Here is a 42,671-nt window from a genome sequence, read left to right as displayed (position 1 = left end):
CTGGAGAGGTGGCTGAGTGGTTGAAAGCGGCTCCCTGCTAAGGAGTTACAGGAGGCAACTCTTGTCGAGGGTTCGAATCCCTCCCTCTCCGTTTTAAGCAGGATTCACGGCGAGTCACCACGGCCGCGAGTCCCGCTTGCGACTGACATTGGTGAGTCAGTGATTTTCCACTAGTGCGACCCAGTACCCGCCCATGGGTGTTGGAAGTGGTGTTAGGTGCCCAGTCTTGTGGTGTTGGATGCCCGAATTGCGGAAAGGCAGCCCAGCACTGGATAGCAGCGGGTATGAGCGATGGTTCCACGCCACCTCACCCAGGGAGACCCATACCTGACGCTGTTTAAGAGAAAAGTGGGGCGTGAGCGACGGGGACGCAATCTCCGCCCACTTCCTCGACCTATGGACGGGTCGAACGCCGCCATAGGCAATTATTTGAGTTAGGCACTGGTATTGGGCGCGAGCAGCAGCAAGGTTTGTTCACAAAAAAATCCCTGGCGTGTTCGACTCCGCCAGGGATACGCTTCCCGTCGCTCATCACGACTAACTAACGCTACTAGGTACTTACGCTCAGGCCATGGAGTGATTACCTCAGGTGTTCATGCAGACACGCTCAAGGAACTCCCATTGCTCAGAGGGGGCACCAGGTGGCCCAGGGAGAGCAGCAGCAATAGCAGAAAAGCGGATACACCTGCACCATTCGCGCTGGGGGCATGAGTCCAAGGAGTCCCATAGCACCAAGGCAGTCGCCAACAGCCGAAAGCACCCGTACCCTGCTCACAAGCCCCAACAAGACCAGATGAAGCGCCTGCTGCTACTCGCCCTGACCGCTGCGACGCTGCTGATGGGCACAACTGCCAGCGCCCACTGCGACCAGAAGCACGGGCACCAGGAAACCTCGACCCAAAGCGACAAGCAGTGATATTTCAGCCCCTATCGATGCTGGTGCTCTAGTTGGTCTTTGCCGTCGCAGCAGGAATCAAGTTCTGGCGCCTGGCGGCTCAGCTTAGAAAATGCCCTGAGGGCACGAGCAAGAGCACAGAGGAGTTCCGAAAGACCCTTGAACGCATCTGGGCGAAGAATCAGCAACGGGCGCAATGGAGCACCTGAACTGGGGATACATCCAACTGGGCCTAGTCGCCCTGATCTTTGGCGGTCTTCAGGTGTGGTGGATTAGCAGCGTCTTTTGGAGGCGCGACCTGGCACGTCCACAAAGCGGTGGAGAGTTCCGCAAATCACTGGAACGGATCTGGAAGAAGGAACAGCGGCAGGGGTAGCGGCGCAATGGTTGCGTATCTATGAAGTTGCCAAAACAACCGTCTGCAACAACTGCGACACTTCAATCAAACTCGTCCCAAAGCACTTCTTCCACTACGACGCGAAGCTGGCGACTGGGGGCGCTGGCGACTAGGCGGAGGGTCTCAGGAAAGCAGACAACGACGACAGCACAAACTTTTGCCATAGAACCCTATAAATGTTATAATTTGCAACTATTAAATCTTCTTAAGTGCTAAATTAAAAATTCAGAATTTAGCGACTTTTATGGGTTTTGAATTTGGCGATCCAGATATTTTTGATAAGATTTATGAGAATTCATACTGGGGCAAGGGGTCAGGGGGCGGAAGCTCCCCTGAAGCAACTCAACCCTACAAGATATTCCTAGAAGACTTTATTCGTCAACACGATATTAAATCAGTCGTTGACCTTGGTTGCGGCGACTGGCAGTTTTCTCAATTTCTAGACTTTAGCAGCGCAACATATATTGGCATCGATGCATCTAAAAATGTAATCACAAATAATCAGAGGTCGTTTTCGCGACCAGGGGTTTCCTTTGCCAATCTTCCAGAGGATTACAATGAACTTCCCTCCGCCGAACTGTTAGTTTGCAAAGACGTTCTAATGCATTTAAGCACGAAGGAAGTTCAAGATATTTTGTCAATTCTTCCAAACTTTAAATATGCATTAATCACTAATGACATTCCATGCGTATCCGCATTCGGGAAAATTCTTCTAAAGCTGCGAAGTCCTTTTTCACCAGTAAACAACAGAGAAATAAAGACGGGAGACTATAGGACTCTTGACCCGACTGAACACCCATTCAACCTAAGGCTGAAAAAAGTATTTGAGTGGAAAGGCAGCAATCTAATCCTTGGCAAAGATTGTGGCTGGACAAAGCGAACTTATTTGCATCAGTAATGCCAAGACGTGGAATTGCAGAGTCCAGGAGCTCATTGAGTCCCTTGCCGCCAAGACAGCCGCCAATAGCAGAAAGCATCCATACCCTGCTAACAAGACCGAACAAGACCTAATGAAGCACCTGTTGCTCCTTGGCGCACTGATGCTGCCTCATGGTTCTACCCACGCGCAAGCACAGAAGATCAAATGCCCTGGCGATAATACGGTAGAGATGCGCCACTGCGCTGGTCAGTCCTGGGAGCAATCCACAGACCAGTTGAAGCAAAAGCTGCCCAGGCAGATGCTCCAACAGTGGCAGGACACCACCCGAGCGATCTGCGCCCACGCCTATGCCCCCTACAAGGACGGCACCATCTACCCGCAGTTGGTGGTGGGATGCGATGACCACCTAAATCGGGCACTGCTGAAAGAGTTACACCCGCTGAACAACCAGGGAGATGCTGATAGGGCGCCGTGACGACTGCAAGGGCTCAGCGCTGGTATTGACCTGCTGCCAGCGCCCTGAATTTGCAAGTTCTATGTAGTGTTGGAAATAGTGTTGGGATTGGTGTTGGAAATAGCATTGGAATCCGCCGCCTCCAATGGGAAGCGTTGTCTCTTCCCGTGTCACCACTTCGCTCTGAGAGTCACAACGAGGGCCTCCCTCTCCGTTGTCAAGCCCGAATGCTTATTTACGGCTGGCTGCGGCCAGCCGGGTAGCTATCTCGGGTAGGAGCTTGTGATCCTGTGCGCAGGCCTGGCCCTCAGAAAAAATAACCAGCAAGAAAGGCGCAGCTTTTGGCATAGAACCCTCAGCTGACGGCTCCACGTAGGCAGCATCGTGCCGGGCCTGGCTCATCCAGCCCGCCTTGCTCCAGAGGCGAGAGCCAAGAGGCAAACCCTCACCTATGAAGCCATCCACCTGGTTTTCTGGATCCGCAAGCCTCAAGGCCGGATCCAGGCTGCGCGCCAGCAGAGCTGCCATCCGGGCACAAGCCGGCGGCGAGACCAGGGCCGACGCCAGCACGGCCTGCAACAGACGGGCTACAGCGTCGGTACTGAGGCGATTGCGGTTTTCCAGCTCGGTGCCGTAATAGACCCGCTCGCGCCCGTAGGGACCATCACCCCAGGTTTTTTGGCAAGCATTACAGCCTTGCAGCTCCGGCCAGCCAAGCTCGCTCAGCCAGCCATTGACAAGCTGACGCTGCTCCACCCAGTGGGCCATGCGCTCGGGGGGCAAAGAAGGGCCGCTGGTGGTGCCACTAAGCAAATCCACCACTAGGGAGGTGGCGTCGTTGCTGGAGTCGCGAATCATGTCTGAAAGGGCACGCCGCAGCTCGGGCGTATCCGCAAGCAAGTCAGCCTGGCGCCAGGCCTCGGCCGCCACCAGGTACACCAGCTTCACCACGCTGGCTGGGTAGCGAGGACGATCCCCAGCCCAGCTCGCCCCCTGCACCGGCTGGGCCCAGAACAGATCGGGATCCAGATCGGCAGCTCGGCCAAGCAAGGGCTGGTCGTAGCGAAGCCAGGTAATGGAAAGGTGCTGGGCTAAGCCAGGCCGCCCCTCCAGCTCAAGAGCCCGCACCAGATCGGCCAGGATCTGAGCCATGGCTGGATCGGGGCTGTAAAAAGCCATCACCGCCGGCCAACGTTGTGGCGAGATTAGCTGTGCTGACAGTAGACACCTTCAACCCTGCCCAGCTGGCTGCCGGCACCCCAGCCGCGCCGGAATGGCTCATTCCAGGCACGAACTGGCAGCTCACTGGCAGCGTCGACCTCTACAACCAGGCCCGCGGTGAGGGGCTAGCCAGCCAGGCCTGGACTGGCCGCCACCTGCAAATCCTGACCAGTCCGGCAGCTAAAGGGCCAGGAATGCGCCTACGGGTACGACTCCTCGACGATGGCTACCCAGGCTGGCTTGAACCCGATGCCCTGCTAGGGCGAGCAGTGGCGTGCTCCCCGCCCCAGCCGCAACTCCTGCAGCGCTGCAGCATTGTCCAGCGGATGGAGCAGGTGCTGAGCTTCGCGCAGGCCGCCCAGCGCGTAGCCAACACCTACCTGTGGGGCGGCAGCCTGGGCCCCAACTACGACTGCTCCGGTCTGATGCAGCGGGCCTATGCCAGAGCTGGCATCTGGATTCCGCGCGATGCCTACCTGCAGGAGCGGTTCTGTCAGCCTGTGGCGGTGCACCCGGGTCAGGTGCAGTTGCTGGAGCCTGGCGACCTGATCTTTTTTGGCACACCCCAGCGCTGCAGCCACGTGGGGCTGCACCTAGGTGGCGGCCGCTATTTACACAGCTCCGGCGTCGCCCACGGCCGCAACGGCATCGGCATCGACGACCTGGCGCCCCAAAACCCCGACCCGGTGGCGCGCCACTACCGACTGGAACTGCGGGGAGCGGGGCGGGTAATGCACAGCCATAACGGCAGTCCCCTACCCACCTAGGGTCGACGCCAAAGGCTGACAAAGACATGCAGCAAACGAGGGAAGGCCAGGCCGAGCTTTCCGTAGTGGTGCCCCTCTACAACGAGGAGGAGAGCCTGCCCCAGTTGGTGGAGCAGTTGCTGGCGGCACTGCGACCGCTGCAGCTGGGCTTTGAGTTGGTCATGGTAGACGACGGATCCAGGGACGACACAGCGAAGGTGCTCAGCCAGCTGGCCGCCACGGTTCCGGAGCTGGTGGCCGTGCTGCTGCGCCGCAACTACGGCCAGACGGCGGCAATGGCGGCCGGCTTTGACGCCAGCGGCGGGGCGGTGATCGTGACCCTCGATGGCGATCTGCAGAACGACCCCGCCGATATCCCCCTACTGCTAGCTGAGCTCGACCAAGGCTTCGACCTGGTAAGCGGCTGGCGCCACCAGCGCCAGGATGCGGCCATGCAACGGCTACTGCCCAGCCGCATCGCCAACAGCCTGATTGCCCGGGTAACTGGGGTGCGACTCCACGACTACGGCTGCTCCCTCAAGGCTTATCGGCGCGAGGTGGTGAGTGACCTCAACCTCTACGGCGAACTACACCGCTTCCTGCCTGCCCTGGCCTTCATCGAAGGTGCCCGGATCAGCGAGGTGAAAGTAAACCACCATCCCCGGCGTTATGGGGAAAGCAAATACGGACTCGACCGCACCTTCCGGGTACTGATGGACCTGCTGACGGTCTGGTTCATGAAGCGCTTTCTGACCAGACCGATGCACGTCTTCGGCTTGGGCGGCCTGGCCGCCATGGGCGCAGGGCTGCTAATCGGCATCTGGCTTGTAGGCGAGAAACTACTGCTTGGCTCAGACATCGGCGATCGCCCCCTACTGCTGATGGCCCTACTGAGTTTTCTGACGGGGGTGCAGCTTTTCTGCTTTGGCCTGCTGGCCGAACTGCAGATGCGCACATACCACGAAAGTCAGGGACGACCGATCTACCGGGTGCGCGGCATCGTGCGCGGATCCGACAGCTGAGAGGCGGGGCAAAGGGATTGAATTTTTATGTCGCCCTAGCCGGCCCCACAAGCTGCCACGGGTGGGCTTCGTACAGTATTAACGGTTGCTATTGGCCCGCGCCATGACTGGAGAATTTGCTGCCGCTTGGTTGCCCTCGGTGTTAGTCCCACTTGTTGGAATCCTCGGCCCAGCCGTGGCCATGGCCTTGCTTTTCAACGTAATCGAAGCCCGCGACTGAGCCCGACCCAAGCCGTCGCTCAGCCTCACCGCCTACCCCCGCCACCATGACCGTGACCCCCGTGGCCGACCCCTGCGTCGGCAATCTGGCAACCCCCGTCAACAGCAGCTATTTCAGCCGGGCCTTCATCAATGCCCTGCCCGCCTACCGCCCCTCCCTATCTCCGAACCGTCGTGGTTTGGAAGTGGGCATGGCCCATGGCTTCTTTCTCTACGGACCCTTCGCCGTCTGTGGTCCCCTGCGGCTCACCGAGTACGCCAGCACCGCTGGTTTACTCGCCGCCATTGGACTGGTGTCGATCTTGACCGTATGTCTCTCGATCTACGGCACCGCTGGCAACGGACCCAACATCCAGCCGGCTGACGCCACCATCGACAACCCGCCCGCAGACCTGTTCACCAAGGCTGGCTGGGCAGAATTCGCCAGTGGTTTCTGGCTGGGTGGCTGCGGTGGCGCCGCCTTTGCCTGGTTCCTAGCCGGCACTGCGATCGTTGCCCCACTGGTCAATATCGCTGGCGGCGTCTGGAGCGTCAACTGAATCCCAAGCGGTTTTCCAATCCCCTGAAAGCTCCGCTAAGGCGGGGCTTTTTTATTGGGCGTTTTTATTGAACCTTTACTGGGCCTTTGATTGGGCTGATCTTGTCTGGGGGCAGCCCGATAGACAGTGGCTGCTGGGCCACAAGCCAAGCCTTCGGGGCAAGAACTATTCCCTTAGGGGGAAAGAGCCGGGGGGTGCGGTGAGGGGCAAGTTAACCAACAAACAATGGTCAATAAAACAATGGACAATAAAAAACCCCAGCTTGCGCCGGGGTTAATTCGTCCCTCGAGGGAGCAAGTAGGCCGCAGTTAGCCGAACTTGCCAGAGGTAGAAGCAATCAGGAAGGCGGCATACGTGAGTATGTAGCCGATCGTGAAGTGAGCAAGACCCACAACACGAGCCTGGACGATCGAAAGAGCGACAGGCTTATCGCGCCAGCCAACGAGGTTGGCGAGCGGGGTGCGCTGATGAGCCCAGACGATGGTCTCGATCAGTTCCTGCCAATAGCCGCGCCAGGAGATCAGGAACATGAAACCGGTGGCCCACACCAGGTGACCGAACAGGAACATCCAAGACCAGACGGCCAGGTTGTTGCTGCCAAACGGGTTGTAACCGTTGATCAGCTGGGAGGAGTTAAGCCACAGGTAGTCGCGGAACCAACCCATTAGATAGGTGCTGGATTCGTTGAACTGAGCCACGTTGCCCTGCCAGATGGCGAGGTGCTTCCAGTGCCAGTAGAAGGTGACCCAACCGACGGTATTCAGGGCCCAGAAGACACTCAGATAGAAAGAGTCCCAGGCACTGATGTCGCAGGTACCACCACGGCCGGGGCCGTCGCAGGGGAAGGAGTAGCCGAAGTCCTTTTTGTCAGGCATCAGCTTGGAACCCCGGGCATCCAGGGCACCCTTCACCAGGATCAGAGTCGTGGTGTGCAGACCAAGCGCAATTGCGTGGTGAACAAGGAAGTCACCAGGACCGATCTGCAGGAAGAGGTCGTTGCCACCATTGATGGCGTCGATCCAACCGGGCAGATAAACCGCACTGGCAGTGCTAGCTGCGGATGCGGAATTTGATAGAAGCACATCCATGCCGTACATCGCCTTGCCGGAAGCGGCCTGGACGAATTGGGCAAAGACGGGCTCCACCAAGATCTGCTTCTCGGGAGTACCAAAGGCCACGACCACGTCGTTGTGGACGTAGAGACCCAGGGTGTGGAAGCCAAGGAACAGGGAGACCCAGCTCAGGTGGCTGATTATGGCTTCCTTGTGCTCGAGCATCCGGGCCAACACGTTGTCTTTGTTGGCTTCCGGGTCGTAGTCGCGGATGAAGAAGATCGCACCGTGGGCGAACGCACCGCACATCAGGAAGATGGCGATGTATTGGTGGTGGGTATAAAGCGCAGCCTGCGTTGTGTAGTCCTTAGCGATAAACGCGTAGGACGGCATCGCATACATGTGCTGGGCCACCAGGCTGGTGACCACACCCAGAGATGCCAAAGCCAGACCAAGCTGGAAGTGGAGCGAGTTGTTGATCGTGTCGTAGAGGCCCTTGTGGCCAGCACCGAGGTCACCAGGGGTGCCCTTGGGTGGGTTGTGGGCTTCAAGAATCTCGCGAATCGAGTGGCCGATACCGAAGTTTGTCCGGTACATGTGGCCAGCGATCACAAAGATGCAACCGATCGCCAGGTGGTGGTGGGCAATGTCCGTGAGCCAAAGGGCTTCCGTTTGGGGGTGGAAGCCACCCAGGAAGGTAAGGATCGCGGTGCCAGAACCCTCAGCAGTTCCGAACTGTTGATAGACGGTGTCGGGGTTCTGGGCATATACACCCCAGTTGCCGGTGAAGAACGGAGCCAAACCAGCGGGGTGAGGCAGCACTGAGAGGAAGTTGTCCCACCCAACGTGCTGACCACGGGCCTCAGGGATAGCCACGTGAACCAGGTGACCGGTCCAAGCGATCGAGCTGAAACCAAACAGAACCGCCAGGTGGTGGTTTAGGCGGGACTCAGCGTTCTTGAACCAGGCCAGGGAAGGACGGAACTTGGGCTGAAGGTGGAGCCAGCCTGCGAACAGCGCCCAAGCCGACAGGATCATCATGAAGATGGAACCCTGATAAAGCTCAGCGTTGGTTTTCATCCCGATCGTGTACCACCAGTGGTACAAACCGGAATAAGCAATGTTCACAGGGGAGGTAGCACCAGCCTGGGTGAAGGCGGCGATAGCTCCCTGACCGAAGTGGGGATCCCAGATCGCGTGAGCGATGGGACGTACATGCAGAGGATCGGCGACCCACTGCTCAAAGTTGCCCTGCCAGGCGATATGGAACAGGTTGCCCGAAACCCAGAGGCCAATGATGGCCAGGTGACCGAAATGGGTGGAGAACAGCTTTTGGTAAAGCCGCTCCTCGGTCATGCCGTCGTGGCTCTCGAAATCGTGAGCCGTGGCAATGCCGTACCAAATCCGGCGGGTTGTCGGGTCCTGTGCCAGACCCTGGCTGAACGAAGGAAATTTCGTTGCCATTGGGAGAGGTCAGAAAAGGTCAGCCGACCGCGACGATGCGGGCCAGGAAGAATGCCCAGGTTGTTGCAATACCGCCCAGCAAATAGTGAGCGACACCGACAGCACGGCCCTGGGTAATGGAAAGCGCCCGCGGTTGGATGGCGGGTGCAACCCTCAGCTTGTTATGAGCCCAGACGATGGACTCGATCAGCTCTTGCCAGTAGCCGCGGCCACTGAACAGGAACATCAGGCTGAAGGCCCAGATGAAGTGGGCTCCAAGGAACATCAAGCCATAAGCACTGGAACTCGAGCCGTAGCTGTTGATCACCTGTGCGGCTTGAGCCCAGAGGAAGTCCCGCAGCCAACCATTAATGGTGATGGCGCTTTGGGCAAAGTTGCCGTTGGTGATGTGCTGGACGCTGCCATCAGCGTTGACGGTGCCCCACACGTCGCTCTGCATCTTCCAGGAGAAGTGGAAAATGACGATCGACAGGGAGTTGTACATCCAGAACAGGCCAAGGAACACATGGTCCCAAGCCGACACCTGGCAGGTACCGCCACGGCCAGGGCCGTCGCAGGGGAAGCGGAAGCCCAGATTCGCCTTATCAGGGACTAGGCGGGAGCTACGCGCATACAACACACCCTTCAACAGGATCAGCACGGTGACGTGGATCGTGAAGGCGTGGATGTGGTGGACCATGAAGTCGGCCGTTCCCAAAGGAATCGGACCGGCGGCCACCTTGCCGCCCACCGCTACAACGGTGCCGTTGAACACTTCGCTCACACCAGCTAGGGCGTTGGGCGCAGTACTACCTGCAGCGGCAGCGTGAAGACCCTGAATCCACTGCGCGAAGACAGGCTTCAAGGCAATGGCGGAGTCGCTGAACATGTCTTGGGGACGCCCCAAGGCACGCATGGTGTCGTTGTGGATATAAAGGCCAAAGCTGTGGAAGCCAAGCCAGATGCACACCCAGTTGAGGTGGCTGATCAGGGCATCACGAGCTTTAAGCACCCGGTCCAGCACGTTATCGACGTGCTTGGCGGGGTCGTAATCGCGAATCATTGCGATAGAGGCGTGCGCTCCAGCACCCACAACTAAGAAACCACCGATCCACATGTGATGGGTGAAGATCGACAGCTGGGTGGGGTAATCAATCCCTATATAGGGATAGGGAGGCATCGCATACATGTGCTGGGCCACGATGATGCTCAGCGAGCCGAGCATCGCCAGGTTCACAGCCAGTTGGGCGTGCCAGCTGGTGGTCATGAACTCAAAGAGTCCGTCATGACCATTGGGAGCGGGGAACAGCAGGGGATCGCCCTTCTGGCCCTGGAGAATCTCCTTGATGCTGTGACCAATGCCCCAGTTGGTGCGATACATGTGGCCAGCCACGATGAACAACACCGCGATCGCCAAGTGGTGATGGGCGATGTCGGTCATCCAGAGGCTGCCGGTCACAGGATTCAACCCACCTTTAAAGGTGAGGAAATCGCTGTAAGCGGCCCAGTTGCCCGTGAAGAAGGCTGAAACGCCAGCCCCGAAACCGGGGAATATCTGGGCGATCACGTCCTGGTTCAGGAACTCGTGGGGCAGGGGAATGTCGGCGTAAGTGGCGATGGTTTTGCCATTGAGCGCCAGCGGCTGGCCGGCGTCGATGGCGTCCATCAGCGCGGTGGTGGGCAGGGACACATGCAGCAGGTGTCCTGTCCAGGAGAGAGATCCCAGACCGAGCAGGCCGGCCAGATGGTGGTTGAGCATCGACTCAACGTTCTGGAACCACTCGAGCTTGGGAGCCGCCTTGTGGTAATGGAAGACGCCGGCATTGAGCATCAAGCCGGCCATCACCAAAGCACCGATGGCCAGGGCCATCAGCTGGGTTTCATTGGTGATGCCCCAGGCCCTCCACACATGGAAGAGGCCGGAGGTGATCTGAATGCCGTGGAACCCGGCACCCATGTCTCCATTGAGAATTTCCTGGCCGAAAATGGGCCACACCACCTGCGCCGAAGGCTTGACGTGCAGGGGATCGGTCAACCAACCGGTGTAGTTGGAGAAGCGCGCTCCATGGAAGAAGGCGCCACTCAGCCAGATAAAGATGACGGCCAAATGGCCGAAGTGAGCTGAAAAGATCTTGCGAGAGACCTCTTCAAGGTCACTCGTGTGACTGTCGAAATCGTGAGCATTGGCGTGGAGGTTCCAAACCCAGGTGGTGGTTTTGGGACCTTTGGCAAGGCTGCGATCGAAATGGCCGGGCTTGCCGAACAGTTCGAAGGTGGCCGGAACTGGGTTCCGGTCGACCATGGCCTTCGCCTTTTCCCCACGCTCTGGTGGGCTGATGGTCATCGAGACGTTCCTCGAGGGACGGGATCGAGGTGGTGGGTCCACCCCTGCAGCAGGCCGGAGAGCCTGCCGTTGGGCCCCATGAACGACCGGCGACCGAGGCCTCCAAGCGTTCATGGGCACCAGCCGGGAAGGGGGGCCGCGAAAACGCGAAACCACTTACCACAACTGGGGCTTTGGGCCCCAATTAGGGGACCGCTCGCCGAAGTATAGGGGTCGTTTCCGAGAGGTTTTGGCCTGCAGTTACAAAGGTTCAATCCCGGCGCTTCCCAGGCCAGCACAGGGCTTTACAGAACAGAAAGAATCATCAATTTCAACCATCTTGTGGGCAGTTTTTTATTACTTAGAGAGCATCAAAAACAGCCGCCTGCCGCATCCGTTTCCCCCGGGGTGGCATCGGCCAGCAGAATGCTTCCACTACAAGCTGAGCAACCCAGCGTGGGCGCAGGCAGCGCAACCCATCCAGCTCTCCCGGGTCGCCCCGTGCGATGGCGGCAGAGATTGCTAGCGGTCCTGCTAGTGGCAGCGTTGATGTTGTTGGCTGGCTGCAACCGAGTAGCGGCTAGCCGCAGCAGCGGCCCAGCCCCAGCGCCTCTTCCAGTCCAGGGGCCAAGTGGCCTATTGCAGGAAGTCGCGCCACCTGCCGCCGTACAACAAGTTCAAGCGGCCCTGGCCGAACGCCAGCCCCAGGTATCGATCCAGATCCCTCGCGATGGAAGCGATCTGCCTGGCGGGCCGGTCAAGTTGCAAGTGCAGGTTCGTGATTGGCCCTTAGTTGATGCGGGAGTGCTCGGGCTGGGGCCTCACCTCGTGGTGCAAGTTGATGACCTACCGCCCCAACGCCTCACCACCTCACTCTCTGGGCAATTCCCAACTCGTCTGGACGCCGAACTACCGCCCCTGGGCCCGGGCAGCCATCGCCTTACCGCCTATGCGGCCAAACCCTGGGGGGAAGTGGTGAAAAGTCCAGGCGCCTGGGACCAGGTGCGGGTGAACCGGGTGGCCGCCAATCCCCTGGCCACTCCCCAGCTGGGCACACCCCAGTTGATCGGCGTAAGCACAGCAGATCTGGCCGGTCGCGAACCTGTGCTCCTCGACTGGCTGTCAATAGACGCTCCCCTTCAGGGCCTGCGCGACAACGACGGCAGCTGGCGCCTGCGGGTGACGGTCAACGGGGACAGTTTTTTGGTAGATCAGAACTCGCCACTGTGGCTCAAGGGCTGGCACAGCGGCAGCAACAGTGTGCTGATGGAGCTGGTTGATGGCAGCGGCGCCCCCCTCAACCCCCCTTTCAACACCTTGGTGAGCGAGGTGACAATTAATAGTTCCTGGCCCACGCCCAGTTGGCAGCGGGGGCGCCTGGATGCAAGCGAGTTAGCCCAGCTGCTGGGAGAGGAGCCTGCAACGCCGGCGGCTCCAGAACCAGAACCTGAACCTGAACCAGTCCCAGAAGAACCAGTAGCAGCCATAGAAATCAATCCGCCGACGGCCAGCGAGCCCCAAACCGTGGCTGAACCGTTGCCCGTAACTGAGCCCCAACCCCCACTTGAGCCCGAGGCTTCGCCGGAAACGGAACCCCTGCCGGAACCAGAACAACTTGACCCAGAACAACTACCTGACCCAGCACAACTGCCTGAGCTGGAGCCCACTGTTGAAGCTGAGTTAACCGAACCTTCTCAGCAAGATGCTCCACAAGCAGAGTCCGCACCTGTAATGCCCCCACAAGCGATCCCCGCCCCTACTCCGGCCCCCACCTCTACTGCCCCCGCCCCTAGGGCCCCCACTGATCGGCTCAGCACCTCCACCAACCTGGGGGGATCGGCCCGCAGCCAGCTGAATCCAGATGGTTCCCTGCTCAAGCCCAAGGCGCCGGGTCCCCTGGCCGGGCTGCGTCAGAAGCTAGGTACGTGAATTCACCAAACAACCGCCCCGAGCAGGCCGCGCCGCGCGCCCGCCGCTGGGGCCTGGGCTTCAGCCCTGCCAGCGCCCCCGTGCTGGACCAGCTCCTTCAGGCCGGCCTGATCGACTCCCAGGTGGGAACTGACGACCAGATCACCGCAGGGGACTGCTTAGTTGAACAGTGGTCAACGGCCAGCGGCTTTGTGATCGTTGGTGCCTGTGGCCTGGTGACCAGGCTGATTGCGCCGCTGCTCGTGAATAAAGAGCGCGATCCCGCCGTGGTGGTGGTGGATCCACAGGGTCGCTTCGCCATTCCCCTGCTGGGGGGGCACGCGGCCGGGGCCGAGCGACTGAGCCACCAGGTTGCCGCCTGCCTAGGCGGCCAGGCTGTGCTCACCGGGGCAACGGCTGCAGCAGGCTTACTGAGCCTCGACAGCTTCGGCAAAGACTGGGGTTGGCAGCGGGGGCAGGGCGATTGGAGCGCCCTGATGCGTAAGGCAGCCCATCTGGATCAACCGCTGCGGCTGGAAGCTCACCACGGCAGCCGCCGCTGGCTAGAGCTCGAAGCCGCCACCTGCCTACTGGAGCGAGCTGGTGGCTCTGGCGAGAACCCAGAGGCAGATCTGGTCGTAGATATCCACACCGGAGCTGGCTGCCGCTGGCATCCGCCGAGCCTGTGGCTAGGTATGGGCTGTGAACGCAACACCAGCCTGAGCCTGCTGGAGCGCTTGCTGGAACAGACCCTGGGCGACCAGCAATTGGCACCTGAATCCGTAGCTGGTTTAGCGAGCATCGACCGCAAGGCCGATGAACCGGCCCTGCTTGCCCTAGCGGCTAAACAAGGCTGGCCAGTGCGCTGGTTTGGGGCCGATTCCCTAGCGGCAGTGCCGGTGCCCACCCCATCGGCAGCGGTGGCCAAGGAGATGGGCACCGCCAGCGTGGCCGAGGCCGCAGCCCTGCTGGCAGCTGGCCCCGCAGCCCAATTGCTGCAAACCAAGCGCATCGAGCATGCCAACCCAGGCGAGCTCGGGGCAGCCACCCTGGCGGTGGCTCTGGCCGAGAGTCAATGGGCTCCCGAGCGGGGCCAGCTGCACCTGGTGGGCAGTGGCCCGGGCAGCCTGGAGCTGCTCACTGCGGATGCGCGCCGCGCCCTGGCGGAAGCCACGGTGTGGGTGGGCTACGGCCTCTACCTCGACCTGCTTGAACCGCTGCGACGACCTGATCAGCTGCGCTGGAACGGCCAACTCACCGAGGAGCGGGCCCGCTGCGCCCTGGCTCTGGAGCTAGCGAGCCAGGGGCTGAATGTGGCCCTGGTCTCTTCTGGCGACAGCGGCATCTACGCCATGGCCGGCCTGGCCTTGGAGCTTTGGCTGGCCAGCCCAGCCGATGTCCGGCCCAGCTTCAGCGTGCATCCGGGCATCTCGGCCCTGCAACTCGCCGCTGCCAAGGCCGGAGCTCCCTTGATGCACGATTTCTGCACCATCAGCCTCAGCGACCGACTCACCCCTTGGGAAGTGATCGAAAAGCGGCTGCAAGCAGCGGCTGCGGGGGACTTTGTAGTAGCCCTCTACAACCCCCGCTCCCTGGGCCGCGACTGGCAACTGGCCAGAGCCAGAGAGCTGCTGCTGGAGGGCCGGCCGGCCTCAACACCGGTAGCCCTGGCCCGCCAACTAGGGCGAGCCAATGAAGCCGTCAGCCTGCACAGCCTGGGCGAATTACCGGTGGAGCAAGTGGACATGCTTACCCTGGTGCTGATTGGCAATAGCAGCAGCTATGCCAAAGACGGACGCTTGGTGACCCCCAGGGGTTACCCAGGAGCCGAACTCAGCTGAAAAAATCGGGATGACAGGATTCGAACCTGCGGCCCCTTCGTCCCGAACGAAGTGCGCTACCAAGCTGCGCCACATCCCGATGAGGGGAGTTTAGGGGATCAACTCGGCTGTAGGCCTTGACCTGCCGGTGGCTTCCTAAAGTTGGATCTAGCCCTTCTTCTGGCCCCCCGGGGCCCTACTGGCGCCTTGCTCAAACCCGACTGGCTGCGCGTCAAGGCCCCCCAGCGGGAGCGCATCGGCGAGGTGGCAGACCTGCTGCAGGATCTCAAGCTCAACACCGTCTGCCAGGAGGCCAGCTGCCCCAACATCGGCGAGTGCTTTGCCGGCGGCACGGCCACCTTCTTGATCATGGGGCCGGGCTGCACCCGCGCCTGCCCCTACTGCGACATCGACTTCGACAAGAGCGTGCGGGAGCTCGACCCCAGCGAACCTGAACGGCTGGGGGAAGCGGTGGCACGCCTGGGCCTGAGCCACGTGGTGATCACCTCGGTGAACCGCGATGACCTGGCCGATGGCGGCGCCAGCCAGTTTGTGGCCTGCATTGAGCAAGTGCGCCAGCGCTCACCATTCACCACGATCGAGCTGCTGATCCCCGATTTCTGCGGCAACTGGGATGCCCTGGCCACCGTGATGGAAGGCGCCCCTGAGGTGCTCAACCACAACATCGAAACCGTGCCCAGGCTTTACAAAAAAGCCAGGCCCCAGGGCATCTACGAGCGCTCCCTGGAGCTGCTGGAGAGGGTGCGCGAGGGCTGGCCGCGCACTTACACCAAATCCGGCCTGATGACGGGCTTGGGTGAGAGCGACGTTGAGGTGAAAGAGGTGATGGCCGATCTACGCCGCCACCAGGTGGACATCGTCACCATCGGCCAGTACCTCTCGCCAGGCCCCAAACATCTGCCAGTGGATCGCTTCGTGACCCCAGAGCAATTTGCGGCGTTCAAGCAGCACGGTGAGCAGGAGCTCGGCTTCCTGCAGGTGGTAAGCAGCCCGCTCACCCGCAGCAGCTATCACGCCGGCGAGGTGCAGCGGCTGATGCGGGAGTATCCGCGCTAAGCCAGCGCAGCCTCCCGTTCCGCCAGGCCCACGGTGGTCTTCTCGCTGGGGGGAACCAGCAGCTTGAACTGGGCCTTCCAGGTGGACCAATCGGCCAGTATGGCGGCGGCCATGGCGCTGCCGGTGGCGTCGAGATGGGCCTGCAGCAGGGGCTTGATCAGGGCCTCCTGCTCGGGGGTTGTGAGCTCAGCGATGGCCACTATCTCCGGGTTCACCCGCTCCGCCAAGCCGCCGCTCTCATCAAGGATGAAGGCCACACCACCGGTCATGCCGGCGGCAACGTTGCGACCGGTGCTGCCCAGCACCACCACCACCCCACCGGTCATGTATTCGCAGCAGTGGTCGCCGGCGCCCTCCACCACGGTTTTGGCCCCGCTGTTGCGCACGCCAAAGCGCTCACCGGCGCGGCCTAGGGCGAAGAGCTCTCCACCTGTGGCGCCATAGAGACAGGTGTTGCCCAGGATCACCTGGTTACCAGGGTCGTTGACGCCGGCAGGGGGCACCACGGTGAGGCGTCCGCCATTGAGGCCCTTGCCCACATAGTCGTTGGCTTCACCCACCAGGCGCACGTTCATGCCCTGGAGCACGAAGGCCCCGAAGCTCTGGCCGGCTGCCCCCTCATAGGTGAGGTCGAGCTGGCCACCGAAGCCCTTGTTGCCGTGGCGAGCGGCAATCTCACCGGAGAGGCGGGCGCCCACGCTGCGATCTGTGTTCACAATCGCCAGGGTGCGGGCCACGCGGCCGTGGCCCTCGATAGCCGCCAGCACCTCAGCATCGGCCAGCAGCTGATCTTCCAGGATTTGTCCATTGCCATGGGCCTGGGCGTCGTGCAGAAGCCAGCTGCGATCAGCAACGGCGGGGATCGGGTCAATCAGGCAAGAGAGATCAAGGGCGCTGGTTTTGGCGAGAGCCACGGCCCGGGGCTGCAGCAATTCACTGCGGCCGATGAGCTCTTCGAGCCGGGCCACGCCAAGCACGCTCAGCAGCTGACGCACCTCCTCGGCAACAAACAGGAAGAAATTCACCACGTGCTCGGGCACGCCGGGGAAGCGCTTGCGCAGGTTTTCTTTCTGGGTAGCCACGCCCACCGGGCAGTTATTGGTGTGGCAAACGCGGGCCATGATGCAGCCTTCGGCAATCATCGCCACCGAGCCGAAGCCGTATTCCTCAGCGCCCAGCAGGGCGGCGATGATCACGTCCCAGCCGGTTTTGAGGCCGCCATCGGCCCGCAGCAGCACCCGATGGCGCAAGCCGTTCTCCAGCAGCGACCGGTGCACCTCAGTGAGGCCTAGCTCCCAGGGGCTGCCGGCATGTTTGATCGAGCTGAGCGGTGAAGCGCCCGTGCCACCGTCGTGGCCGGAGATCTGAATCACATCGGCGTTGGCCTTGGCCACACCAGCAGCGATGGTGCCGATGCCGATCTCGGCCACCAGCTTCACGCTCACCTTGGCGGCGGGGTGCACCTGGTGCAGGTCGTGGATCAGTTGGGCCAGATCCTCGATTGAATAGATGTCGTGATGGGGAGGCGGCGAAATCAGGGCCACACCGGCCTTGCTGTTGCGCAGCCAGGCGATGTAGGGATCAACCTTCGGACCAGGCAGCTGGCCGCCCTCACCCGGCTTGGCCCCCTGGGCCACCTTGATCTCCAGCTGGCGGCCACTGCGCAGATATTCGGGGGTCACACCGAAGCGCCCTGAGGCGATCTGCTTAATGGCGGAGCAGGCGGTATCACCGTTGCGCAGGCCATTGAGGCTGGGCAAGGTCGGCGAATGACCGTCGCCGTCCACATCGCTGAGCAACCCGAAGCGGGCCGGATCCTCGCCGCCCTCACCGCTGTTGCTCTTGCCGCCGATGCGGTTCATGGCGATGGCTAACACCTCGTGGGCCTCGCGCGAGAGGGCCCCCAAGCTCATGCCGCCGGTGCAAAAGCGACTGCAGATGCTCTCCACGCTCTCCACCTGCTCGATCGGCAGCGGGGCGAGAGCGGGCTTGAGTTCCAGCAGGTCCCTCAGGGCCGTGACTGGCCGGTGCTCCAGCAGGGTTTTGTAAGTGGAGAAGTGGTCGTAGCCGGGGCCCGCCTTGACGGCGGCATGCAGGGCTTTGGCCATCTCCGGGCTATTGAGGTGATACTCGCCGCCAGTGCGGTACTGCACGAAGCCCATGAACTCGAGCTTGGTGCGGTGGAGCTCGGGGAAGGCCTTGGCATGGAAGCTGAGGGTTTCGCTGGCCAGCTCGCCCAAGCTGAGGCCAGCCACCCGGCTGGTGGTGCCACTGAAGGCAAGCTGGATCAGATCGGCGCCAAGGCCGATGGCTTCGAAGATCTGGGCGCCGTGATAGCTGGCCAGCAGGGAAATGCCGATCTTGGAGAGAATCTTGCGCAGGCCGTCTTCTAGGGCCTTGCGCACATTTGCCTGCACCTGATCGGGGCTGAGCGCCGGCAACTTGCCGGTTTCGATCAGCTTCTGCACCCGGGGGTGGGCTAGCCAGTGGCGGCTGGTTTCCCAGGTAAGCCAGGGGCAAACGGCACTGGCGCCATAACCGATCAGGCAGGCCAGGTGGTGAGTGCTCCAGCACTGGGCCGTTTCCACCACCAGGGAAGCCTGCAGGCGCAAGCCCAGGTTGAGCAGGTGGTGATGCACCGCGCCCACAGCCAGCAGCGGTGGAATGGTGGCCGTGGTGGCATTGATCCCACCAGCCTCGCCGCCCCGATCGCTCAGCACCAGGATCTGGCTGCCGGCGCGCACGGCCGCCTCGGCAGAGCTGCGCAGGCGCTGAACCGCAAGCTCGAGACCTCCGGGGCCGTCGGTGACGGCCATCAGCGTGGAAAGGGTGGTGGTGGGCAGGCCCTGCCGGCCAACCTCCGCAAGCTCCGCCTCATTGAGGATCGGACTGGCCAGGTGCAGCACCGCCGCCGAGGCAGCTTCGGGGCGCAGCGGCGAGCCCCGCCTGCCCAGATGCATCTCCAGGCTCATCACCAGCTTTTCCCGCAGGGGATCGATCGGCGGGTTGGTGACCTGGGCGAAGCGCTGCTTGAAGTAGTCGTAGAGGAGGTGGGGCTTGTCTGAAAGCACCGCCAAGGGAATGTCGTCGCCCATGCAATAGGTGGGCTCTTTAGCCGCGCCGGCCATGTCCTCGATCACCAGCTCGAAGTCTTCGGCGGTGAAGCCAAAGGCCGTTTGCTGTTGCAGCAGCTCCAGATCTCCCAGCTGACGCTCCTTGGTCCAGGGCTGGGGAACGAGGTTGCGACGATGCTGCGCCAACCAGTCACCGTAGGGATGGCGGGCGGCAGCCTCGGCCTTCACCTCCCAATTGCGCAGCAGGCGGCCCTGCTCCAGATCCACCGCCAGCATCTGGCCAGGGCCGAGGCGACCCTTTTCGATGATCCGGCTCTCCTCAAGCTCGACCACACCGGTTTCTGAGCCCATCACCACAAAACCGTCGCTGGTGATGCAGTAGCGGGCGGGGCGCAGGCCGTTGCGATCGAGGGTGGCTCCCACGCAGCGGCCATCGGCGAACACCAGCAGGGCCGGACCATCCCAGGGCTCCTGGGTGCAGGCGGAATACTCGTAAAACGACTGGATATCGGGCTTATCTGCCAGCTCGGGCTGGTCGCGGAAAGCTTCTGGCACCAGGGTGAGCAGGCTCTCGGTGATCGGCCGGCCGCTGCGCACCAGCAGCTCAAGGGTGGCGTCGAGGTTGGCGGAATCGCTGAAGGCGGGGTTCACCACTGGCTTCAGTTCTGCAGCCGCCTCCCCCCAGACCGCATCGAGATTTGCTTCCGAAGCCCTTGCCCAGTTGAGGTTGCCCAACAAAGTATTGATCTCGCCGTTGTGACCCAGCAGCCGCATGGGCTGGGCTAGGGGCCAGCGGGGCAGGGTGTTGGTGCTGAAACGGCGGTGATACACCGCAAAGCTCACGGCAAAGCGTGCATCGCGCAAGTCGCCATAGAAAGCAGACAGCACCGCTGAGCGCACCATGCCCTTGTAGACAACAGTTCGGCTGCTCAGGGAAGCGAAATAGAGCTCACCAGGCCCTGGCCCCCAAACGGCGCGGGCCCGATCGCCGCAACGGCGGCGCAGCCTGAATAGCAACGCTTCCAGATCGTCACCGGCTTGGTCTGCGGCAATTAGCCACTGCTCAATGGCAGGAGCGGTCTGGCGGGCCAGGGAGCCGAGAACAGATGCATCCAGAGGGACTGCACGCCATCCCAGGCTGCCCAAGCCCAGCTTGGCGGCCTCATCTTCACAGAAAAGTTTTGCCTGCTCGCGCTTTGCAGCATCGGCTGGCAGGAAAACCATGCCCAGCCCGCGAGCCGCTCCCTTCGCTGCCGCCGCCTCAGGCCATACCTCTTCTAAATAGCTCCAGGGGATGCCGCAGAGCACCCCGGCCCCATCGCCGGAATCACCATCGCCACCGCAACCGCCGCGGTGCTCCATGCAGTCAAGGCCGCGCAGGGCCTGCTGCAGCACCCAGTGGCTGGCTTCGCCCTGAAGATTGGCCAGAAAGCCCACACCACAGGCGTCCTTTTCGCCAGCGACAGCGGTCGGCGCAGCGCTATCGCAATGGGGCCAAACAGGGCGAGAGAAGTGAGGCATAACCCGAGACGGTCCGGCAGTTGATCTGTCAGGGCAGCGCCGCTAACACCCACAGGTGCTGGCAGCAGCAGAGCAGCTGATCCTAGGGATGCACATCCTCAAAGCAGTGCGCCCAAACCCTTAAAGAGGGCTAGCTTTCAAGGCTGTCGGCCAGGCTGGCCCATGGCCTCTACTGCATTCCTGGCTGGCTGGCTCCTAGTTCTGTGCCTGCCAGGGGTTGGCCAGGCCATGCCGATTACGCCGCCACCGCCGCCGCCTCTTGTTCCAATCGGTGCGGCCGCCACAACTGAGCGCCAGGGCAGCAGTATCCGCATTAATGGCCGGCTCCAGAGCGCCCGCTGGCTCTGGGTTAGGGGCTTGGGCGACACGCCCCAACAACTGTGGATCCCCCTAGAGGTGCTCGAGAACCAGCTCGGAGTCACCAGCCGCAGCCGCAGCGATGGCGCTCTGGAGCTGGAGTGGTTTGGCCAGGAACTCAAGGTGCCCGCCAGCGCCCAGCGCAGCCTCGAAGACGAAGTAGCGGTAGACGTGAGCAGCCTGTTTGGCCGCGTCGGCGTGGGCCTACGCCACGAGGGCAGCCTGCTCAGCCTGGAGCTGGCCAGGCCCCAGCTGCTCCAGGTGCGCAGCTCAAACCCTGGCCCCGTCAAGCGCATCGTGCTCGACCTGGGTGGCCCGGCGGCCATTGGTAGAGACGACGCCGGACTGGTGGTTGACCTGCTCAGCCGCAGTGACCAACAAACCCTGCTGGGGAGCCTGGGCCTCCAGGCCCGGCAGGACAGCGCTGGGCTGAGGCTCAAACCCTCCGCAGCCAAATTGACGCGGGTATTCAGCCTGGGCGAACCCAACCGGGTGGTGATCGAGTGGCTGGATCAGGGGGCCGCTAGCCGCACTGACAGTCCAGCCCCGATCGATCCGCGCCTGCAGGCCCTACTTGGCAAAGAACTTCAGTGGGATCGCCTGGTGCGCCAGGGGGTGCGCATCAATGCGATCCGCATTGATCCACTTAAGGCCTCACTGCAGCTGCGGCCCCTGGCCAGACCTGGAGGCATGGAGGGCCTCAGCTCCCTGGTGCAGCTCGCCAACCAGCAGCAGGCCTGGGTAGCGATCAATGGGGGTTACTTCAACCGGGTAAGGCGCCTGCCCTTGGGAGCTCTAAAACAAGACGGCCGCTGGCTTTCCGGACCAATTTTGAACCGGGGAGTCGCCGCCTGGGACGGGCGAACCATGCCCCGCTTTGGCCGGCTACAGCTTTCAGAGTGGGTTGTGGGCCCCGGAGCTCTGCGTCTACCGGTCGCCGTTGTCAACAGTGGCTACGTGCAGCGAGGTATCAGCCGCTATACCGCCGACTGGGGGCCCAACTACCGAGCCCTGAGTGGCTCTGAGACTGGCTTGTTAATCCAAGGGGGCCTGGTGCGAAAGCAGCTTGGCCCCTCCGAATTGGATGCGGGTGTGGCGCTACGGGGCGATGACCTGCTGCTGGTGGGAAGGGGCGGAGCGGAGCTGCCCTGGGGCTTAGGCGATCGGCTCCAGATCGAAAGCCGCCCCAGCAGCAACCTCGGCCTCGCAACACACGTGATTGGCGGGGGGCCATTGCTGTTGCAGGCAGGCCGCATCGTGCTCAATGGCGCCGCCGAAAACTTCAGTTCCGCCTTCCTCAGCCAAGGAGCACCCCGCACCGTGCTGGCCAGAGACGACCGCCAGATTTGGCTGATCACCCTGGAGGGGATCCAGGACAGCGGCCCCTCCCTGGGGGAAACCGCCGCGCTGCTGCAACAGCTAGGCCTGCAAGATGCCCTAAATCTCGATGGCGGCAGCTCCACCGGGCTGGTGCTGGGGGGTTCCCTGCAGGTGAAAGGTCGGGGTGTGGCCGGATCAGTTCACAACGGTGTCGGCCTAGTGCCGTGAGAAAGCTGCCAAAATTAGTTCAGATATGCAGACCCCCATGGCCAAGGCGCACAGCCTGCGCGTGACCGCCGCCGCCGCCGCCGAGCTGGGCCGCCACGCGGCTGTGGCGGGCACCCCCGGGATGATGCATCTGGATTTAGTTGATGGGCGCTGTGAGCGCTGGGCGATTCGATTGCGCCCCGGCCACCTGGCGGGCACGCCGGTTGCTCGCGCCGATGGCATCACCCTTTATGCGCCAGCAGAGCAACTGAACCTGCTGAGCGGCCTGAGCCTGGACTACCGGGGTGACATCAGCGGCGGCGGCTTTTTGGTACGTCCAGGCGAAGGCACGGTGAGTTGCGCCTGCGGCACTGCATTCAGCCGCTTAGGAGGAGGGCGACAGGCGACCCAGTAAGGTGGCGGATTGTCGAAATCGGTCGGACGTCCGACCAATATTCTCCGACCAGACCCCGGTCCTCGATGCCCACCATTCAGCAGCTAATCCGTACTGAGCGCCAGAGTCTTTCTCGGAAGACCAAGTCGCCCGCCCTACGCGCTTGTCCCGAGCGCCGCGGTGTGTGCACACGCGTGTACACCTCCACCCCCAAGAAGCCGAATTCGGCCCTGCGCAAGGTCGCTCGGGTGCGTCTCACCTCTGGCTTTGAGGTGACCGCCTACATCCCCGGCATTGGACACAACCTTCAGGAGCACTCTGTGGTTCTGATCCGGGGTGGACGCGTCAAGGATCTGCCTGGCGTCCGCTATCACATCATCCGCGGCACCTTGGACACCGCGGGCGTCAAGGACCGTCGCCAGTCCCGTTCCAAGTACGGCGCCAAGACGCCAAAGAGCTGAAACCGCCTAGCTCAGCGTGACCAGCCGCTGAGCAGCAACTTCAGCAAAGGGCGTCACCGATGCCCGCTCCATTCCCTTCCCCTAGTTCTCCCCGCTCCGGTCGACCATGTCTCGCCGCAATGCCGCCGAGAAGCGCCCAGTGCTTCCCGACCCCCAATTCAACAGCCGCCTGGCCTCCATGATCGTGGCCCGGCTCATGAAGCACGGCAAAAAGTCCACGGCGCAGCGCATCCTTTCGGATGCCTTCTCCCTGATCAACGACCGCACCGGTACTGATCCCCTGGAGCTGTTTGAGACAGCTGTACGCAATGCCACCCCTTTGGTTGAGGTTCGTGCCCGCCGGGTTGGCGGTGCCACTTACCAGGTGCCGATGGAAGTTCGCCAGGAGCGCGGTACAGCCATGGCTCTGCGCTGGCTGGTGAATTTCTCCCGCGCCCGCAACGGTCGCAGCATGGCCCAGAAATTGGCCGGTGAGCTGATGGATGCAGCCAACGAAGCCGGTAGCGCGGTTCGCAAGCGGGAAGAGACCCACAAGATGGCTGAAGCCAACAAGGCTTTCGCCCACTACCGCTACTGATCCTGCCTGAAACTGCTGAAGCCCAGGGCGACTTCAGCCTCTACAGACCCGGTCTGTAGAGTGATGCTCACGTTTTGTTGACCTTTCGGAGACCTCCCCCGTGGCCCGCGCCTTTCCACTGGAACGCGTAAGAAATATTGGTATTGCCGCCCACATCGATGCGGGCAAAACCACGACGACTGAACGGATTCTGTTCTATTCAGGCGTTGTCCACAAGATGGGCGAGGTCCACGACGGTGCAGCGGTGACCGACTGGATGGAGCAGGAGCGGGAGCGTGGGATCACGATCACCGCAGCTGCCATTTCCACCACTTGGAAAGACAACCGCATCAACATCATCGACACCCCCGGGCACGTCGACTTCACCATCGAGGTGGAGCGTTCGATGCGGGTCCTGGACGGAGTGGTCGCTGTCTTCTGCGCCGTTGGTGGCGTTCAGCCTCAGTCAGAAACCGTTTGGCGTCAGGCTGACCGCTACAACGTGCCCCGGATCGTGTTCGTCAACAAGATGGACCGGACCGGTGCCGACTTCCTCAAGGTCTACGAGCAAATCAAGGATCGACTCAAAGCCAATGCTGCCCCGATCCAACTGCCGATCGGAGCCGAGGGAGATCTGAAGGGAATTATTGACCTTGTGCGCAACAAGGCGATTATTTACACGAATGATCTCGGCACCGACATCATTGAGAGTGAAATTCCTGAAAACATGGTTGAAGAGGCTAAAAAGTGGCGCCTCAAGTTGATGGAAACGGTCGCTGAGTCCGTCGAAGACTTAATCGATCCCTTCCTGGAAAATGGCGAGCTCACCGAAGAGCAGCTGGTCAAAGGCATCCGCCAAGCCACCATCCATCATGGCTTAGTGCCCATTGTTTGTGGCTCAGCCTTTAAAAATAAGGGCGTTCAGCTGGTGCTAGACGCAGTGGTTGACTACCTACCAGCACCAGTTGATCTACCTCCCATCACTGGCCTACTGGCAGATGGCAGCGAGGCAAACCGCTCCTGCGAAGACAGCGCACCATTTAGTGCGTTGGCCTTCAAAGTAATGGCTGACCCCTACGGCAAGCTTACTTTTGTACGCATCTACTCCGGGGTACTCAATAAAGGCAGCTACGTACTCAACTCCACCAAGGACAAGAAGGAGCGCATTTCCCGCTTGATCCTGCTCAAGGCTATTGACCGCGAAGAGGTGGACGAGCTCCGTGCAGGTGATCTTGGAGCAGTCTTGGGCCTTAAAGACACCACCACTGGAGACACACTTTGCATCGAATCTGACCCGATCATCCTCGAATCGCTCTTCATCCCAGAGCCAGTGATCTCGGTGGCTGTCGAGCCAAAAACCAAGGGTGATATGGAGAAGCTTTCCAAAGCTCTTCAGTCACTTTCAGAAGAAGACCCCACTTTCCGGGTCTCCACCGATCCAGAAACCAGCCAGACAGTTATTGCTGGCATGGGAGAACTCCACCTTGAAATCCTGGTGGATCGGATGCTGCGCGAATTTAATGTTCAAGCAAATATCGGCGCTCCGCAGGTGTCCTATCGCGAAACCATTCGCACCAGCTCCAAAGGGGAAGGGAAATATGCTCGTCAGACTGGTGGCAAAGGTCAATACGGCCACGTAGTGATCGAAATGGAGCCAGGCGAGCCAGGCACAGGATTCGAATTCGTCAATAAAATTATTGGTGGCATCGTTCCCAAGGAGTACATCGGTCCCGCAGAAGCTGGTATGAAGGAGACCTGTCAATCCGGTGTGATTGCTGGTTTCCCCATGATCGACGTCAGGGCAACTATGGTTGACGGTTCCTACCACGACGTCGACTCCTCGGAGATGGCGTTTAAAATCGCCGGATCCATGGCCTTCAAAGACGCCGTCAAGAAGTGCAATCCCGTACTCCTTGAGCCAATGATGAAGGTGGAAGTCGAGATCCCCGAGGATTACCTTGGGTCGGTCATCGGCGACCTTTCATCCCGTCGTGGCCAGGTCGAAGGGCAGTCCATTGACAAAGGTCAGTCCAAAGTCCAAACAAAAGTGCCCCTGGCCGAAATGTTCGGCTACGCCACCCAGCTCCGATCCATGACCCAGGGTCGGGGTATTTTCTCGATGGAGTTCAGCCATTACGAGGAAGTTCCTCGCAATGTGGCTGAGGCCATCATCTCCAAGAATCAGGGCAATTCCTGATCACTCCTCTACCCACTAACCCCCCGATTCTTTCTACTCATGGCACGCGAGAAGTTCGAAAGGAACAAACCCCACGTCAACATTGGCACCATCGGCCACGTTGACCACGGCAAAACCACCCTCACGGCTGCCATCACCAACGTGTTGGCGTCCCAGGGCATGGCCAAGGCCCAGGCCTACGACGAAATCGATGGTGCTCCTGAGGAGAAAGAGCGGGGCATCACTATCAACACGGCGCACGTCGAGTACGAGACCGTCAAGCGTCACTACGCTCACGTGGACTGCCCCGGCCACGCTGACTACGTCAAGAACATGATCACCGGTGCCGCCCAGATGGACGGCGCGATCCTGGTAGTAGCCGCGACCGACGGGCCGATGGCCCAGACCAAGGAGCACATCCTCCTTGCCAAACAGGTCGGCGTTCCCGCCCTAGTGGTGTTCCTGAACAAGAAGGACATGGTCGACGACGAGGAAATCCTCGAGCTTGTCGAACTGGAAATGCGCGAGCTGCTCAGCAGCTACGACTTCCCTGGCGATGACATCCCCGTAGTGCCAGGTTCAGCCCTGAAGGCCCTGGAATATATCCAAGCTGGCAACAAGGCCGAGCGCGGTGCCAACGAGTGGGTTGACAAGATTCTCGACTTAATGGACGCCGTCGACGAGTCGATTCCTGAGCCCGAGCGCGAAGTCGACAAGCCCTTCCTGATGGCAATCGAGGACGTTTTCTCGATCACCGGTCGTGGCACCGTGGCAACTGGCCGTATCGAACGCGGCAAGGTCAAGGTTGGCGAAACCGTTCAAATCGTCGGCATCCGCGACACCCGCGAGACCACTGTCACCGGCGTGGAAATGTTCCGCAAGCTGCTCGAAGAGGGTTTGGCTGGCGACAACTGTGGACTACTGCTGCGCGGCATCCAGAAAGAGGACATCGAGCGCGGTATGGTGCTGGTGAAGCCCAACTCCATCAAGCCCCACACCAAATTCGAAGGTGAGGTCTACGTGCTGAAGAAGGAAGAAGGCGGCCGCCACACCCCCTTCTTTGCTGGCTATCGCCCTCAGTTCTACATCCGTACAACTGACGTGACCGGCCAGATCACGGCCTTCACCTCTGACGACGGCGCCAACGTCGAAATGGTGATGCCCGGTGACCGCATCAAGATGACCGGCGAGCTGATCTGCCCCGTTGCCATTGAGCAAGGCATGCGCTTCGCCATCCGCGAAGGCGGCCGCACCATCGGTGCAGGCGTGGTTTCCAAGATCATCGCCTGATCCTGAGGTAGGTTTTTGGGGTGGGACCTATTTGGGTCTCCACCCCACCTGCCGCTCCTCGACAATCCAGCTCCACCAGCCACCCGGGCGTTCCGCCCAGGAGCTTCCTGACGCCTGATCTGACATGTCCACAGCCATTGCCCAGCAGAAGATCCGCATTCGCCTCAAGGCGTTTGATCGCCGGATGCTTGATCTCTCCTGCGAAAAAATCATCGAAACTGCCGACCACACCGCCGCAACGGCGATCGGCCCCATTCCGCTGCCAACCAAGCGCAAGATCTACTGCGTGCTGCGCTCGCCCCACGTCGACAAAGACTCCCGCGAGCACTTCGAAACCCGTACCCATCGGCGCATCATCGATATCTACAGCCCTTCGGCAAAGACCATCGACGCACTGATGAAGCTTGACCTACCCAGCGGCGTTGATATTGAAGTCAAGCTCTGAGCCCAATCTCGGGTAATCCTGCCTGAGCAGTCGCTGACTGAAGCCGGCCCCTGTCACGCCAACGCGTGGCAGGGGCATTTTTTCTAGGATGCTCTTGCATCTCCTGTTAAAGCCATGGGCGAGCTGGCCGTAAGGGAGCTGCCGCTGTTTCCCTTGCCCGACGTGGTGCTCTTCCCCCAGGAAGTATTGCCACTTCATATTTTTGAGCCCCGCTACCGGATGCTGCTGCGCACCGTGATGGCCGGAGACCAGCGCTTCGGAGTTGTGCGTTGGGACCCCCAAAACCAGACCATGGCCGATGTGGGCTGCTGTGCCGAGATCCTGCACTGCCAGACCCAGGACGACGACCACAGCAACATTGTGACCATGGGGCAACAGCGTTTTCGCGTACTCGACATCGTGCGTGAGGCGCCCTTTCGGGTGGGAATGGTGAGCTGGATTGAGGATGAACCCGAGACGAGCCATGCGGAGCTGGCTGCGTTAGCGGGCGATGTCGGCCAGGCCCTGCGGGATGTGGTGGAACTCACCGGCAAGCTGATTGGCAAACCGGCCAGCCTGCCCAACGACCTGCCCGACCTGCCCCGGGAGCTGTCGTTCTGGATCGGAGCCCACCTAGGTGGCCCCGTGGCCGACCACCAGCAGGCCCTGCTGGAGATCACTGACACCAGCGAGCGCCTGCGCCAGGAATACGAACTGCTGGACCAGACCAGGAGGCAGTTGGCGGCACGCACCGTGCTCAAAGACACCTTCCAGCCCCAATAACTCCTGCCATGACCGTCCTGAGCTGGCCCCTGGCCGCCGCCATCGGGGCAGGAGCCCTTGGCTGCCTAGCCGTCGCCCTATCAGCGCGCCTCTGGTTGAAACGCCGGCGGCGTTATGAATCATCTGCAAGCGTCGCAGACGCCTACGACCGCTGGACCAATGACCAGCTGCTGGAGCGGCTCTGGGGGGACCATATCCACCTGGGCTACTACCTCCAAAGTGGTAGCGGCAGGTCGCGCCACCAGGATTTCCGAGTTGCCAAAGAAACCTTCGTCCATGAACTGGCGCGCTGGAGCGGCCTCGACCAACTGCCCCGCGGCTCCACCGTGCTGGATGTGGGCTGCGGCATTGGCGGCAGCGCCCGCATCCTGGCGAGGGACTATGGACTGAACGTCCTGGGTATCAGCATCAGCCCGGCCCAGATCGCCCGGGCCACAGCCCTAACTCCAGCCGGCCTCAGCTGCCGCTTTGCGGTGATGGATGCCCTCGCCCTGGAAATTGCCGACGCCAGCGTTGATGCCGTCTGGAGTGTGGAGGCCTGTCCCCATATGCCCGACAAGCAGCGCTACGCCGATGAGTTGTTGCGGGTGCTCAAACCTGGCGGCCTGCTGGCTGTAGCTGACTGGAACCGGCGCGATCCGACCGATGGCGCCATGGATCGGCGAGAGCGCTGGGTGATGCGTCAGTTGCTTGAACAGTGGGCCCACCCTGAATTCGCCAGTATCCGCGGACTGCAAAAGCATCTCGAGCAAAGTCAGCAGGCTGGTGGCATGACAATCGAAACCGGCGACTGGACCAGCGCCACCCTGCCCTCCTGGATCGAATCGATCTTTGAGGGCGTACGCCGGCCCGGCGCCATCCTGGGACTGGGTCCCGCCGCAGTTCTGCAAGGCCTACGCGAAACACCCACGATCCTGCTGATGCGTTGGTCCTTCGCCACCGGACTGATGCAATTTGGCGTCTTTCGCGGTCGCAAACCCAGCCAGGCCTAAGCGAGGTTGGTGACTGGGTAGGCCCCAAATAGGGCTAGGTGCTCGCAAAGGGGCGCCAGCTCAGCAAGGGCTGCCTCCAGAGGGGTCGATCCATCGGGAAGCTCCAGATCAACGAAAAATATGTACTCACCCATCTCCCGCTTTGATGGGCGCGACTCGATTCGGCCCATGTTGAGCCCGCGCTGGGCAAAGCAGCCCAGGGCTTCGAGCAGGGCCCCTGGCTGGTTGGAGTGCAGGGAGAAGGCGAGGCTTGCCATCGGACCCTGCGAGGAGCGGGGTCCCCGCCGCAGCAACAGGAAGCGGGTGCAGTTGCCCGCCACATCATTGATCGGGTAGGCCAGCTCCAGCAGGCCATGCTCCGTGCCGGCCTGCTGGGAGGCGATCGCCGCGCGGAAGCGGCTGCCCGCCACCATGCGGGCCGCCTCCGCCGTGGAGCTGGTGGGCAACTGCAGGGCCTGGGGCAGGTGTTCCGACAGCCACTGGCTGCACTGGGCCAGGGCCTGGGGATGGGACAACACCTCACTCACACCCGTAATCGGGCCGCTGCCAAGCAGGGCATGGCGGATCGGCAGCACCAGGGCCCGGGCGACGCTGAGATCCGGATGCTCCCAGAGCGCGTCCAGGCAGGCCGTCACCCCCCCCTCCACTGAATTCTCGACAGGCACGACTGCCGCATCACAGGTGCCATGGGCTAGGGCCTGAACAACGGCCCGAATACCTGGCTGAGGCACCAATTCAGGGTTGGCGACACCTTCCAACTCGGCCAGTTGCCGGGTTGCCTGCTCGCCGTAGGTGCCGGCCGGCCCGAGGAAGGCAAAACGCATCGTTTCCGAAACCGAGGAGAGGCCATCGAGTGGTGACCGATAGGATCATGCCGCGCCGGCCCGCAGGCCATGCCCCTGGCCTTCTGCGCCAGTCAGCAACTGCAACTTGACGTGAGCCACCAGCCCGAACGGCTGGCCGCCTACTTGAGCGATCAGGATCGGGTGGTCAAAGCCCTGCTGGATCCCGACCAGCTCAAGCCCCTCGGCCCAGGTCACTATCGCTACGCGGTGACCCATCTGCAGGTATTTCAACTGCAGATTCAGCCAGTGGTGGATCTGCGAATCCGCCTGGCCCAAGACCGGCTGGTGCTGGAAGCCACCGAGTGTGAACTGGAGGGTTTGGGGCTAGTGGATGATTTCCGGCTGACCCTGGGATCCTGGTTGGCAGCGGGTGCCAACGGGCTGGAAGGGGAAGCCAGCTTGGCCGTGACGGTGAGCCAGCCCTCGCTGCTCAAACTGATTCCCGCCAAGGTGCTGGAAGCCACCGGCCGCTCTCTGCTGGCAGGCATCCTGCTGGGCATCAAGGGCCGGGTGGGGCAGCAGCTACTCAGCGACTATCGCCTCTGGTGCCAGGAGCACTGAGCTCCAGCCGCCCCAAAAAACTATGACGATGCAGCGGCGTTGTGCCGAGGTTTTGGAGGGCGGCGCGATGCAAGGCCGTGCCATAACCGGCATGACGCTCCAGCCCGTAGCCTGGGTAGCGCTCCGCCAGGGCGGTGATCAAGGCGTCCCGGGCCTGCTTGGCCAGCACGCTGGCGGCCGCAATCGCCAGGCAGTGGCTATCGCCTCGCACCATTGTGCGCTGGTCGCCGTGCCAGCCCCGCAGGGGCAGCACCCCATCCACCAGCAGCAGCTCAAACGGACACGACAGTTTTTGCAGGGCGCGGGCCATGGCCAGCTCTGTTGCTAGCCGGATGCCTCCGCGATCGATTTCTGCCGCCGAGGCCTGGCCGAGGGCCCAGGAAGCCGCCAGGCGCCGGATAACGGGCACCAGGGCCGCTCGCCGCCGGGCGGTGAGCTTTTTGCTGTCGGTGAGCCCCAGACCAGCCAAGGGCTTTAGCGCTGCGGCCGGCAGCACTACCGCAGCAGCAAAAACAGGGCCGAACAGACAACCGCGACCGACCTCATCAACGCCGGCGCACTCGCCCGGATCCCTGCCCTGCCAGGGATCCGACTCCGGCGGACCCACTCAGCTGGAGGCCGAGGAGCGCCGGCGGCGGCGACGTGGTTCGCCTGACTCATCAAGCTCCGGCTCAGCAACTGCCAACGCGGTGTCTACTTGGGGGGTGCCGGCTTGGGAGGTTGTGGCTTGGGAGGTTTGGGTTTTCGCTGCTGGGGTTTTGGCGGCAGAACTGCGGGTGCGACCGCGGCGAGCTGGAATCTCGACTTCAGGAGGAGCGATGCTGGCAGTGGTCGGCACCGACACCGTGACCACTGTCTCGGGCTCGCTGAGCTCTGGCAGGGGCGTAATTTCCACCGGGGCCGGCATAAGCAGAGTCTCTACGCCTGAGGCCGGCATCTCTCCAGCGCCGTACTGACCATCAGCGGCGGCCCCATTACCGCCGCGACCACCTCGTCCGCGGCGACGACGGGAACCAGCAACTGCCAGCTGCTGCCTGGCTTGCTCCAGCACTTCTTCCGCCTCCATGCCGGGGCGAACCACCCTGACCACGACGTTGTCGTTGCTGGGGGGCTGCTCGAGCAGCAGGGCTGGATTGAGGCCCATCCAACCAAACACCAATTCCTGGTCCGCATCCATCGGCACGGCCACCAGCTCCTGATCAAAGCGGCGGGGGGCCGGCTCCATGCTGGCGCCACTGCCTGAGACAGGTGCCTCGATCGGGACGATCTCGACCCCATCAGCGGCCTGCGTGGCAGGCGCATCGAGGAACTCACTGCCATTACGCACGCTTCGCCCGCCTCGGCGGCGGCGACCGGTAGCGGCCTCGGGGATGCTGGGGCTGAGCACCTCAGCGCGAGCCGATGCTACGGAGCGCACCAGGCCGGTGAGGGTTGCCAGGGGCTGAAGCGTGTCTTTGCCTGGCAGCACGGCCACATGACCCAAGCCCCCACAGCTGGGACAAGCTCGTCCAAACAGTTCGTAGATGTTCTGCCCCTGGCGCTTGCGGGTGAGCTCGACTAGGCCGAGCTCGGTGAGCTGGGCTATCTGGGGACGGGCGGCATCGTCGCGCACCGCCTGGGTGAAATGTTCGAGCAGCTGCAGCTGATCACGACGGGACTCCATATCAATGAAGTCGATGATCACGACGCCACCGATGTTGCGCAGCTTCAGCTGGCGGCCGATCTCCACCGCCGCTTCGCAGTTGGTCCAGAGCACCGTCTCGCGGGAGTTGGCCGAGCGGGTGAAGGAGCCGGAGTTGACATCAATGACAGTGAGCGCCTCGGTGGGCTCGATAATCACGTAGCCGCCGGAAGGCAGATCAACTCGCGGCTTCAAGGCATCGCGAATGGCGGCATTGACCTTGAAATGCTCGAGAATCTCCGCCGATTCGGTGTGAGCTTCCACCAGCACCGTGGTGTGATCAGAGCCCAAAAAGGCATTGGCCCGGGCAACCGCTTCCGGTGTATCAACCACCACCCGCACCAGCTCTGGGCTATAGAGATCGCGCAAGACGCGATGCACAAAGTCTTCGTCGCGGTTGAGCAGCACCGGTGGGCTGGCGGTTTCGGCGGCGGTTTGGATGCCCTCCCACTGTCGCAGCAGGGCTTCAAGGTCGTCGATCAGCAGCTCTTCGCTAACAGCTTCTGCCTCGGTGCGGATCAACAGGCCGGCGCCTGGTGGCTTGATCAGCACACCGAGGGCCCGCAGCCGGTTGCGCTCGTTCTCACCGTTGATGCGGCGGGAGATGTTCACTCCCTGGCCGTGGGGCTGCAACACCAAAAACCGCCCTGGCAAGGCCAGGTTGCCGGTGAGGCGGGGGCCTTTGGTACCGGTGGGCTCCTTCATCACCTGCACCAACACCTTTTGGCGCGGCTCCAGTAACTCGGTGATGCCGGCAGCTCCCTTACGCAGCCTCAGAGGGCCCAGATCGGTGACGTGTATGAAGCCGTTCTTTTCGCTTTCGCCGATATTGACGAAAGCGGCGTCGATGCCAGGCAACACATTTTCAACGGTGCCTAGATAGACGTCTCCGATCTGATAGCGGCCTTGGGCTACAACCAGTTCATCAACACGTTCGTCGTTGAGAACTGCAGCGATTCGCAGTTGCTCGGCTATGACGATCTGCTGGGGCATGGGGAATGGGATGGGCCCGACGGGCCCGGCCAGGGATAAAACGATGGATATGGGCGGACTTGAAGGCTGAAACCTGGTTCAAGCCCTACGGGGCCAGGCCAGAAAAACATCAACAAGCCAAAAACTTGGACTATTAAAAGTCCAGAAAATGATCGGAACGCCGGCAAATCCGGATCGCTCTGGCGGCAATACTGCAAAAAATGCTGTTCTGAATCTTTCGCGCATCGAGTGCCGCGAAACAGCTTTCAAGAATCGAGCTTCCTGAGAGCGGTGGGGCGAAGACTGGGACAGAGGTGTCCTGGGGCGGTTAAACCAGCGAACCTGGCTACCGGCAACCGTTGGAACTCGATCAATAAACCGAGCCCAATCGGCTATTCGCCTTGATAGGAAATTAGCACGGCTTCAGCACCAAGCCTTTCCGCCGTAAGCCACTCAGGGCAAGGGATTGACCGAGCCGTTCAGCGAGCCAGTGCTGCACCTGCTCAGGGCGGAGACTGCGGCCAGCGGCATCGATCGCAGCCCATAGGGTGCACAGCAAGGAACCATCCGACTGCGGCTCCGCCCATTGCAAATCGAGCAAAAACGGCCGGCAATCGCGGCTGCGGGGGCGACCTTTTTTATCTGTGTCGTTCCAGGTCAGCGTCTCAGCGGCTATCAGGCTGGCGCGGGCCTGCTGCCACTGCTCCAGGGTCGGTGGCGCCCCGGCTTGGGGCTGCAAAACAAACTGCCAATGGGCAGAAGCCAGCTCTTGGGAAAGGCTGACGCCAAACACCTCAACCCGAATAGCCGAGAGCAACTGGAAGCCAGCTGGAAGCTCAGGCTGCAACCGAGAGCGCACCAGGCCTGGATCCACCTGTTCGGTGAACTCCAAATCCAGCCACTCGCCGCTGCCCTCTACCCCTAAGGGCAGCGGCAGGGCTAGCTGCAGGCGAGGCAGAGGATGGAAGCCACCGGTGAAACTCACCGGCAAGCCAGAGCGGCGCAGGGCCCGCTCCAGCATTCGCAAGGTGTCTAGGTGGCTGATCAAAGCCAGGGAGCCAGTTTTGGCAAAGCCAATGCGGAGCCGGTCGACCCGCTCGCTGGCAGGGGCCCGCTGGGGAAGGGCCGCCGGAATGGCAGGCGGCGGAATTACCACGTTGTGGCCAAGCTCCGGGCCGCACACGCCACAGCTGCTGCAGCCATCAAAGGAGCAATCGGGCACCACGGTGGCGGCTAGGGCACGCTGCAGGTCCTCAGCCAGCCAGCGCTTATCCAGGCCGGAATCGATGTGGTCCCAGGGCAGGCTCTGTTCGCAAAAGGTCTCCAGGTCAGCAGCATCCATCGCCTCCACCGCGCTCCAGGCGCCTAGCTCCAGCTGGCGGTAGCGGCCACCCAGGCCCGCCGCCTCGATCGCGCCGGTCCAGGCGGCGTAGCTGCGCTCGGCCGACTCAAACCAGGCATCCAATCCCGCCCCGGCCCGCCAGGCCGCCTCAATCACCGCTGAGAGGCGACGGTCGCCGCGGCCGACAAAGTCTTCCACCGCGGAAAGGCGCACATCACTGAAATTAGTTTTGAGGCCCCGCAACTGGCGCAGGGCCCGGCGCAACAGCTCCTGACGCCGCCGAAATTCATCGGTGCTGACGCTGTGCCACTGGAATGGCGTGTGGGGCTTGGGCGTGAAATTACTGATCGTGAGGTTGAGCTCCAGCCGGCCGAGATCGGAGCACTGCCCTTGCAGGGCCTGGCAAGTATCGGCGATGCCGAGCACGTCAGCGTCAGTTTCACCCGGCAGACCGATCATGAAATAAAGCTTCAACTTGCGATAGCCGTTCTCCATCGCCGTACGCACGCCGGCCAGCAGCTCTGCGTCGGTGAGCCCCTTATTGACGATGTCGCGCAGACGCTGGCTGCCAGCCTCCGGCGCAAAGGTGAGGCCCGCCTTGCGGGTACCGCCCAGGATGTGGGCGATGTTTTGATCAAAACGATCCACTCGCTGGCTAGGCAGGGTGAGGCTCACGTTTTTGTCAGCCAGGCGATTGCGCAGCTCCACCCCCACCGCAGGCAGAGCCAGATAATCCGAGCAGCTCAGCGAAAGCAGCGAGAAATCGCTGTAGCCGGTGCGGCCCATGCCCTCCTCAACGGCTTCAATGACCGCTTCTGGCTCCACATCGCGGGCAGGGCGAGTCAGCATCCCCGGCTGACAGAAGCGGCAACCGCGGGTGCAGCCGCGGCGAATTTCCACCGTGAGCCTGTCGTGCACGGTTTCGATATGGGGCACCAACCCCATGGCGTAGTGGGGCATCGGCGTGGCCGTTCGCCGCTGAACCCGAGCAGGGGCGCCTGGTTCGAGCGGCTCGATGCTCACCCCATCGACGCCGGGGCCATAGAGCGAGGGCACGTACACGCCAGGCACCTGAGCCAGATCGCGCAGCAGCTGCCGGCGCGTATGGCCGGCTGCGCGAGCCTCAGCCACCACCAGGCCGATCTCCGGCAGCAGCTCCTCGCCATCGCCGAGGGCCACGAAGTCGAAGAAGGCAGCAAAGGGCTCCGGGTTGCTGGTGGCGGTGGGGCCGCCGGCAAAGATGAGCGGTGGCGCATCCGGGTGAGCCAGGGGCAGGTCGCCCCGCTCAGCAGCCCGAATCGGGATGCCGGCCAGCTCCAGCATCTCGAGGATGTTGGTGCCGCCCAGCTCGTAGCTGAGCGAGAAGCCCAGGATGTCGAAGGCGGCTAGGGGGCGCCGGCTCTCCACTGCAAAGAGGGGGGCACCGCGCTCGCGCAGGCGTGCCGCCAGATCAGGAGCAGGCAGGTAGCTGCGGTCGCACAGCTGGCCGGGAACGGCGTTGAGGATTGAATAGAGAATGATGTGGCCGCTGTTGCTTGCCCCCACCTCGTAGACCTCGGGGTAGGTGAGCGCCCAACGCACCCCTACTTCCTTCCAATCGGCCTCCCAGTCGCGCGGCTTCACCCCCAGCTCATTGCCCAGGTAGCGGGCGGGCTTGCTGATGCCCAGATCAACCAGAGCGTCGAAGTCGACCGGCGCATCAGCCGAGGTGGCAACGGTCACGGGCACGGCGGCTGGAAGCTGAGTTGATCGTATGCAGCACCGGGCTCAGAGCTGCTGCACCGCCGGCGTGAGCGCCAGCTCGCCAGCCTTGCGCACCAAAGCTCTATCGAAGCTGACCAGAGCCGCGCAGCCCTCACTGCGCAGCAGATGCAGGGCATCGGCGAAATCCAGGCCCTTGGCATAGGCCTCGAGGGCCTGCAACACCTGCTCCTCCTGCTCCAGATGCAGTTGGCGGATCGCGTTCAAGCCTCGGAAGGCCCGAATGATCGCCTCCCGGGGCAATTGATAAGCGCCGCGCAGGACCCATTCCAGCTCCAGCACCACGGTGATCGGCACGAAACAGGCTGAGCTGTCGTCGATCAGATCGGCCACGCGGCGGGCCTGCTCAGGGTCGTCATTGGTGAGTAGGCGCACCAGCAGGTTGGTGTCAAGGGCCACCGGCAAGGTCATGGCGTTCCCTTGGAGACATAGAGCGCCGGGTCCATGCGCTCAAGCGGCACAGGCTCACCCTCATAGTGAGCCGCACCAATCAGTGCATGAGCACTGGCCGCATTGGCCGCCCCCTGGGGGGCCAGATGCAGGCCATCGGGCTCAAGGTTCAGGGCCAGGCGATCGCCGGCGCGTAGCCCGAGCAACTGGCGCAGCCGGGCTGGAATCACCAGCTGGCCCTTGGAGGAAAGGGTGAGCAGAGCATCCATCCGAGCATCCACAGGCCTGCTTACCAGCGTAAGCCAAATCTGCCGCATAGGACAATCGCCCCATCACTCACCGGGCCCGGCGGCGGCCCACCCCGCGCACCATGGCTCAGGTCAACGGCAATTATCTCAAGCTCAAGGCGGGCTACCTCTTCCCTGAGATCGGACGGCGGGTGAAGGCCTTCAGTGAGGCCAATCCCGAGGCGCCGATCATCCGCCTAGGCATCGGCGATGTGACCGAGCCGCTCCCTGAGGCCTGCCGCACCGCCATGAAGGGCGCCATCGATGAAATGGGCAGCCGCGAGGGCTTCCACGGCTACGGCCCCGAGCAGGGCTACCTATGGCTGCGGGAAAAAATCGCCGCTAGCGATTTCCAGGCCCGCGGCTGCCAGGTGAGCGCCGAGGAGATCTTCGTCTCCGACGGCTCCAAATGCGACAGCAGCAACATCCTCGACATCCTCGGCGAGGGCAACCGCATCGCCGTGACAGACCCGGTTTACCCGGTTTATGTGGACAGCAATGTGATGGCAGGGCGCACCGGCGACGCCGACGATGCGGGGCGCTATGGCGGCCTCACCTACCTGCCGATCACCGCAGCCAACGGCTTCACCGCCGAGATCCCCACTGAAAAGGTGGATCTGATTTACCTGTGCTTTCCCAATAACCCCACCGGCGCTGTAGCCACCAAGGCGCAGCTGCAGGCCTGGGTCGATTACGCCCGCGCCAACGATGCCCTGATCCTGTTTGACGCCGCCTACGAGGCCTTCATCCAGGACCCCGAACTACCCCACTCGATCTACGAGATCGAAGGCGCCCGCGAGTGCGCCATTGAGTTTCGCTCCTTTTCCAAGAACGCCGGCTTCACCGGCACCCGCTGCGCTCTCACCGTGGTGCCCCGCGGCCTGATGGGCACTGCCGCCAATGGCGAACGGGTGGAGCTTTGGGCCCTGTGGAACAGGCGCCAGTGCACCAAATTCAACGGCGTCAGCTACATCGTGCAGCGCGGCGCCGAGGCGGTGTATTCGGTCGAGGGGCAGGCCCAAGTTCAGGCTCTGGTTGCCTTTTACATGCAAAACGCGGCGATCATCCGCCACGAACTAACGGCCGCCGGTATCCAGGTGTATGGGGGCGAGCAGGCCCCCTACGTGTGGCTGAAAACCCCCGAAAACATGGATTCCTGGGGCTTCTTCGACCACCTGCTCGGCAAAGCCCACGTAGTGGGCACCCCCGGCAGCGGCTTCGGCGCCGCGGGAGAGGGCTACTTCCGCCTTTCGGCCTTCAACAGCCGGGAGAACGTGGAAGAAGCCATGGGGCGCATCCGGGCCCTTTAATAGGGCGAAACGTCATGTCTGTTGCCATGACTCCTATGCCAATCGCCACCCAGAGTCCCAGCCGCGAGAGCGGCGGGGCAGCCGTGATGGAGAAGGCCCCGGAGCGGGTGCGCAAGCCATCGCCCCGCTACAAGGTGCTGCTGCACAACGATCCCGTCAACTCGATGGAATACGTGGTGACCACCCTGCGCCAAGTGGTGCCCTCGCTCAGTGAGCAGGACGCGATTGCCGTAATGCTGGAGGCCCACAACACCGGCGTAGGACTGGTGATCGTCTGCGATCTAGAGCCCGCTGAGTTTTATTGCGAAACCCTTAAGGGCAAGGGCCTGAGCAGCAGCCTCGAGCCCGAAAGCTGATGGAGCCGCCTGCTGCGGCAGCTAACGCGGCAGTGCGACCGCACTGGTGGGGCACCTTGTTGTACGTGCCCTTGCTCTACCTAATGGGTTGGCTGGTGGCCCGGCCTCTTGCCCTCCTAGCCCCCAACTGGCGCTCCGACCAGGTGGATCTGGCGGGTCTGGTAGTGGCCCTGATTTTGTTGCTTACCAGCCTGCCTTTGAGGCTGAGGCGGGTTTGGCAGGAGTCCAATCCCTGGCTGCGCCTGGGATTGGCTGTGCCAGGTGCCCTTGCCCTACGCAGCGGCGTGCGGGGGCTGCTGAAGGCACTGCTCTTGCTCGCCCTAGTTGCCTCGGGCTTAGTGATCGCCGGCCAAGCCCAATGGCTTGGGGAGCTCAATGGAGCCCTGCTGCTCAACGGCCTGCTGCTGCTGGCGGGGGTGGGATTTGCCGAAGAGCTGCTGTTTCGCGGCTGGCTATGGGGCGAACTGGAGCTCCAGCTGGGGGCACGCCGGGCGCTGGTGGTGCAGGCGCTGCTCTTTGCCCTGCTGCACCCCTGGTATCGGGCCCCTGGGCTCGAGGCCTTGGGGCTGCTGGGGGGCCTAATTCTGTTGGGTCTAGTGCTGGCTCTGCAGCGGCGAGCCGACTCAGGCTCCCTATGGGGAGCAATAGGCCTGCATGGCGGCCTGGTGGGGGGTTGGTTTCTAGTGCAGAAGGGCCTGCTGCAGATTTCCCCAGCAGCGCCTGGCTGGCTGGTGGGTCCCGGTGGCGCCGACATCAACCCGATCGGCGGACTGATTGGCTGGATAGGCCTAGGCGCCCTGCTCTGGATTCGCCGCCGCTGGTGGAGCAAAGACGGGTCTAGCGGGTCGCCGTAGCCAGGGCTTTGCGCCCCTCCACTGGGGCATGTAGGGCCTCTTCCAGTGGGGCGAGGCCGTAATCACGCTCAAGCAGGTCCATCACGGTGCGGCCGAAATCACCGGGGTTGCGCTCGAAGGCCTCGAGGCAGATGCGGCCGAAGGTGCTGCCCATCGGCTCAGGGTTCCAGAGCAGCTGACGAGCAGTCCAAGGCAGCATGCTCATCGGGTTGTAGCCAGGCTTGATCAGGCCCTGATCAAAGCCGTATTGCTCCAGGTGGGTGTGGGGCTGCAGGCCGATGAAAAAGATCGCCGGCTCGACTTTGTCGGCCCCGAAGATGCGCTCCAGCTCGCGGTGATAGGCCACGGTCTGGCGGATCGTCTCTGGCCGCTCGTCGATCACGTTGAACGAGTAATTCACCGACACGTGCTCACGGAAGCCGGCCCGAGCCAGCAGGCGGCAGTTCTCGAGCACGGTGCGCAGGTTGTAGCCCATGCGCATCTTGCGCACGAGCTCCTGGGAGCCCGAGGTGATACCGATCTCGAAGTAATCCATGCCGGTGGCCACCATCAGCTCAGCCAGCTCGGCGTCGAGATTGTCGGCGCGGATATAGGCGGCCCAGCGGATATCGCTCCAACCCTGGGCCTGAATCGCCCGCAACAACTGCTTGGCGTCGTCGATGTAGCGCCGGGCCGGGATGAACTGGGCATCGGTGAACCAAAAACCTCTCACGCCCTTGGCGTAGAGCTGGCCCATCTCAGCGATCACCTCCTCCACAGGATTGACGCGCACCGCCTTGCCCTCCACCACGGTGTAAACGCAGTAGCAGCAGTTGTGGGGGCAGCCGCGCTTGGTCTGGACGCCCACGTAGAAGTCACCGCCGTCGAGATACCAGTCGAGCTGTGGCCAAATCTCGGCGATGTAGGCGTAGTTGCAGGCGGTTTTATCCATGCCAGCCGGCTGCTCGTGGATCAGCCCGGGCCGGGGTGCCTCACCCGCCAAAAAGCAGCGCTCCGCAGCAAGGGATTCACCGCGGATCAGCTTCTCCAGCAGGGGCTCCCCTTCTCCCACCGACACCACGGTGCCCTTGGGCAGCTTGCGGCCCAGCTGCTCATAAAACACACTCACCGCACCCCCTCCCAGCACAGCGGTTGCCTTGGGCTCGAAGCGGCGGGACCGGCGCAGGCCGCGGCGCACCAGCCGCAAATTGCGCCATAGCTCACCGTAAAAGGAAGCCATCAACCCCAGGCCACCCAAGGCACCGCGCAGGCGCCGCAGCGGATTGCGTGCATAAAACACCTCAAAGGAGTTCTGCAGGGGATTGCCGCCACGCCCATCCACGGGCGCATAAATCTGGATGTCGCGCCAGGAGAACACCAGCAGGGTGGGCCTAAACGCCTCAACTGCCCGCAGCAGCACCTGCTCCACATCAAGGAGGGGCACTGCCGCCAGATCAAGAATCTGCTGAGGCAGGTGCGGGAACTGCTTATGCAGGTGATCAGCCAGGTAGATCGGGCCGATCGGAAAAATTGGATTGCAGGGAAGCCGCACCAGCAGCACCCGTTGGTCGCTCGCGGCGCTCACGGCCATGGACTTCTGGGTCCGGAAGATTTGGACGCTAACAACCTTGATTCGGCGCGGAGAGCCTGGCGCCGCATAGCCAGCGGCAAACAGCGGCGCCAGGCTTGATGCACACACAGCCGAGGAGTCAGCTCATAGCCAGCCTGGGCAAGCACTTCCGCTAACTCCGTTGGCGTGGGCTGGGGATAGGCGCGGTTGATCACGTCACTGCTATCGATGCCGCCAAGATCATCGATACCCGCCGCCAGGGCAGCAGGTAGCTCTTGCAAGGGCCAAAGATTTGGTGGCAACTGCAGGTGCACTTGCGGCGGCAGGATTGTCCGGGCTGCGGCAATGGTGCCAAGCAGGTCGGCCTGCTCAGTGGCATTGAGCAACAGAGCAGAAGTGGCATCGGGGCGGAAGGGCTGGAGGATCACCTCCTGCAAGTGACCCCAGCGGCGCTGCAGCTGGGCCAGCAACTCCAGGGCCGCGAGCCTGTCGGCCTCGGACTCCCCCACGCCCAGCAACAGCCCCGTGGTGAAGGGGATCCCTAAACGACCAGCCTGCTCCAACTGGCCGAGTCGCACCGCCAAGCTCTTGCTCGGAGACTGGCGATGCAAGGCGTCGTAGGCCAGGCCGAGCCCTTCCAGCATCAGCCCCATGGAGCCATTAAGTCGGCCCAGGGCGGCCATTTCAGCTATCGAGAGGGGGCCCGCGTTTGTGTGCGGCAGCCGGCCCTCTATCCAGGCCAGACGACTAAGAGCCAGCAGACGACTGAACCAGGCGCGGCGCTGGGGGGAGCCGGGCGGCACCTCGCCGCTTAGCAAAAGCACCTCCGCAGCCCAGGGGCGCAGCCTCAATGCCGCTTGCGCCTGGGCATCACTGAGCCCATCAGCTAAGGGATCTAAGCCATCTGGGGGGCGCCGAAAGCTGCAATAACCGCAGTTGTTGAAACAGAAGCGGGTGGGTACAAGGGTGACGCTGGGGCTCCAGGTGATCTGCCGCACCCCGATATAAGCAGCGCTTATGGGATCCATCAGCAGGGCTTTGGCGCCTCCCGGCCGGCCTTCTCACTAATCCCGCAATCTTCCGTTACAGTCCTGTTACGCAATGTCCTTGCGCTCGACGGGATTCCGTCTGGTGGCTTGCCACCTTCCATACCCGTTCCTCTGGAACAACCTCTTCTCGTTCTCATGACAACCACTATTCAGCAGCGCCAAG

At 62.2% G+C, this 42,671-nt stretch carries 35 protein-coding genes and 2 tRNA genes; 24 read left to right on the top strand and 13 right to left on the bottom strand.

Annotation, left to right across the window (positions count from 1 at the left end; genetic code table 11):
• Positions 1–2: 2 nt before the first annotated feature.
• The 4 genes from KBY72_RS08180 to KBY72_RS08165 all read left to right on the top strand — a co-directional run bounded on the left by KBY72_RS08180 (position 3) and on the right by KBY72_RS08165 (position 2,647).
• A tRNA-Ser gene (locus KBY72_RS08180) sits at positions 3–91 on the top strand.
• A gap of 702 nt (positions 92–793) precedes the next feature.
• Entirely contained in the window at positions 794–916 is a 123-nt protein-coding gene (locus tag KBY72_RS08175; protein WP_254960515.1) for a hypothetical protein, read from the top strand.
• A gap of 620 nt (positions 917–1,536) precedes the next feature.
• Entirely contained in the window at positions 1,537–2,190 is a 654-nt protein-coding gene (locus KBY72_RS08170) for a methyltransferase domain-containing protein (RefSeq protein WP_254960516.1), read from the top strand.
• Positions 2,191–2,302: 112 nt separating this feature from the next.
• The gene (locus KBY72_RS08165; protein ID WP_254993358.1) at positions 2,303–2,647 is read left to right on the top strand and encodes a lysozyme inhibitor LprI family protein; all 345 of its coding nucleotides are present in this window, start codon (positions 2,303–2,305) and stop codon (positions 2,645–2,647) included.
• A gap of 210 nt (positions 2,648–2,857) precedes the next feature.
• On the opposite strand, the gene KBY72_RS08160 is transcribed toward KBY72_RS08165, so the two are convergent.
• Positions 2,858–3,805 (bottom strand): serine hydrolase, encoded by a 948-nt coding sequence (locus KBY72_RS08160; protein WP_254993357.1) that lies wholly within the window; start codon positions 3,803–3,805, stop codon positions 2,858–2,860.
• A 32-nt stretch (positions 3,806–3,837) separates the two neighbouring features.
• On the opposite strand from KBY72_RS08160, the gene KBY72_RS08155 reads away from it, so the two are divergent.
• The 4 genes from KBY72_RS08155 (at position 3,838) to KBY72_RS08140 (ending at position 6,373) form a co-directional block, all read left to right on the top strand.
• Complete coding sequence (locus KBY72_RS08155) at positions 3,838–4,614, top strand: C40 family peptidase (RefSeq protein WP_254993356.1); 777 nt, start codon at positions 3,838–3,840, stop codon at positions 4,612–4,614.
• A gap of 26 nt (positions 4,615–4,640) precedes the next feature.
• Entirely contained in the window at positions 4,641–5,615 is a 975-nt protein-coding gene (locus KBY72_RS08150; protein ID WP_254960520.1) for a glycosyltransferase family 2 protein, read from the top strand.
• 103 nt (positions 5,616–5,718) lie between these two features.
• On the top strand, positions 5,719–5,835 hold the full coding sequence (locus KBY72_RS08145; RefSeq protein WP_106632445.1) for a photosystem I reaction center subunit VIII: 117 nt from the start codon (positions 5,719–5,721) through the stop codon (positions 5,833–5,835).
• 46 nt (positions 5,836–5,881) lie between these two features.
• The gene (locus KBY72_RS08140) at positions 5,882–6,373 is read left to right on the top strand and encodes a photosystem I reaction center subunit XI (protein ID WP_106632411.1); all 492 of its coding nucleotides are present in this window, start codon (positions 5,882–5,884) and stop codon (positions 6,371–6,373) included.
• Positions 6,374–6,681: 308 nt separating this feature from the next.
• Here the strand turns inward: KBY72_RS08140 and psaB are convergent, their stop codons facing one another.
• Both psaB and psaA read right to left on the bottom strand, forming a co-directional pair.
• Positions 6,682–8,889 (bottom strand): photosystem I core protein PsaB, encoded by a 2,208-nt coding sequence (gene psaB, locus KBY72_RS08135; RefSeq protein ID WP_254960521.1) that lies wholly within the window; start codon positions 8,887–8,889, stop codon positions 6,682–6,684.
• A 19-nt stretch (positions 8,890–8,908) separates the two neighbouring features.
• Entirely contained in the window at positions 8,909–11,212 is a 2,304-nt protein-coding gene (gene psaA / locus KBY72_RS08130; protein WP_254960522.1) for a photosystem I core protein PsaA, read from the bottom strand.
• A 435-nt stretch (positions 11,213–11,647) separates the two neighbouring features.
• Between psaA and KBY72_RS08125 the strand changes: the two genes are divergently transcribed.
• Both KBY72_RS08125 and cobJ read left to right on the top strand, forming a co-directional pair.
• Entirely contained in the window at positions 11,648–13,120 is a 1,473-nt protein-coding gene (locus tag KBY72_RS08125) for a hypothetical protein (RefSeq protein ID WP_254993355.1), read from the top strand.
• Positions 13,117–14,940, top strand: a complete 1,824-nt coding sequence (gene cobJ / locus KBY72_RS08120) for a precorrin-3B C(17)-methyltransferase (RefSeq protein WP_254960524.1) — start codon at positions 13,117–13,119, stop codon at positions 14,938–14,940. Before KBY72_RS08125 ends, cobJ begins: the two co-directional genes overlap by 4 nt.
• Positions 14,941–14,945: 5 nt before the next feature.
• On the opposite strand, the gene KBY72_RS08115 is transcribed toward cobJ, so the two are convergent.
• Positions 14,946–15,019 (bottom strand) — tRNA-Pro (locus KBY72_RS08115).
• 107 nt (positions 15,020–15,126) lie between these two features.
• Here KBY72_RS08115 and lipA point away from each other — a divergent pair.
• A complete protein-coding gene (lipA, locus tag KBY72_RS08110) occupies positions 15,127–15,996 on the top strand; it encodes a lipoyl synthase (protein ID WP_254960525.1) in 870 nt (289 codons plus the stop codon).
• Here the strand turns inward: lipA and KBY72_RS08105 are convergent.
• Positions 15,993–20,591 (bottom strand): glutamate synthase-related protein, encoded by a 4,599-nt coding sequence (locus KBY72_RS08105; protein WP_254960526.1) that lies wholly within the window; start codon positions 20,589–20,591, stop codon positions 15,993–15,995. The genes lipA and KBY72_RS08105 overlap by 4 nt on opposite strands.
• Before the next feature lie 162 nt (positions 20,592–20,753).
• Here KBY72_RS08105 and KBY72_RS08100 point away from each other — a divergent pair, with 162 nt between their 5' ends.
• From KBY72_RS08100 to KBY72_RS08060, 9 genes are all read left to right on the top strand, one after another.
• Entirely contained in the window at positions 20,754–22,496 is a 1,743-nt protein-coding gene (locus KBY72_RS08100) for a phosphodiester glycosidase family protein (RefSeq protein ID WP_254960527.1), read from the top strand.
• A gap of 37 nt (positions 22,497–22,533) precedes the next feature.
• Positions 22,534–22,890: an AIR synthase gene (locus tag KBY72_RS08095; protein WP_254941763.1), complete on the top strand. Its 357-nt coding sequence runs from the start codon at positions 22,534–22,536 to the stop codon at positions 22,888–22,890.
• A 65-nt stretch (positions 22,891–22,955) separates the two neighbouring features.
• On the top strand, positions 22,956–23,330 hold the full coding sequence (gene rpsL / locus KBY72_RS08090) for a 30S ribosomal protein S12 (protein ID WP_106632417.1): 375 nt from the start codon (positions 22,956–22,958) through the stop codon (positions 23,328–23,330).
• 106 nt (positions 23,331–23,436) lie between these two features.
• A complete protein-coding gene (rpsG, locus tag KBY72_RS08085) occupies positions 23,437–23,907 on the top strand; it encodes a 30S ribosomal protein S7 (protein ID WP_106632418.1) in 471 nt (156 codons plus the stop codon).
• A gap of 100 nt (positions 23,908–24,007) precedes the next feature.
• Positions 24,008–26,083 (top strand): elongation factor G, encoded by a 2,076-nt coding sequence (gene fusA, locus KBY72_RS08080; protein ID WP_254960528.1) that lies wholly within the window; start codon positions 24,008–24,010, stop codon positions 26,081–26,083.
• A 39-nt stretch (positions 26,084–26,122) separates the two neighbouring features.
• On the top strand, positions 26,123–27,352 hold the full coding sequence (gene tuf / locus KBY72_RS08075) for an elongation factor Tu (RefSeq protein ID WP_254960529.1): 1,230 nt from the start codon (positions 26,123–26,125) through the stop codon (positions 27,350–27,352).
• A gap of 124 nt (positions 27,353–27,476) precedes the next feature.
• Positions 27,477–27,797, top strand: coding sequence for a 30S ribosomal protein S10 (gene rpsJ / locus KBY72_RS08070; protein ID WP_006910513.1), 321 nt, complete (start codon positions 27,477–27,479; stop codon positions 27,795–27,797).
• A 114-nt stretch (positions 27,798–27,911) separates the two neighbouring features.
• The gene (locus KBY72_RS08065) at positions 27,912–28,559 is read left to right on the top strand and encodes an LON peptidase substrate-binding domain-containing protein (protein ID WP_106632421.1); all 648 of its coding nucleotides are present in this window, start codon (positions 27,912–27,914) and stop codon (positions 28,557–28,559) included.
• An 8-nt stretch (positions 28,560–28,567) separates the two neighbouring features.
• Entirely contained in the window at positions 28,568–29,551 is a 984-nt protein-coding gene (locus KBY72_RS08060) for a methyltransferase domain-containing protein (protein ID WP_254960530.1), read from the top strand.
• Here the strand turns inward: KBY72_RS08060 and pheA are convergent.
• Positions 29,548–30,375, bottom strand: a complete 828-nt coding sequence (gene pheA, locus KBY72_RS08055) for a prephenate dehydratase (protein WP_254960531.1) — start codon at positions 30,373–30,375, stop codon at positions 29,548–29,550. The two genes, KBY72_RS08060 and pheA, sit on opposite strands and share 4 nt — an antisense overlap.
• Positions 30,376–30,444: 69 nt before the next feature.
• On the opposite strand from pheA, the gene KBY72_RS08050 reads away from it, so the two are divergent.
• Positions 30,445–30,957 (top strand): DUF1997 domain-containing protein, encoded by a 513-nt coding sequence (locus tag KBY72_RS08050; RefSeq protein WP_254960532.1) that lies wholly within the window; start codon positions 30,445–30,447, stop codon positions 30,955–30,957.
• On the opposite strand, the gene KBY72_RS08045 is transcribed toward KBY72_RS08050, so the two are convergent.
• From KBY72_RS08045 to KBY72_RS08025, 5 genes are all read right to left on the bottom strand, one after another.
• Complete coding sequence (locus KBY72_RS08045; protein ID WP_254960533.1) at positions 30,923–31,564, bottom strand: ribonuclease HII; 642 nt, start codon at positions 31,562–31,564, stop codon at positions 30,923–30,925. The two genes, KBY72_RS08050 and KBY72_RS08045, sit on opposite strands and share 35 nt — an antisense overlap.
• Entirely contained in the window at positions 31,565–33,631 is a 2,067-nt protein-coding gene (locus KBY72_RS08040; protein ID WP_254993354.1) for an Rne/Rng family ribonuclease, read from the bottom strand.
• Positions 33,632–34,022: 391 nt separating this feature from the next.
• Positions 34,023–36,674 carry a TIGR03960 family B12-binding radical SAM protein gene (locus tag KBY72_RS08035; protein WP_254993353.1) on the bottom strand — a complete coding sequence of 884 codons (2,652 nt, stop codon included), beginning with the start codon at positions 36,672–36,674 and terminating at the stop codon, positions 34,023–34,025.
• A gap of 45 nt (positions 36,675–36,719) precedes the next feature.
• Positions 36,720–37,124 carry a type II toxin-antitoxin system VapC family toxin gene (locus KBY72_RS08030; protein WP_254931882.1) on the bottom strand — a complete coding sequence of 135 codons (405 nt, stop codon included), beginning with the start codon at positions 37,122–37,124 and terminating at the stop codon, positions 36,720–36,722.
• Entirely contained in the window at positions 37,121–37,372 is a 252-nt protein-coding gene (locus tag KBY72_RS08025) for an AbrB/MazE/SpoVT family DNA-binding domain-containing protein (protein WP_161956154.1), read from the bottom strand. Before KBY72_RS08025 ends, KBY72_RS08030 begins: the two co-directional genes overlap by 4 nt.
• Positions 37,373–37,473: 101 nt before the next feature.
• Between KBY72_RS08025 and KBY72_RS08020 the strand changes: the two genes are divergently transcribed.
• Genes KBY72_RS08020 through KBY72_RS08010 form a run of 3 tightly spaced genes read left to right on the top strand, consistent with a single transcriptional unit; the run spans position 37,474 to position 39,910 of the window.
• Positions 37,474–38,700, top strand: a complete 1,227-nt coding sequence (locus KBY72_RS08020; RefSeq protein ID WP_254931881.1) for an LL-diaminopimelate aminotransferase — start codon at positions 37,474–37,476, stop codon at positions 38,698–38,700.
• A 26-nt stretch (positions 38,701–38,726) separates the two neighbouring features.
• Complete coding sequence (gene clpS, locus KBY72_RS08015; RefSeq protein WP_396093912.1) at positions 38,727–39,056, top strand: ATP-dependent Clp protease adapter ClpS; 330 nt, start codon at positions 38,727–38,729, stop codon at positions 39,054–39,056.
• Entirely contained in the window at positions 39,056–39,910 is an 855-nt protein-coding gene (locus tag KBY72_RS08010; RefSeq protein WP_254931880.1) for a CPBP family intramembrane glutamic endopeptidase, read from the top strand. Before clpS ends, KBY72_RS08010 begins: the two co-directional genes overlap by 1 nt.
• On the opposite strand, the gene KBY72_RS08005 is transcribed toward KBY72_RS08010, so the two are convergent.
• Positions 39,894–41,474 carry a photosystem II high light acclimation radical SAM protein gene (locus KBY72_RS08005; protein ID WP_409995485.1) on the bottom strand — a complete coding sequence of 527 codons (1,581 nt, stop codon included), beginning with the start codon at positions 41,472–41,474 and terminating at the stop codon, positions 39,894–39,896. The two genes, KBY72_RS08010 and KBY72_RS08005, sit on opposite strands and share 17 nt — an antisense overlap.
• Positions 41,471–42,487 carry a 7,8-didemethyl-8-hydroxy-5-deazariboflavin synthase subunit CofG gene (gene cofG / locus KBY72_RS08000; protein ID WP_254960537.1) on the bottom strand — a complete coding sequence of 339 codons (1,017 nt, stop codon included), beginning with the start codon at positions 42,485–42,487 and terminating at the stop codon, positions 41,471–41,473. Before cofG ends, KBY72_RS08005 begins: the two co-directional genes overlap by 4 nt.
• Between the last annotated feature and the right edge of the window lie 184 nt (positions 42,488–42,671).

The sequence above is a fragment of the Cyanobium sp. BA5m-21 genome, from assembly GCF_024346235.1.
Classification (GTDB): Bacteria; Cyanobacteriota; Cyanobacteriia; order PCC-6307; family Cyanobiaceae; genus Cyanobium_A; species Cyanobium_A usitatum.
This window is presented reverse-complemented; position numbering and strand designations above follow the sequence as displayed.

What these genes read in the sequence shown, in the direction of transcription:
- rpsJ (WP_006910513.1), top strand. Translation starts at nt 27,477, where the DNA reads ATGTCCACAGCCATTGCCCAGCAGAAGATCCGCATTCGCCTCAAGGCG.
- psaA (WP_254960522.1), bottom strand. Translation starts at nt 11,212, where the DNA reads ATGACCATCAGCCCACCAGAGCGTGGGGAAAAGGCGAAGGCCATGGTC.
- KBY72_RS08050 (WP_254960532.1), top strand. Translation starts at nt 30,445, where the DNA reads ATGCCCCTGGCCTTCTGCGCCAGTCAGCAACTGCAACTTGACGTGAGC.
- KBY72_RS08025 (WP_161956154.1), bottom strand. Translation starts at nt 37,372, where the DNA reads ATGGATGCTCTGCTCACCCTTTCCTCCAAGGGCCAGCTGGTGATTCCA.
- KBY72_RS08105 (WP_254960526.1), bottom strand. Translation starts at nt 20,591, where the DNA reads ATGCCTCACTTCTCTCGCCCTGTTTGGCCCCATTGCGATAGCGCTGCG.
- KBY72_RS08165 (WP_254993358.1), top strand. Translation starts at nt 2,303, where the DNA reads ATGAAGCACCTGTTGCTCCTTGGCGCACTGATGCTGCCTCATGGTTCT.
- KBY72_RS08030 (WP_254931882.1), bottom strand. Translation starts at nt 37,124, where the DNA reads ATGACCTTGCCGGTGGCCCTTGACACCAACCTGCTGGTGCGCCTACTC.
- clpS (WP_396093912.1), top strand. Translation starts at nt 38,727, where the DNA reads ATGACTCCTATGCCAATCGCCACCCAGAGTCCCAGCCGCGAGAGCGGC.
- tuf (WP_254960529.1), top strand. Translation starts at nt 26,123, where the DNA reads ATGGCACGCGAGAAGTTCGAAAGGAACAAACCCCACGTCAACATTGGC.
- rpsG (WP_106632418.1), top strand. Translation starts at nt 23,437, where the DNA reads ATGTCTCGCCGCAATGCCGCCGAGAAGCGCCCAGTGCTTCCCGACCCC.
- KBY72_RS08020 (WP_254931881.1), top strand. Translation starts at nt 37,474, where the DNA reads ATGGCTCAGGTCAACGGCAATTATCTCAAGCTCAAGGCGGGCTACCTC.
- KBY72_RS08065 (WP_106632421.1), top strand. Translation starts at nt 27,912, where the DNA reads ATGGGCGAGCTGGCCGTAAGGGAGCTGCCGCTGTTTCCCTTGCCCGAC.
- KBY72_RS08160 (WP_254993357.1), bottom strand. Translation starts at nt 3,805, where the DNA reads ATGGCTTTTTACAGCCCCGATCCAGCCATGGCTCAGATCCTGGCCGAT.
- KBY72_RS08060 (WP_254960530.1), top strand. Translation starts at nt 28,568, where the DNA reads ATGACCGTCCTGAGCTGGCCCCTGGCCGCCGCCATCGGGGCAGGAGCC.
- rpsL (WP_106632417.1), top strand. Translation starts at nt 22,956, where the DNA reads ATGCCCACCATTCAGCAGCTAATCCGTACTGAGCGCCAGAGTCTTTCT.
- KBY72_RS08170 (WP_254960516.1), top strand. Translation starts at nt 1,537, where the DNA reads ATGGGTTTTGAATTTGGCGATCCAGATATTTTTGATAAGATTTATGAG.
- KBY72_RS08095 (WP_254941763.1), top strand. Translation starts at nt 22,534, where the DNA reads ATGGCCAAGGCGCACAGCCTGCGCGTGACCGCCGCCGCCGCCGCCGAG.
- cofG (WP_254960537.1), bottom strand. Translation starts at nt 42,487, where the DNA reads ATGGATCCCATAAGCGCTGCTTATATCGGGGTGCGGCAGATCACCTGG.
- psaB (WP_254960521.1), bottom strand. Translation starts at nt 8,889, where the DNA reads ATGGCAACGAAATTTCCTTCGTTCAGCCAGGGTCTGGCACAGGACCCG.
- KBY72_RS08150 (WP_254960520.1), top strand. Translation starts at nt 4,641, where the DNA reads ATGCAGCAAACGAGGGAAGGCCAGGCCGAGCTTTCCGTAGTGGTGCCC.
- KBY72_RS08145 (WP_106632445.1), top strand. Translation starts at nt 5,719, where the DNA reads ATGACTGGAGAATTTGCTGCCGCTTGGTTGCCCTCGGTGTTAGTCCCA.
- KBY72_RS08010 (WP_254931880.1), top strand. Translation starts at nt 39,056, where the DNA reads ATGGAGCCGCCTGCTGCGGCAGCTAACGCGGCAGTGCGACCGCACTGG.
- KBY72_RS08140 (WP_106632411.1), top strand. Translation starts at nt 5,882, where the DNA reads ATGACCGTGACCCCCGTGGCCGACCCCTGCGTCGGCAATCTGGCAACC.
- KBY72_RS08040 (WP_254993354.1), bottom strand. Translation starts at nt 33,631, where the DNA reads ATGCCCCAGCAGATCGTCATAGCCGAGCAACTGCGAATCGCTGCAGTT.
- pheA (WP_254960531.1), bottom strand. Translation starts at nt 30,375, where the DNA reads ATGCGTTTTGCCTTCCTCGGGCCGGCCGGCACCTACGGCGAGCAGGCA.
- KBY72_RS08100 (WP_254960527.1), top strand. Translation starts at nt 20,754, where the DNA reads ATGGCCTCTACTGCATTCCTGGCTGGCTGGCTCCTAGTTCTGTGCCTG.
- KBY72_RS08175 (WP_254960515.1), top strand. Translation starts at nt 794, where the DNA reads ATGAAGCGCCTGCTGCTACTCGCCCTGACCGCTGCGACGCTGCTGATG.